This window comes from Streptomyces sp. NPDC058459 (genome assembly GCF_042721685.1).
GTDB lineage: Bacteria > Actinomycetota > Actinomycetes > Streptomycetales > Streptomycetaceae > Streptomyces.
The window spans coordinates 1-41001 of record NZ_JBHXLV010000036.1 but is presented as its reverse complement, the minus strand read 5'-3'; the positions used below and the strand labels follow the sequence as shown (position 1 = coordinate 41001).

The following is a 41001-nucleotide window of genomic DNA, read 5'->3' as shown; positions in this document are numbered from 1 at the left end:
TACGGCGCTGAGGCTGATCCCGTTCGCCGGCATCTTCTTCCTGTGGTTCCTGGGCGCGGTGCGCGCCCATGTGGGCGATGTGGAGGACCGGTTCCTGGCGACCGTGCTGCTGGGCAGCGGGCTGGTCTTCACCGCGACGCTGTTCGGCGCGGCCGCCGCCGCCTCGGCGGTGCTGGCCGTGGCCCACCCGGCCGGTACCGCCCCCTCGCTCACCACCTGGGACTTCGGCCGTCATTTCGCGTACACGCTGCTGACGGACTACGCGATGCGGATGGCGGCGGTCTTCGTGTCGTCGATGTCGGTGATCGGCAAGCGGATGGGCGTGCTGCCGCACTGGCTGACGGTGGTGGGCGCGGTGACCGCGCTGCTGCTGCTCTTCGTCTCGTCCCACGTGCCCTGGGTGGAGCTGGTCTTCCCCGCCTGGTCGCTGTTGCTGAGCGTGCACATCCTGCTGGCCGGCGGGCGCCGGCGGCGGGTGACGCCGACCTGACCGGCTCACCCGATCGGCGGGCCCCGGCGCGCGCCTCCTGCCCCGGCGCGCTGATGCTTGCGGTCGGGGGACCACCGGACCAGGCCACCGGAAAGAGCGGAGCGTCCATGCGGATCGTCGTGGATCTCAACAAGTGCCAGGGATACGCCCAGTGTGCGTTCCTCGCTCCCGATGTCTTCACCATGCACGGCGAGGAGGCGTTGCTCTACGACCCGCTCGCCGCCGACGAGGAGCGCGACGCGGTCGCCAGGGCGGCCGCGGCCTGCCCGGTGCAGGCGATCACGGTGGAGGGTGTGCACCAGGGCGCGCCCGCCGAACGTGAGCAGGTTCTCTCCGGTGCCACCCGGGAGCCGCGCGATGGCCGCTGACCGCATGGAGCAGCTCCGCCGGGAGGGCCGGATCGTCATCGTCGGCGCCTCGCTGGCCGGGCTGCGGGCCGCCGAGACGCTCCGCGAGGAGGGCTTCACCGGCACCCTCACCCTGATCGGTGACGAACCGTACGAGCCGTACGACCGGCCGCCGCTGTCCAAGTCGGTGCTGCTGGGCAAGGCGTCGCCGGAGCACACCGAGCTGCCCCGGCGCCGGGACCTGGACGCCGAGTGGCGGCTCGGTGTGCCGGCGGCCGGGCTGGACCTGACCGGCAAGCGGGTGCTGCTCGCCGACGGGGAGGAGGTGGAGTACGACCGGCTGCTGATCGCCACCGGGGTCAGGGCGCGGCCCTGGCCGGTGGCGGAGGAGGCCGGACTGGACGGCGTCTTCGTGCTCCGTACGCGTGACGACGCGACCGCCCTCACCGAGCGGCTGCGGGCCGGGGCGAAGCGGGTCGTGGTGATCGGCGCCGGGTTCGCCGGGTCCGAAGTGGCCTCCGCCTGCCGGGAGATGGGCCTGGAGGTCACGGTCGCGGAGCGCGCGGGGGCCCCGCTGGTGGGTGCGCTCGGCGGGGTGATCGGGGCGGTCGCCGCCGACCTCCAGCTGGAGAACGGCGTCGACCTGCGCACCCACGTCACCGTCACCGCGCTGGAGAGCGATCCGAGGGGCAGGGTGCGCGCGGTGCACCTGTCCGACGAGAGCGTGGTCGAGGCGGATGTCGTGGTGGTCTCGCTGGGGTCGCAGCGCAACACCGAGTGGCTGAGCGGCTCGGGGCTCGGTGCCGGGCCGCGCGGCATCGCCAGCGACGCGGGCTGCCGGGCGTTCGACTTCCGGGGGATCGTCACGGACGACGTGTTCGTCGCCGGTGACGTGGCCCGCTCCCCGCACGCGCTGTTCGGCTACCAGTTCCTGTCGCTGGAGCACTGGGGCAACGCGGTCGCGCAGGGGGAGACGGCCGCGCACAACATGATCTGCCCCGCCTCCGACCGGCGCCCGCACATGTGGATGCCCGCCTTCTGGTCCTCGCAGTTCGGGGTGAACATCAAGTCGGTGGGCGTGCCGCCCATGGGCGACGAGCTGATGATCATCCAGGGGTCCACGGCCGAGCGCCGGTTCGTCGGGGTGTACGGGCACAAGGGCAGGATCGTGGCCGCCGTGACCTTCGACAACGCCCGCTGGCTGGAGTACTGCCGGCGGCAGATCGAGGAGGGCGCGCCGTTCCCGGTGGACTACCCCACGATGGACCGCCGTCCGGAGGGGCGGCAGCCGGTCCCGGCGGACTTCCCCGACCCGTCCCTGCCGACCCACGGCCCGACCGTGACCCTCAGCGGCTACTCACCTGCCGACCGCCGGCTGGTGTTCACCCCCGCCCACCACTGACCGCCGTCCGGCACCGCCGCCCACGACGCTCCAAGGACCTGTGATGACGCAACCCTCGCTGGTGGCCCGGATCACCGACTTCGCCAACCGTGCCGACCCCTACCCGCTCTACGCCGAGCTGCGCCGCACCCCGGTGCTGCACGAGGGGGACGGCGACCCGTACGTCATCTCCTCGTACTGGGACATCGAGAGCCTGCTGCACGACCCCCGGATCAGCTCGGACGCGACCAATCTGGCGGCGGCGGGCGCCGACGAGCTGAACCAGGCGGAGAACACCGGGCTGCCGCCGTCGTTCATCCGGCTGGACCCGCCGGAGCACGACCGGCTGCGGCGCATCGCCAACAGCGCGTTCGGGCCGCCGCACGAGCCGCGCCGGGTCGACGACATGCGGGGCGAGCTGCGCGGGATCGTCGCCGAACTGATCGACGGGCTCGCGGGCGGGACCGAGATCGACCTCGTGGACCAGTTCGCCTACCCCTTCCCGGTGACGGTGATCTGCCGGCTGCTCGGGGTGCCCCGCGAGGACGAGCCCCGGTTCCGGTCCTGGGTCGACCCGATCGTGGCGAGCCTGGACCCGCAGACCCGGCAGGGCGGCGACCCGGAGTTCCTCAAGACGGCGCAGGAGGCGCGGACCCAGCTCGGCATGTATCTGGCCGGGCTGATGGAGGAGCGCACCAAGGACCCGCGCGGCGACATGCTGTCCGCCCTGGCCGCCGGTAAGGGGCCGGACGGGGCCATGACCATGATGGAGGTGCTCAGCACGGCGGTGCTGCTGCTGATCGCCGGTCATGAGACCACCGTCAACCTGATCACCAACGGGATGCTCACCCTGCTGCGCCACCCCGAGTACCTCCAGCGGCTGCGCGAGGACCCGGAGCTGGCGGTCAACATCGTGGAGGAGCTGCTGCGTTACGAGCCCCCGGTGCAGCTCGTGCCGCAGCGCACCTGCATCACGGACATCGAGGTGCGCGGGGTGACGATCCCCAAGGGCTCCCGGATCTGGCTGATGCTGGCCGCGGGCAACCGGGACCCGGAGCGCTTCAAGGACCCGGAGCGCTTCGACCCCGACCGGGACGACCTCGAACACCTCGGCTTCGGCAGCGGCATCCACAGCTGCTTCGGGGCGCCGCTGGCCCGGCTGGAGGCGCAGATCGCGCTGGCCGAGCTGGTCCGGCGGCTGGACAACCCCCGCCTGGTGGCGGACCCGCCGCCGTACCGGCCGAACGCGGTGCTGCGCGGGCCGCGCCATCTGCCGCTGGCCATCGACGGCGTTCTGGCCTGACCTCTCAGATCCCGCGCCGCCGCAGCGACGACCCGGTGCGGTCCTTGACGACCTCCAGCTGGGCGTGGACGCGGCGGCGCAGGTCACCGACATGGCTGACGATGCCCACACTGCGGTCCCGTTCGCGCAGCGAGTCCAGCACGTCGAGAACCTCGTCCAGCGTCTGGTCGTCCAGGCTGCCGAAGCCCTCGTCGATGAAGAGGGTGTCGAGCCGGACGCCGCCCGCCTCGTCGGTGACCACGTCGGCGAGGCCGAGGGCGAGGGCGAGCGAGGCGAAGAAGGTCTCGCCGCCGGACAGGGTCGCGGTGTCCCGCTCCCGGCCGGTCCACGCGTCCACGACATGCAGCCCGAGTCCGCTGCGGCCGCGTCCGCTGCGGTCGTCGGAGTGGACGAGGGTGTAGCGCCCGGCGGACATCAGCCTCAGGCGCGCGGTCGCGGCGGCGGCCACCTGTTCCAGGCGGGCGGCGAGGACGTAGGACTCCAGGCGCATCCGGCGTTCGTTGTCCGCGCTGGTGCCGGCGGCGAGGGCGGCGAGCCGGGCGACCCGGTCGTACTCCTCACGCAGCGGGGCGAGGCGCCGGGCGCCGTCCTCGGCGCGGGCGGAGAGGCGGTCCAGCTCGCTGGTGCGGCGGCCGGCCTCGTCACGGGCGGAGTCGGCTGCCCGCAGCCGGCGCTCGGCCCCGGCGGCGCGCTCCCCGGCGGCGGCGAGGTCGGCGGGAGCCTGCCGGGAGGCCGCCACCGTCTCGGCCTCGGCGAGCACCGCGCGTACGGCCGCCTCCTCCGACTGCCCTTCGTCCAGGCGGTGTTGGAGCGCTCGGTGGGTGGCGGAGTCCAGCAGGGCGGCGGCGGCCGCGCTCGGCGTGTCGAAGCCCGCGCGGTAGGCGGCGTCGGCCAGCCGGGCGTCGGCCTCCTTCAGGCGTACGGCGGCCTCTTCGGCCCTGCGGGCGGTGTCGGCGGCCTCGGTGAGCACGGCCGCGAGCCGCTCCAGCTGGGCGGCGCGGGCGGCGACGCTCGCGGCGGCTCCGCGCGCCCGGGTCAACTCGGCTTCGAGCGTGCTCTGTTCGCGGTCGAGGGTGTCGCGCCGGGTGAGCCGCGCGGCGGCCCGTACGGCGGACTGGTGGCGGGCCTCGAGCCGCCGCTCACGCTCCTCCTCGGCCTGCCGCAGCTCGACGTTCGCCGTGTGCAGGGCGGAGGCTTCCCGGCGAGCCTGCGCGAACTCCCGCTCCAGCTCGGTTACTTCGGCGGTGACGCGGTCGGCGGGGGTGTCCCCCGCTTCGGCGGTGACCGCTTTCAGTTCGGCTTGCAGCTCCGTGCCGCGCCGCCTGTGCTCGCCGTGCTCCCGCTCGGCCTCCTGCTGCTGGTCGAAGGCGCGCTGCTCGGCCTCCCGGTCCACGTGTCCGGCGTCCTTGCGGGCCGGGGCGGGGTGCTCGGTGGCTCCGCAGACCGCGCAGGGGGCGCCGTCTGTGAGGTGGGCGGCCAGCTCGGCGGCGATGCCGGTCAGGCGCTGTTCCCTGAGGTCGAGCCAGTCTCCGCGCAGTCGCTGAGCGCGTTGTCCGGAGTCCAGCGCCTGGCGTTCGGCGTCCGCGACGTCCGAGGTCAGCTGGTCGCGGCGGCGGGCCGCGTCGAGCCGCCGCCGGGCCGGGTCACGCCGGACGGCCAGGGCCTCGGCGCGGGAAGCGGCCTCCTGGGCGGCGTCGATCCGGGTCTGGAGCGCCGCGCGGGCGGGCTCCCAGCCGTCGAGCCAGGCGTCCGCCTCGCGCAGGGTGTGCTCGTCCGCACGCTCCTCCCGGTCCAGTCCGTCGCGCTCGGCGAGCAGTTCGGTGAGCCGGTGTTCGGCGCGGCGGGCGGAGGCGAGGGAGCCCAGTTCCTCGGCGGCGCGCCGGGCGGCCGCCGCGAGGCCGGGGGCGCCGGAATCGCCCTGGTCCCCGGGGAGCGCCCGCCGGGCGTGCTCCTCGGCCAGGGCGGCCCGCCGGTGCGCCTTCTCGGCGTCCTCCCGCAGCTCCAGCGCGGGTGCCACGGTCTCGGCCTTGCGGCCGCGCTCCATGCGGGCCCGCGTCTCCTCGTACTCCCCTGCCCGCCCGGCGAGGCGCTCGGCGCGGTCCTGGGCCTCGGTGAACCGGTGCTGGAGCCTGGCCAGTTCGCGGGTGCCGGCCAGCTCCTGCTGGGCGTGGGCGTGGGCCGACTCGGCGGCGGTGAGCCCGCAGTGGGCGACGGTGAGGCGTTCGCGGGCGGTGCTGCGGGCGACGGCGGCCGCCGCGAGGACGGCGACGGCGAGCCCGGGGTCGCCGGGCGCGAGGCCGGGCAGCTCCATGGCGTCACCGGCCGCCTGCTGCATGCGGTGGGCGTCGGCGAGCAGCGCGGTGTCGCCCTCGCGCACCCGTGCCTCGGTGGCGCGCCTGCGTTCGGTGAGCCGCTTCTCCACGTCGGCGAAGCGCTGGGTGTCGAAGAGGCGGCCGAGCAGCTTGCCGCGCGCCTCGGCGTCGGCGCGCAGGAAGCGGGCGAAGTCGCCCTGGGGCAGCAGGACGACCTGGCAGAACTGCTCGCGGCTCATCCCGAGGAGCTGGGTGATCTCCTCGCCGACCTCGTTGTGCGAGCGGCTGAGATCCTTCCAGGTGCCGCGCACGGCGTCGTGCTCGCGCAGCCAGGTCTGGGCCTTGTCGACGGTGGTGCCCGGACGGTTGCCCTTCTTGGGGCGCTCCCAGGGTGGCTGCCGGGTGATCTCGAGGCGGCGTCCGGCGACGGTGAGTTCGAGCCGGACCTCGGTGCGGGTGCCCGGTTCGGCGTGGTCGCTGCGCAGCTGGGTGCCCTGGCCGCTCTGCCGGGCGCCGGGGACGGAGCCGTAGAGGGCGTAGCAGACGGCGTCCAGGACGGAGGTCTTCCCGGCTCCGGTCGGGCCGTGCAGCAGGAAGAGGCCGGCTGCGGAGAGGGCGTCGAAGTCGACACTCTGGGCGCCGCCGAAGGGGCCGAAGGCGGTGATGTCGAGCCGGTGCAGCCTCATCGGGCGACCTCCCGCACCGCGTCGTCGGCCCGCGCGGCGTCGAAGGCGTCGCGCAGCACCTCCGTCTCCCGCTCGTCGGGGGCGGCGCCGCGCACATGGGCGACGAAGTCCTCGGCGATCTGCTGGTCGCTGCGCCCCGCCAGGCGCCGGGCGTAGGACACGGCCGGGTCGTCCGGGGCGCGGTCGGGGGCGAAGACGAGGCTGAGGGTGTGCGGGAAGCGGGCGGCGATCCGGGCCATGGGGTCGGCGGGCCGGACGGCGTCGGTGAGGGTGGCCTCCACCCAGGCGTCCTCGTGCCGGCTCAGCCCGGGGTCCGCGAGCAGCTCCGCCAGCGTGCCCCGGACACGGGCCAGCGCGCGCGGCACCGGGCAGTCGAGGCGCTCGGCGGTGACGGAGCCCCCGGCGTCCAGGTCGACCAGCCACATGCTCTTGCGGTGGTCGGCCTCGGAGAAGGAGTAGGCGAGCGGGGAGCCGGAGTAGCGGACCCGCTCGCGGAGGGTCTGGCAGCCGTGCAGATGACCGAGGGCGACGTAGTCCACGCCGTCGAAGATCCCGGCGGGTACGGCGGCCACTCCCCCGACGGTGATGTCCCGTTCGCTGTCGCTGGCCTCGCCGCCGGTGACGAAGGCGTGGGCGAGGACGACGGAGCGGGTGCCGGGTGCGCGGGCGGCGAGGTCGGCGCGGACGCGGTCCATGGCGGCGCCCAGCACGGCCTCGTGTCCGGCCTTCGGCACCGCGAACTCGTCTCTGACCAGGGCGGGTTCGAGGTAGGGCAGGCCGTAGAAGGCGATGTCGCCGTGGTCGTCGGCGAGGACGACCGGGGTGCCGACGGCGGCCGGGTCGGTGCGCAGGTGGATGCCCGCACGGTCGATGAGTCCGGCGCCGACACCGAGGCGGCGGGCCGAGTCGTGGTTGCCGGAGATCATCACGGTGGGCACGCCCAGCTCGGCGAGCCGGTGCAGGGCGTCGTCGAACAGCTCGACCGCGGCCAGCGGGGGCACCGCGCGGTCGTACACGTCTCCCGACACCACGACGGCGTCCACGGCCCGCTCGCGCACGGTGGCGACGAGGTGGCCGATGAACCCGGCCTGGGCGCCGAGCATGTTCACCCGGTGGAAGGCCCGGCCCAGATGCCAGTCGGAGGTGTGCAGGAGTCTCATGGCCCCCGAGACTAACGGCAGGGTCGGACAACGCACCCCGGTCACTTCGGATTTGGGCGCTATGCCTGATTGGCCCGGTTCACGCGTCCCCGTACGCCTCCCCGCCCAGCTCGAAGCCGGCCGCCCCCGCCGTGGCGTCCGCGAGCCAGCCGCGGAAGGTGTCGACGTCGGCGTCCGGGAGGGCGATGTCGAGGGCGACCGCCTCGCCGTAGCGGACGTCGCGGACCTCGCGGCCGGTGGAGCGCAGATCGTTCTGCACCTTGCCCGCGCGCTGGTGGTCGACGGTCACCGTGGCCAGCCGGTAGCGGCGCCGGGTGCGGGTGCCTACGGCGTCCAGCGCCTCGCCGACCGAGCCGCCGTAGGCCCGGATCAGTCCGCCCGCGCCGAGCTTCACCCCGCCGTAGTACCGGGTGACGACGGCGGCCACGTACCGCACGTCGCGGCGCAGCAGCATCTGGAGCATGGGGACGCCGGCGGTGCCGCCGGGCTCGCCGTCGTCACTGGCCTTCTGGGTGGAGGCGTCGGCGCCGATGACGTACGCCCAGCAGTTGTGCGAGGCGTCCGCGTGCTCCTTGCGGACGGCGGCGATGAACTCCTGGGCCTCCTGCTCGGTGGCGGCCGGGGCGAGCGCGCACCGGAAGCGGGAGCGGTTGATCTCGGTCTCGTGCACACCCGCGCGGGCCACTGTGCGGTACTCGTCCTGCATCACGCCAGCCTATGCGGAGCGCCGCGTGCTGCCGCTGCCGGTGTGCGGGGGAGGATGCGGGGCAGACGCGCTCAGCGATCAGGCGGCCCGCGCGGTGGGCCGCGGGTGAGGAGGCAGCCCCGTATGACCAGCGTCCCCGTGCGGCCGGCGGACCCCGGCGCCCCCGCACCCGACTCCGTGCGGGCCCGCTGCCGTGGCTGGCTGCTGGAGGGGCTGAGCGAGCGGAGCGCACGCCATCCGGGCCCGCACCGCACCCCGCGCGAGGACCACGAGGGCCACCGCTGGTGGCGGGTGATGTGCCTGACCGGCGTCGACTACTTCTCCACGCTCGGCTACCAGCCCGGCATCGCCGCCCTCGCGGCCGGCGCCCTCTCCCCGCTGGCGACCCTGGTGCTGATCGCGCTGACCCTGCTGGGCGCGCTCCCGGTGTACCGCAGGGTCGCGCACGAGAGCCCGCACGGCGAGGGCTCCATCGCCATGCTGGAGCGGCTGCTGTCCTGGTGGTCGGGGAAGATCCTGGTGCTGGTGCTGCTGGGCTTCGCCGCCACCGACTTCATGATCACCATCACGCTGTCCTCGGCGGACGCGGCAGCGCACGTGCTGGAGAACCCGTTCGCCCCGCACTGGACGGAGGGCGGCGACGTCTGGATCACCCTGGTCCTGATCGGGCTGCTCGGCGCTGTCTTCCTGAAGGGCTTCCAGGAGGCCATCGGCATCGCGGTGGTGCTGGTCGCCGCCTACCTCACCCTCAATGTGGCGGTGCTCGCCGTCTGCGCCTACGAGGTCCTCACCCACCCGGTGCGGATCGAGGACTGGACGCACCTGATGACGTCGGAGCACTCCTCCCCGCTCGCCATGGTCGGCGTGGCCCTGCTGGTGTTCCCCAAGCTGGCGCTCGGCATGTCCGGCTTCGAGACGGGCGTGGCGGTGATGCCCCAGATCAAGGGCGGCGCGCAGGACACGTACGCGAATCCGGCGGGCCGTATCCGGGGGGCCCGCAAGCTGCTCACCACCGCCGCGCTGATCATGTGCTGCCTGCTGCTGCTGTCCAGCCTGGCGACGACGATCCTGATCCCCGAGAAGGACTTCCGGACCGGTGGCCCGGCCAACGGACGCGCCCTCGCCTACCTCGCCCACCAGTACCTGGGCGAGGCCTTCGGCACGGTGTACGACGTGTCGACCATCACCATCCTGTGGTTCGCGGGCGCCTCCGCCATGGCCGGGCTGCTCAACCTGGTCCCGCGCTATCTGCCCCGCTACGGCATGGCCCCGGAGTGGACCCGGGCGGTGCGGCCGCTGGTGCTGGTGTTCCTGGTGGCGGCGGTGCTGATCACCCTGTGGTTCCACGCGAGCGTGGACGCGCAGAGCGGGGCGTACGCGACCGGCGTGCTGGTGCTGATGCTGTCGGCGGCCTTCGCCTCGACGGTCGCCGTGCACCGGCGCGGGCGCCGGGCGGCCACCATCGGCTTCGGCACGATCACCGCCGTCTTCGCCTACACCCTGGTCGACAACGTGATCGAGCGGCCGGACGGCATCAAGATCGCGTCCATCTTCATCGTGCTGATCCTGCTGACCTCGATCGGCTCACGGGTGCACCGCGCCTTCGAACTCCGCGCCACCGACGTGGTGTTCGACGACGCCGCGCTGCACATCATCGACCAGGGCGCCGAGCACGGCCCGCTCCAGCTCATCGCCAACGAGCCGAAGGAGCACAGCAGGCGCGAGTACCGGGCCAAGGAGCGCGAGCAGCGTCAGCACACCCGGCTCCCCGAGGGCGCCTCGGTGGTGTTCCTGGAGGTGTTCGTGCGCGACTCCTCCGACTTCACCGCCGAGATCACGGTCCACGGCGACGAGAAGCACGGGGTGCGGCGGCTGCGCGCGGACGGGCCGACGGTGCCCAACACCATCGCGGCCGTCCTGCTGGCCCTGCGCGACCGCACCGGCGAGGTGCCGCACGTGTACTTCAACTGGACCGAGGGCAACCCGGTCGCCCATCTGGTCCAGTTCCTGGTCTTCGGCAACGGCGAGGCGGCACCGGTCACCCGCGAGGTGCTGCGCCGGGCCGAGCCGGACCCGGAGCGGCGGCCCTGGGTGCACGTCGGCTGAGCGGGCTCAGACCGGGTTGCCCAGTTCCCCGGCGAGGTCGAGGGCGAGCAGGCGGTCGGCGTAGAGGAAGGTCTCGAACCGGGCGCCGTCCGGCAGGCCGGGGGTGTCCGCCACGTCCCGCAGCACCGCCAGGACGCCGGGCAGGTCGAGGTCGCCCTCCCAGGCCACCCGCAGCCGGGCCCGCACGTCGTCCGGCACCGGGCGCGAGGGCCGGTTCCCCCACCGGGCCACCCCGGTCCGCCAGTCGGCCGCCGTCCGCGCGGCCTCCGCCAGCGCCCCGGCGTCCAGCCGGGCGGGCTCGGCGCGCGGCACGGAGAGCAGCGCCAGACGCAGGGCGCCGGGGTCATCGAGGAGCCGCTGTACGTCCTCCCCGGGCCCGTCCCACCCGGCCGGGGCCACGGCGACCATCACTCCGGCCTCGGGGGGCCGCTCGGTCGCGGCGCGGACGTGCACCACCTGGGCCTCCCCCAGGCCGGACGCCACGTCCCGGCTGTCCTCGAAGGGGCGGATGCTCAACGCGACGGCCGCGGAGCCCAGTTCGGCCTGTTCGCGGGGTGCGGTGAGCATGCTCCAGACGGGGGTGCCGCCGAGTTCCAGGGCGCGGACGAGGAGGTCGGCGGTGAGCAGCACCCGCAGCGCCGTCAGGTCGAGGCCGCCCGCGCGGACCTCCACTCGGGTCAGACCCCGGCGGGCGGGGGTGGCGGGGACGGGCTCTCCGGTCCGGGCGTCGAGGATGCGCAGCACGCAGCGAGCGTAGGCGCGCGGACGGCCGGACGCAGCGTCTTGTGCCGATTCCGGACAGCGTGGCGGGGCAGTCGGGGGAATCGGCGCGTGGCGGCCGCTGTTGTCCCCACGGCACAGTTCCCGCGCTTGGAGGAGGCCGCCGTGTACGGCGACGAGGCGACGGTCCGCACCATCCTGACCGGCCTGGGCGACACCTGGGCGGTGGTCGGCCTGTCCGACAACCGGTCCCGGGCGGCCTACGGGGTGGCGGAGGTGCTGCGCCGGTACGGCAAACGGGTGGTGCCGGTGCACCCGAAGGCGGAGCCGGTGGCCGGCGAGCAGGGGTACGCGAGCCTCGCCGACATCCCCTTCGACGTGGACGTGGTCGATGTGTTCGTCAACAGCGAGCTGGCGGGCGCCGTCGCCGACGAGGCGGTGGCCAAGGGCGCCCGCGCGGTGTGGTTCCAGCTCGGCGTGGTGGACGAGGCGGCGTACGAGCGGACGCGGGCGGCGGGGCTGGACATGGTGATGGACGCCTGCCCGGCGATCGAGATCCCCCGCCTGGGCTAGATTCCGAGCCCCTCGATCACGACAGCGCCCGGGATCTCCGCGAACGCCTTGCCCGGCAGCAGGAGCTTGCCGCGCCGGCGGCCGCTGCCGACGAGGACGTACGGCAGGTCGAGCACGGCCGAGTCGACCAGTACGGGCCAGGCGGCCGGGAGTCCGAGCGGGGTGATGCCGCCGTACTCCATCCCGGTCTCGCCGGTCGCCAGGTCCATCGGGGCGAACGACGCCTTGCGGGCACCCAGTCGGCGGCGCACCGTGCCGTTGACGTCGACCTTGGTCCGGGACAGCACCAGGCAGGCGGCGAGTGTGGTCTCGCCGCCGCGCTTGCCCGCGACCACCACGCAGTTGGCGCTCAGCTCGGGCAGGTCGGCGCCGTAGTGCTCGACGAACACGGCGGTGTCCGCGAGGTCCGGGTCGGTGTCGACGTACAGGATCTGCTCGGCGGGGACGCTCCCCCGCCAGTTCCGTACCGCCTCCGCGACCGGTGCGGTCAGCTCGGCCAGGGCGTCGGGGGCGGGAACAGCGTGGTCGAAGTCTCCGATGGGCGCGCGCATGGCGGCACCGTAACAGTCCGCGCGAGGCTCCCTTTCAGCGCACCGGCGGTACGGAGACCGCCATCACCATCCGCACCGGTACGCCGCCCTCGTTGCCGTAGGTGTGCGGGGCGTCGGCCTCGAAGGTGACGCTCGCCCCGGCCGGGACCGCGTGCCGGACCCCGTCGACCTCCAGGGTGAGTTCGCCGGCGGTGACGTGGACCAGTTCGACCGTGCCGGCGGGGTGCGGGTCGGCGCCGCTGTGCTCGCCCGGCATCAGGTTCCAGTCCCACAGCTCCAGCGGGCCGGGTGCCTCGGTGCCGGCCAGCAGCCGGTTGTAGCTGCCGCCCTCGGTGTGCCAGAGCCGGACCGCCTGGTCGGCGGGGACGACCCGCACGCGCGGCCCCCGCTCGTAGTCGAGCAGGGTGGTGACGCTGATCCCGAGCGCGTCGCCGATCTTGACGACGGTGCCGATGCTGGGGTTGGTGCGGGCCTGCTCGATCTGGATGAGCATGCCCCGGCTCACCCCGGCGCGGGCGGCCAGCGCGTCCAGCGTGAAGCAGCGCTCGGTACGCCAGCGGCGGACGTTGCGCGCCAGGGACTGGGTCAGCAGGTCGAGGTCCGCCACATCACGTCCATCGAAAGTCACATCGGGAGTCACCGAGGCCACAGGGGCCTCGTCGGTCACGGGAAGGAATGACCGGATCAGGTGCACGGGACGGCGGCGCACCGCACCCGGTCGTGCACCGCACTGTACTGCGCGGTCCGGTACGGAGCACCTGCCCGCCGCTCAGCCCTCCGCGTCCAGCGTCGCCAGCCGCTCGGCCTGCTCCTCGTCCAGCCCGGCCAGCGCGCCCAGTTGCGCGCCGGTGACCCCGGCCGGGGGCGGCACCGGGGCCGGCGTGCGCAGCGGCGGCTGCCAGCCCTCCTCGGGCGTCCAGCGCCGTACGACGCGGGCGGGTGCCCCGGCCACCACGGCGTGGTCGGGGACCGTACCGCGCACCACCGCGCCGGCCGCGACCACCACGTTCCGGCCGATCCGCGCGCCGGGCAGGATCACCGCGCCGGTGCCGATCCAGCAGCCGGGGCCGATCTCCACGGGCTCCATGCGGGGCCACTGGCGGCCGATGGGCTCGTGCGGGTCGTCGTAGGAGTGGTTGGTGGAGGTGACGTAGACGTAGGGGCCGAAGTAGCAGTCGCGGCCGATGGTGACCGCGGTGTCGGCGATGACGTGGCTGCCCCGGCCGAGGACGACGCCGTCGCCTATGCGCAGGATCGGGTCCGGGCCGAGGTCGAGGTCCGGCATCAGACCGGCGGTGAGGGTGACCTGCTCGCCGATGACGCAGTAGTCGCCGAGCCTGATCCAGGGCTCGCCGAAGACCGTGCCGAGCGGGAAGGCGAGCCGGGTGCCCTCGCCGATCGCGCCGAACCGGAACCGTCCCGGATGCCCGGCGGTCACCGCGCCGCTGCGCCGCGCCCAGCCCCACACGGCATGGACGGCACGCTGGGCGAGCCCCTGCCGCCAGGAGGTGAAGGTGTTCTCGCGCTTCGGCACCCGGCCACGTTACTCAGCGGTCACTCACCGGAAGGCGCCGGGCCGCTGTGATCTTCACCCCATCCCGGGGTCCCGTCGATGCCCTACCGTGCGCGGGGAGACCGCCCGGCGCGGTCCCGCTCGATTTCGCCCGGCAGAGAGACGGTGGAGACGGATGACGCACAAGGCCCTGATCATGGGCGTCGGCGACCGGGAACCGGTGATCGACCCGGAGGCGTTCGTCGCCCCGAATGCCTCGGTGATCGGCGAGGTGACACTGCGGGCGGGGGCGAGCGTCTGGTACGGCGCGGTGGTCCGGGGTGACGTCGAGCGGATCACGGTCGGCGCGGACGCCAACGTCCAGGACAACGTGACCCTGCACGCCGACCCCGGCTTCCCGGTCACGATCGGCGAGCGGGTCTCCGTCGGCCACAACGCCGTCGTCCATGGCGCCACGGTGGAGGACGACTGCCTGATCGGCATGGGCGCGACGGTCCTGAACGGTGCGGTGATCGGCGCGGGTTCCCTGGTCGCGGCCCAGGCCCTGGTCCCGCAGGGCATGGTCGTACCGCCCGGCTCGCTGGTGGCGGGCGTCCCGGCCAAGGTGCGCCGGGAACTGTCGGAGGAGGAGCGGCAGGGCGTCACCCTGAACGGCACCCTGTACGCGGACCTGGCGAAGACGCACCGGGCGGTGCACGAGTAGGCGAGGCCGGAGCAGGGGCCCCTACGGCTGTTCGGCGCCGACCGGCTCGGCCTCGGGGGCCCGCTCGGTCGATTCCCCGCGCCGCGAGCGGCGCTTCATGATCACGAAGGAGCCGAGACCGACGAGGATCGCGGCCACCAGGGCGAGCCAGGAGAACCGCTTGAGCCAGTCCTCCGCGACCATGCCGACGTAGTAGACGATGGCCGTGGTGCCGCCCGCCCAGACGACACCGCCGAGGACGTTGGCGATCAGGAACTTCCAGTAGGGCATCCGGAGCACGCCCGCGAGGGGTCCGGCGAAGATGCGGAGCAGGGCGATGAAGCGTCCGAAGAAGACCGCCCACATGCCCCACTTCTGGAAGGACCGCTCGGCGGTGGCGACGTGCGCCTCGCCGAAGTGGCGCGGGAACTTCCGCCCCAGCCAGGTGAGCAGCGGGCGCCCTCCCTTGCGGCCGATCGCGTAGCCGATGGAGTCACCGATCACCGCGCCGGCCGTGGCGCAGGCACCGAGGACGAAGGGGTCGATCCCGGTGTGCTGGGAGGACAGGAGCGCGGCGGAGACGAGGACGATCTCGCCGGGCAAGGGTATGCCGAGGCTCTCCAGCCCGATCACCAGGCTCACCACGGCATAGACGGCTACCGCGGGCACCGAGTCGAGCCATTCCTGGACGTGCACCGCCGGTTCCTCCCAGTCGCCGTCGCACCCTGCGGGGGCGCCACGCGCGGGCACCCAGCAGGAAGGCTACCCGGTCGGCGCACACCGCCGTCGAGTCCGGTAGGCGAGCCCACGCCGAACGACCGCACGCCCGCGTGTCCGCGTGTCCGGCCGCGCGGGCTGAGGTATGGACGTGATCGAGGTACGGCGCCGGCGGGTGCCGGAGTCCGGCGGCGGGGTGGTCGTGGTGACGGTGCTCGGGCATCCGGACGGCTCGACCGCCGTGCGCCCGCCGGGGCCGGGGTGCTGTCCAGGGGGAAGCGGTGGCCGACACCGGCCGGAGCGTCCTGGGCGGCTTCGGCACCGGCCGGGCGCGGGCCGTCGAGTCGCGCCGCACCTGCCCTGGCCGGAGGCGGACACGGTGGTCTGCGGGCACGGCGACCCGGCCGTGCGTGGCGCGGCGGCGGCGCTGCGGGCAGGGGCCGCCGCGACTCGGCGGGGATCAGCCGTTGGGCCGCAGGGTCCAGACCACGGTCATCTCGCCGGAGACGGCGCCGTCCTCGCGCCGGATGCTGATGGCTACCGGGAACTCGGGGCGGCTGCCCGCGTCCAGCTCGGCGACGACCTCGGCGGCCGGGCGGCCCAGCGTGGCGGTGGCGGTCACCGGGCCGAGGGCGAGCTTCCTGTAGTCGATCTCGGCGCGCACCGCGAGCGGGACCGCCCGCGAGAGCTGCTCGCCGAAGGCGGTCAGCACGATGGCCCCGCTCGCGGACTCGGCCAGCGTGAACATCGCGCCGGCATGCGGTCCGCCCAGGTGGTTGTGGTACTCGGACTGGTCCGGCAGCCGGAGCACCGCGCGCTCCGGCGTGACCTCGATGAACTCCAGGTTCAGGGTCCGCACCATCGGCACCGCGGCGGCCAGCATGTCGCCCATGGAGGCGCTCTCAACTGTCATGACCGTGATGTTACCGACGGGTAGTGACCCTGGCCAGCCCCGCTCTCCCCCGTTCCCCCCGTTCTCCTCCGTTTCGGTACGTCCCTGACAAGGGACGGTGACCGAATCGTGTCCGGTGGCGCACTAGGGTTCTGGCCATGTGGCCAGGAGAGCAGCCGCCAGGGGGCGCGCAGAACCCGCAGGGCAACCCGTATCAGCAGCCGGGTTACCAGCAGCCGAATCCGTATCAGCAGCCCGGCTACCAGCAGTACCCGCAGCCGAACCCCTACGGGCAGCAGCCCCAGTGGGGTCCGCCGACGCAGCCGCCGCGGAAGCCCGGGGGCGGCAACGGCCGGGTCAAGGCCGTCGCCGTCGTGTCGGCTCTCGCGGTCGTCGTGACCGCCGGGGTGACGGGGTATCTGGTCCTCGGCGACAGGGACGGCGGCACCGACGAGGCCAAGGGCGGGAAGAAGACCAGCCAGTCCCCCACGCCCGAGCCGTCGGGGAGTCCGTCCGTGCCGGACGACGACCCGCGCGGCGGGGAAGCGGAGAAGCCGGTCGTCGCGGGCTGGCAGGTGGTCGTCAACCCGAAGTTCGGCACCGCGTTCGACGTACCGCCGCAGTGGCAGCTCGAGTCCAAGGACACCTCCTACTTCATGGAGGACCGCGCGCACGACGACAAGCTGATCACCTCGGTGTCCGCGCCCGCCGTCTACAAGTCCAAGTGGTGCACGGACGACAGCGACAAGGACGGCCGGACGGAGGACACCTCACTCGCGGTGGCAGGTACGCGCGGTGAGAGCGGCGCCAAGAGCCCGGAGGAGGCCGCTGTGACGCGGGTGCCGTGGTACGTGTACGGCGGCTACACCCAGCCGGACAAGAAGAGCCTCACGTTCGACAAGAAGGCCAAGCCCTACACCACGTCCTCGGGGGTCAAGGGCGCCTACACGTGGGCGCGTTCGTCCGGCAGCCCGCAGAAGGGCAAGTGCGCGAGCGACGGCAAGGCGATCTCCTTCGCCTTCCGCAACTCCGCCCAGGACATCGTGTCGTTCGACCTCTACGGCGCCAAGGGCGTGAAGGAGGAGGTCGACACGGCGACCATCATGAAGATCCTGTCCTCCGTCCGCCTGCACGGCGACCCCACCAAGAGCTGACGGACGGCCGGCAAGTCGAATGGGCAGTCCCGGGGTCATCCGGCCCTGGTCACCCGGCCCTGGTCGGCCGGTGATCCCGGACTCCCGGGGCCCTCACCAAGGCGCTGGTCCTGCTGATCCCCGGGGTCGCGGGGGCTTCGCCGCGCGGGGACACGACGGGCACGCTCTCAGCCGATGCCGAAGGCACCCGCCGGGGGCACCGGGGAAGGGACGGCGTCGTCGTCGGAGACGGGGTGGGCCGAGCCGATGAACTCGGCCAGAGCCGGGCCGTGTTCGACGCGGGCCGGGAAGGCGTCGGCGGCTGTGCGGCGGGTCAGCGAGGCGGTGTCCAGGGGGTGGTGGGATGCGAGGAGGACCGCGTTGCCGAAGCGGCGGCCGCGCAGGACACCGGGTTCCGCGATCAGCGCCAGCTCCTCGAACAGGGCGGCCAGGTTGGCCAGTTGGGAGCGCAGAAAGGTGAAGGGCGCCGCGTCCGCGACGTTGGCGAGGTAGACGCCGTCCGGGCGGAGCACCCGCGCCGCCTCACGGGCGTAGTCCAGCGAGGTCAGGTGGGCCGGGACGCGGGAGCCGCCGAAGACGTCCGCGACCAGTACGTCGGTGCTGTCGTCCGGGGCCGCCTCCAGCCAGGCGCGCGCGTCGGCGGCGTGGGTGGTGATGCCCGAGCCGGGCGGCAGCGGGAGGTGCTCGACGACCAGGTCGAGGAGGCCCTTGTCGGCCTCCACCACGTCCTGCCGGGAGCCGGGCCGGGTCGCGGCCACGTACCGGGGCAGGGTGAGCGCTCCCCCGCCCAGGTGCAGCACGTCCAGCGCGGCGGCGGGCTCGGCGACCGCGTCCAGGGCGTGGCCGAGCCGCCGCGCGTACTCGAACTCCAGGTGCTCCGGCTCGTCCAGGTCGACGTAGGACTGCGGAGCCCCGTCGACGGTGAGCAGCCAGGCCCGGTCCCGGTCGACGTCGGGCATCAGCTTGGCGGTGCCGTGGTCGACGGCCCGGCTCACGGGTATCGGTTCGCTCACCCCGCCATTGTCGCCGGTCGTGCGGGGTGAGCGGAGCCAAGCCCCGCGCACCCCGTACCGCTCAGCCGGCCGAGGTGACCGTCCCCGCGCCCACGGTGCGCCCGCCCTCACGGACGGCGAACCCGAGGCCCGGCTCCAGGGGCACCTCCCGGTCCAGCTCCACGGTCAGCTCGACCGTCTCGCCGGGCCGGGCGATCCCCGCCTCGCCCAGGTCGATGTCACCGGCCACGTCCGCCGTACGGATGTAGAACTGCGGCCGGTACCCGGTGGACAGCGGCTTGGTGCGCCCGCCCTCGGACCCGGCGAGCACGTACACCCGCGCGGTGAACCGCCGGCTCGGCACCACGCTCCCCGGCGCCGCGACGACATGCCCGCGCCGGACCGCGTCACGCGGCACCCCGCGCAGCAGGACCGCCACGTTGTCCCCGGCCTGCGCCTCCGCCATCGGCTTGCCGAAGGTCTCCAGACCGGTGACCACGCTCTCGACGCCGGCCCCGGGTACCTCCACCCGGTCCCCCACCCGCAGCGTGCCCCGCTCGACCGCGCCGGTGACGACGGTCCCGCGCCCGGTGATGGTGAGCACGTTCTCCACCGGCAGCAGGAACGGCGCGTCGACAAACCGCTCGGGCATCGGCACGTACGTGTCCACCGCGTCGAGCAGCGCCTCCACGGCCGCCGTCCAACGGGGCTCGCCCGCCAGCGCCTTCAGCCCGGAGACCCGTACGACCGGCGCCGACTCCCCCGGATACCCCTGGGAGGTGAGCAGTTCGCGCACCTCCAGCTCGACCAGGTCGGTCAGCTCGTCGTCGCCCGCGTCGGCCTTGTTCAGGGCGACCACGATGTGGTCGACCCCCACCTGCCGGGCGAGCAGCACGTGTTCGGCGGTCTGCGGCATGATCCCGTCGAGCGCGGAGACGACCAGGATCGCCCCGTCGAGCTGGGCGGCGCCGGTGACCATGTTCTTGACGTAATCGGCGTGGCCGGGCATGTCGACGTGGGCGTAGTGCCGGGTGTCGGTCTCGTACTCGACGTGCGCGATGTTGATGGTGATGCCGCGCGCGGCCTCCTCCGGGGCCCGGTCGATGCGGTCGAACGGCACGAAGGTGCCGGTGCCGCGCTCGGCGAGCACCTTGGTGATGGCGGCGGTCAGGGTGGTCTTGCCGTGGTCGACGTGGCCCATGGTGCCGATGTTCAGGTGCGGCTTGGTGCGCGCGTATGCCGTCTTGGGCATGGCTGTTCCTCGTGGTCTTGGTGGTGCGTGGAGAGCACGGGGACCCCTGGGCCTCGCCGACCCTCCCCTCGCGGGGTCCGCCGGACTTTCCGGAGAGGGTCAGCTTCGGGCGCCGTCGACGGCTGCCACGAGGACGAGGACGGCAGCCTTCGGCGCGTCCGCGAGTGCGGAGGCGGCGAGGAAGGCGTACCGGAACATGACGCAGATCATGGCGGACGCGTCGTCCCACGTCGAACGGTTTTCCGCGGGCAGCGAAGGGTCAACGGCCGTGGACCATACGCCGATCACACACCCAAGTCGGTTACTGTCGCCGAATGCCCGATGCCACCACCCGCTCTGGGGGCACCGCCACGGCCGTTCACCCGGCCGTCGCCCTGAGGCCGACCCCAGCCGCGCCCCCCACTCCCGTCACCCCCGCCGTACGCGCGTGGCCCTCGCCGTACGCGCGCCTCGTGCTGCTGCTCACCCTGCTCGCGGGCGCGGCCACGGCCGTCCTGGTCTTCGACCCGCAGCGTCTGCTCACCGACGGCTGGCCACCGCAGCTCGGCGGGTTCGCGGCGGCCTCGGTCTTCGCACTGGCCTACGGGCTGTGCACGGTGGCGTTCGTGCCTCGCCCGCTGCTCAACCTGGCGGCGGGCGCGCTGTTCGGCTCCACCCTGGGGCTGACCTCGGCGCTGGTGGGCACCGTGCTGGGCGCCGGGCTGGCCTTCGGGCTGGGGCGGGCGCTGGGCCAGGACGCCCTGCGTCCGCTGCTGCGGGGGCGCTGGCTGAAGGCCGCCGACGGGCAGCTCAGCCGGCACGGGTTCCGGGCGATGCTGGCGGCCCGGCTCTTCCCTGGCGTGCCGTTCTGGGCGGCCAACTACTGCGCGGCCGTCTCCCGGATGCGCACACTGCCCTTCCTGGTCGCCACAGCGCTCGGCTCGATCCCGAACACAGCCGCGTACGCGGTCGCCGGTGCCCGCGCCGCGACCCCGACCTCTCCCGCCTTCCTCATCGCGCTGGCCGCGATCGGGCTGCCCGCGCTGGCGGGTACGGTGCTGGCCTGGCGCAAAAGGCATCAGCTGCGCCCGCGTTGACGGCGCCGCCCGGACACTCCCTGGTCCCCGCTGCGGCCTCCCGGGGTCCATGACCATTCGATGACCAACCCCCTGTGAAGGCTTTGCCATCGGCGCCCGCTACGCTGCCCTGCGTCGCATGATCCCCTACGCTCCCCAGCGCTTGGACGCCTCTCCTCCATGTCTTGGTTTGAATCCCTCGTTCTCGGACTCGTCCAGGGGCTCACCGAGTTCCTGCCCGTCTCCTCCAGCGCGCATCTGCGGCTGACCGCGGCCTTCTCCGGCTGGGAGGACCCCGGCGCCGCCTTCACCGCGATCACGCAGATCGGTACGGAGGCGGCGGTCCTCATCTACTTCCGCAAAGACATCGGGCGGATCATCTCGTCCTGGTTCCGCTCGCTGTTCGACAAGTCGATGCGGCGCGACCACGACGCGCAACTGGGCTGGCTGGTGATCGTCGGCTCGATCCCGATCGGGGTGCTGGGCGTGACGCTGAAGGACCAGATCGAGGGACCGTTCCGCGACCTCAGGATCACCGCGACGATGCTGGTCGTGGTCGGCGTGGTCATAGGCATCGCCGACCGGCTGGCGGCCCGCGACGAGTCCGGCGGCCGGCACCGCAGCCCCAAGCAGCGCAAGACCCTGACGGACCTCGGCATCCGGGACGGCCTGATCTTCGGTCTCTGCCAGGCGTGCGCCCTCATCCCCGGTGTCTCCCGCTCCGGCGCCACCATCAGCGGCGGCCTGTTCATGGGCTACAAGCGGGAGGACGCGGCCCGCTACTCCTTCCTGCTCGCCATCCCCGCCGTCCTCGCCTCCGGCGTCTTCGAGGTGAAGCACTCCCTGGGCGAGAACAGCGAGGTGGCCTGGGGCCCCACCCTCTTCGCCACGGTCATCGCCTTCTTGTCCGGATATGGGGTAATCGCGTGGTTCATGAAGTGGATCTCCAACAAGAGCTTCATGCCGTTCGTCTACTACCGCGTGGCCCTGGGCATCGTCATCATCGCCCTGGTCACCGCGGGCGTGCTGAGCCCGCACGCGGCGGAGTCGGCGGGCTGACCGGACCGGCGGACGCTGAGCGCGGCACCGGTGGCTTCAGCGGGCCGGCCGGCTCGGTCCGGTCGCCGGCCCCGGCCTCCCCGGCGCCGGATGTCAGTGTCCGCCGCTGTTGAACTCCCGGATCAGCCCCGACAGTTCCAGCAGGCTCTCGATGCGGAACAGGGGGAGGCGTCCGGCGTCCTTCGTGTTCCAGGCGAGCCGTGCCCACGGGCCACGGTGGATCAGGGCCGTGTGCATACCGGCCCGCCGGGCCGGGCGGAGGTCGTTGTCCAGGCGGTCGCCCACGTAGAGGATCTCCTCCGGTTCGGCCGGGACCATGGCGGCCAGGCGGGCGAAGAAGGCGGGGTCGGGCTTGGCGACGCCCCAGTCGGCCGAGGTGCCGATCAGGTCGACGTCGGTGGCGAAGAGTTCGCGCAGGACGCGGGCGGCCGGTGCTTCCTGGTTGCCCGCGATGCCGAGCCAGAGGCCGTCCGCCCGGAGCGTGGCAAGGGTGTCGCGGACGTCCGCGTACACGTCGGTCTCCCCGAACCTCTCCGGCATCCCGGCGGCGGCCCGCTCCTCCCGCTCCCGCGCCAGGTCGAACCCGGGCCGGAACTCCTCGAAGACCTCGTGGTGGTCACGCCCCTGGGCCACCACCGCGCCGAACACCGCCGAGAAGGTGTGCCGGGGCACGCCCAGCCAGTCGGCCCAGGCCTCGAACTCCGTCGTCTCGTCCACCAGGCACTCACCGACATCGAAGACCGCAGCGCGAATCATGGTGGCCAGGGTAGTGCGGCCACCGCGGCCCGCCGCTCGACGCAGCCACGGCCCGCCGGAGGCTCCCGGAGACCTCGAGCGCGCCATTTCCGATGCCCAGGTCCACGCTCACCGACTCCGAACGCGTCCTCGGCTCCGACCACCCCAGCACCCTGTCCCGGGTCGCGACAGGCGCGCACACTGGGGGTGTGGGCCCCGGGGAGGGAGACTCCGGATGGGGAGCAAGAGAAGCACGGGGAGCACGAGGAGCACGAGGGCGTCCGGCCGGCTTCTGGACTCCCCCTGGCCCCGCTCCGGCGTCGCCGCGCTGGCGGGTGCGCTGCCCGTGCTCGCGTTCCCGGCGCCCGCGCTGTGGTGGTTCGCCTACGTCGCCCTCGTCCCCTGGATCGCTCTGGCCCGCAGCGCACCCAGCGCCCGCCGGGCCGCGCTGGACGGCTGGTGCGGGGGCGTCGGGTTCATGCTGGCCGTGCACCACTGGCTGCTGCCCAGCCTGCATGTGTTCATCTTCCTGATAGCGGCCCTGCTGGGCGCGCTCTGGGCCCCCTGGGACTGGCCGGCGCGCCGCTTCCTGGGCGGCACCCCCGCTTCGAGACCGCGTTCCCCGACATGGGCCGCCACCTCGCCGAGGACGGCGCGGACGTGCTGCTGGGCCAGTCCGCCACCTCGACCTTCCAGGACAGCTGGGCGCCCGAGCAGCACGCCTCGCTGGCCGCGCTGCGGGCCGCCGAGACCGGGCGTCCGATGGTGCACGCCACCCTGACCGGCGTATCCGCCGTGTACGGCCCGGACGGCGAGCGCGCCGGCCCCTGGCTCGGCACCGGAGCGAGCGCCGTCCGGGTGTACGACGTGCCGCTGGCGCACGGCGTCACCCCGTACGTCCGGCACGGCGACTGGCCGGTGGGCGCCGCGCTGCTGGTGCTGGCGGTGCTGGGGGTGCTGGGGGTGGCGGAGGGGGTGCGGGCGCTCAGGCCGCGCCGGACGGGTTCTGAGCCGCTCGTACCACGCGCTCGCACAGCTCGTGGGTCGCCAGCGCGTCCCGTGCGCTGAGCGGTTCGCCGGCCCGGACGGCGTCGAGGAAGGTGAGGACGGCGCCCTCGATGCCGCGCTGGCGGGCCACCGGGACCCAGTCGCCCCGGCGGCGCACGGTGGGCTGGCCCCTGTGGTCGATCACCTCGGCGAGGTTGATCACTTGGCGCTTGGTGTCCTGCCCGGACACTTCCAGGATCTCCTCGGCGGAGCCGCTGAGCCGGTTCATCACCCCGAGCGCGGTGAAGCCGTCGCCGGACAGCTGGAGCACGACGTGGTGGAGCAGGCCCTCCTCCGAGCGGGTCCGCACCGTGACGTCGTCCACCGGGCCGGGCACGAGGAAGCGCAGGGTGTCGGCCACGTGGATGAAGTCGTCCAGCACCATCGAGCGCGGTTCCTCGGGCAGACCTACCCGGTTCTTCTGGAGCAGGATCAGCTCGCGCGGGTGCTCCAGGACCTGTGCGTAGGCGGGGGCGTAGCGGCGGTTGAAGCCGACGAAGAGCGGGACGCCCCGGCGCTCGGCCAGTTCCACCAGCCGCTGGGAGTGGCTGAGTTCGTAGGCGAGGGGCTTGTCGACGTAGGTGGGTACGCCCGCTTCCAGCAGCCGGGTGACGATCTCCGGGTGGACGGCGGTGGGCGCGTGCACGAAGGCGGCGTCGAGACCCGCGTCCAGCAGGGAGTCCAGCGTCTCGTGCCGCTGTCCGGCGGGGATGTGCAGCGAGTCGGCGACGCCCGCGAGGGTTGCCGGGGTGCGGGTCTGGAGGTGGAGGTCGAGTCCGGGCTGTGTGCCGAGGACCGGCAGATACGCCTTGCGCGCGATGTCCCCGAGTCCGATGCAGCCGACCTTCACGTGTGCTCTCCCTACCCCTGTCCTGCGTTTTCCTCTCCGGAAGCATACGGCGGGCACCCGTCGGCGATGCCGCCGAAGCCCTACGGGGGCAACAACCCGTGTTGGCTCCTGAGGAGTTCGGCAAGGATGCGAGGCATGACTGACACCCGCCGGGAGCCGGCCGTCGACGCCGGTGAGCGCGACATGCTGGAAGGCCCCGTTCAACGTCCGCCGGTCCAGACCCACATGATCGAGGAGTAGGCCCGCCACAACGGCCACGCCGATCTGCTCAGGGAACTGGTCGACGGCCGCACCGGCGACTGACGCGTCAGCCCGCGTCCGCGCCACGCCCTCCGGGTGGGCGAGAGATCACTCGTGTGGGGCATCGGGGGCCCGTCGGTGCGGCCGGACCGGCGGCGGGGCGCGCAGAGTGGGCGGGTGGATCGAACTACGACTGCCGCAGCGCTCCTGGTCACCGTGGCCGTTACGGCTCTCACCGGGTGCATGACCGTGCACGGGCCGGCGGTGCCCGCTTCGGGACCCGGTGCCTCGCCGTCGCATGCGGCGGCGGCCCGGCCGGACGGGAGTGTGCTGCCCCGGATGCGTGAGGAGCCCGGCCGGGAGACCCTGGAGCGCACCGGCCCCTCCCCCGGACCGGAGACATCGCGCCGCCCGGCGGCGGCCGCTCCGGCGCTGGAGCCGCGGCGGACGCCCGTCGTTCCCGCGCCCCGACGGACGCACCAGGAGCGCCCGCGTACCGGCACACCGCGCGTGCCCCGCGTGGTGCCGGGGTTCCCGAACGTGTGCGCCCTGGGCAAGAAATACGGCGGGTGGCCCAGGAACAGCCCCGAGTCGACGCTCTGCGAGCGGGCGTACGGGCACTGAGGTCCGGCTAGCTCTCCGGCCGCTGTCTCGGCGGGACCCAGCCGTCGCCCTGCGCGGGGCCGGTGTCGGGGAGGCGGAGTTCCAGGCGGGTGATCGCGGCCCGGACGCCGGTGCCGTAGCCGTCCTCGGGGAGGGTGTCCGCCGCGCGGCGGGCGCGGCGGAGGTGGGCGCGGGCGGCGTCCGCGCGGTCCAGCTTGAGGTAGTCCGCCGCGAGGTTGAGGTGCAGGGAGGGATAGAAGCCGCGCACACAGGCGGGGTCGGCGCCGGGGCGGCCGTCGGTCAGTTCGTCCGCCGCGGACAACGCCCTGAGGTCCCAGGCGAGTTCGTCCGCCGGGTCGTCCTGGGTGTCGGCCAGGTAGTGGGCGAGGGTGCAGCGGTGCAGGGGGTCGCCGGACTCCGCCGTCCGGGCCCACAGCTCCAGCAGCCGGCGCCGGGCCTCCTCGCGGTCGCCGCCGCGGTGCAGCATGACGATCTGCCCGATCCGGGTGAGCAGGGCATCGGGCGCCGTCTGCTCCTGTCGCTCCGCCACCGCGGCCTCCGCACCCGTCATCCGGCCGCTCGTCGGCCGTCCGCCCACGACGCTAACCGCAGCCGGCGGCGATAACGGGCAGGCGGCCCCGGGCGACCCGGTGAGACCGCCTGGCCGGTGCCGGTCAGCCCAGGTCGGGGATGCGCCAGTCGATCGGCTCGTGGCCCTGCGCGGCGACGGCCTCGTCGATCTGGGTGAAGGGCCGAGAGCCGAAGAACTTCTTCGCGGACAGCGGCGAGGGGTGCGCGCCCTTGACCACGACATGCCGGGTCTCGTCGATCAGCGGCAGCTTCTTCTGCGCGTAGTTGCCCCACAGCACGAAGACCGCCGGGTCGGGACGGGAGGCCACCGCGCTGATCACCGCGTCGGTGAACTTCTCCCAGCCCTTGCCCTTGTGCGAGTTGGCCTCGCCGGCGCGCACGGTCAGCACCGCGTTCAGCAGCAGGACGCCCTGCTCGGCCCAGGGCATCAGATAGCCGTTGTCCGGGACGGGCAGGTCCCGCTCCTGGTGCAGCTCCTTGTAGATGTTCCGCAGGGACGGCGGGGTCTTCACCCCGGGCCGGACCGAGAAGCACAGGCCATGCCCCTGACCCTCGCCGTGGTACGGGTCCTGGCCGAGGACGAGGACCTTGACCCGGTCGTAAGGCGTCGCGGCGAGCGCGGCGAAGACCTCCTCGCGCGGGGGGTAGACGGGGCCCCTCGCCCGCTCCTCCTCGACGAACTCGGTCAGCTCCTTGAAGTAGGGCTGCTGGAGCTCGTCGCCCAGAACGCCCTGCCAGGACTCGGGCAGCATGGCGATGTCGGTCACGTCAACGTCCTCACGATCCGTGGTCAGTTCCAGGCCTCAGAACCTACAGGCGACCACTGACAACGCGGGCGGCAGGCCGCTCACCAGCTGGTCTTGCGGTTCAGCTCCCACATCATCATGATCGTCGAGGGGTCGAGGGCCCGCTCGCCGCCGGCGATCTCCTGGCTCGCGGCGACGTACTGGCGGCCCTGCCACAGCGGGATCAGCCGGGCGTCGTCGACCATGATCCGCTGGGCGGCCGTCAGATCCTTCACCACGTCGGCCCGGTTCCCCTGCGCCCGCGAGCGGGGCAGCAGCTCGCCGGTGATCTTCTTGGTCACGTAGGGGGTGCCGAGGGCGTTGTGCTCGCCGACGAAGGGCGCGATGAAGTTGTCCGCGTCCGGGTAGTCCGGGAACCAGCCCCGGCCGAACACCGGGTACTCCCCCTTCTGATAGCCGGTCACATAGGTCTTCCACGGGCGGGTGCGCAGGGTGATCGTGAACAGCCCGGAGTCCTCCAGCTGCCGCTTCAGCTCCCGGAACATCACCGCGGTCTCGGAGCCGTAGCGGTCGGAGGTGTACCAGAAGGTGAGCGGGACCCGCTGGTCGATGCCCGCCTCGGCCAGGATCGCGCGCGCCTTGCCCTTGCTGGGCTCGCCGAAGTGGTCGAAGTAGGAGGTGGCGTGGCCGGTGAGTCCCTTGGGGACCATCGAGTACAGCGGTTCGACGGTGTCCCGGTACACCTTGTGGGCGATCGCGCCCCGGTCCACGATCTGAGCGACGGCCCTGCGCACGGCCGCGTTGCCGGCCCAGCGGTCCTTGGGGTTGAACACCAGGTAGCTGATGTCGGTGCCGGTGCCGTCGACCAGTTGCAGATCGGTCGACGACTGCTGCTGCAGGGCGAGGATGTCGGCGGCGGCGAGTCCCCGGTAGGTGACGTCGATCCGCTTGTCGCGCAGCGCCTCGACCATCGCGCCGGAGTCCTGGAAGTAGCGGATGGTGACCGCCCGGTTCTCCCGCTCGGCGAAGCCCTGGTACCGGTCGTTGCGCACCAGGACAGCCTGCTTGCCCTCGTCGTAGGACGCCAGCCGGTACGGGCCGGAGCCGCGCACGTTCTTGTCCGTGCGCAGCGAGCCCGCGGGGTACTCACGCGGGTCGACCAGCGACATGGCGGGGGTGGCGAGCACGAACGGGAAGGTGGCGTCGGGCTTCTTCAGATGGAAGACGATCTCCCGGGTGCCGTTCGTCTCCACCCGGTCGAGCCCCTCCAGCAGCCCGGCCGGGCCGGTCGGGGCGTTGATGGTGCGGATGCGGTCGATGGAGTGCTGGACGGCCCTGGCGTCCAGCGGGTCGCCGTCGGAGAACTTCAGGTCCGCGCGCAGCTCGCAGCGGTAGGTGAGGCTGGTGGAGTCGGTGAAGGCACAGCTCTCGGCGGCGTCCGGCTGCGGGGTGGTCGCGCCGTTCGGGTAGGCCAGGAGGGTCTGGTAGACGTTGCGGAAGAGTTCCCAGGAGCCGTCCCAGGCGCCCGCCGGGTCCAGGGTGCTCGGCGCGCTCGTCGTCCCCACCACGATCGGGCTGCTGTCGTCGGGGCCCGTGTCCGAGAGCAGGCCACAGCCGGGCAGCAGGGTGATGAGGGAGGTCAGGGACGCGGTCGCCGCGACCCTGCGCCGGACTCTGTTCCACTTGAACACGCGCTCGCTCCTCGATCCGCCGTACCAAGGTCGGCAGACCATACCGCAGCCCGAGACCTCCTGAACCTCCCCTGAAACATGGGTTGTTGAACGGTTATGGAGGACCAGGCCGTCATGGTCGCGGCCCGCGCGCGGAACGCGTACGGGCGCCGCTCCCCTCCATGGGGAACGGCGCCCGTGGTGACGCGGGGCCGGGAAGGGTCAGCCCACCCCGGCGTTGAGGAAGATGCCGCCGTCCACGACAAGCGTCTGACCAGTGACCCAGTCGGACTGCGCGGAGGTGAGGAAGGCCGCGGCCCCGCCGATGTCGGAGGGCACGCCGAGCCGGCCGAGCGGGTAGGCGGCGGCCGCCTCCTCCTCCCGGCCCTCGTACAGCGCCTCGGCGAACTTGGTCTTCACGAGCGCCGGCGCGATCGCGTTGACCCGCACCTTCGGCGCGAACTCGTGCGCGAGCTGCTGGGTCAGGTTGATCATCGCGGCCTTGCTCACGCCGTACGCGCCGATGAACGGCGAGGGCGCGATGCCGGCGACGGAGGCGATGTTGACGATCGCGCCGCCGTTCTCCCGCTGCCAGGCGTGCCAGGTCTTCTGGGCGAAGCCGAGCGCCGAGATCACATTGGTCTCGAACACCTTGCGGGCCACGTCCAGGTCGATGTCGGCGATGGGGCCGAAGACCGGGTTGGTGCCCGCGTTGTTGACCAGGTAGTCGACGCGGCCGAACGCCTCCATGGCGCGTTCGACGGCCTCGGCCTGGTGGGCGAGGTCGTGGGCCTTGCCGGCGACGCCGATGACGCGGTCGGCGCCGAGCCGCTCGGCGGCCTCCTTCAGCGCCTCCTCGTCGCGGCCGGTGATGACCACGCGGTCGCCGCGCGCCACCAGGGCCTCCGCGACGCCGTAGCCGATGCCCCGGCTGGCGCCCGTGACGAGCGCGGCCTTGCCGGAGAGTGCGGGAAGTTCAGTCATGTCCGTGTGCTCCAGGGTTCGTCGGGGTCCGGACCGGCCAGGGGCCTGTCCGACAATTCGCGTCGTCGCCCGGAGCGCGGCCGCGCGGCAGACGGGAATTGTCGGACAGGTCCTAGTCGAGCGGTCCGCCCGCGACGTACAGCACCTGGCCGGAGACGAAGCCGGCCGCCTCGCCGGTGAAGAAGGCGATGGCGTGGGCGATGTCCTCGGGCTCGCCGACACGCGCGACCGGGATCTGGGTGGCGGCGGCCTTCTTGAAGTCGTCGAAGCCCATGCCCACGCGGTCGGCGGTGGCCTTGGTCATCTCGGTGGCGATGAAGCCGGGGGCGACGGCGTTGGCGGTGATGCCGAACTTGCCCAGCTCGATGGCGAGGGTCTTGGTGAAGCCCTGCAGACCCGCCTTGGCGGCCGAGTAGTTGGCCTGGCCCCGGTTGCCGAGCGCGGAGGACGAGGACAGGTTGACGACCCGCCCGAAGCCCGCGTCCACCATGTGCTTCTGCACGGCCTTCGTCATCAGGAACGACCCGCGCAGGTGCACGCCGAGCACGGTGTCCCAGTCGGACACGCTCATCTTGAACAGCAGGTTGTCGCGGAGCACACCGGCGTTGTTGACCAGGATGGTCGGCGCGCCCAGCTCCTCCACGATCCGCGCGACGGCGGCCTCGACCTGCGCCTCGTCGGAGACGTCGGCGCCGACCGCGACGGCCCTGCCGCCCGCCGAGGTGATCTTCTCGACGGTGTCCTTGCAGGCGGCCTCGTCCAGGTCGATCACGGCGACCGCGTGACCCTCGGCGGCGAGCCTCACGGCGGTGGCGGCGCCGATTCCGCGCGCCCCGCCGGTGACTACCGCGACCCGCTGTGCAGTGGTGGACATTTGCTGCTTCTCCTCGCCCTTGAGAGAACCCGGCCGGTCCGGACCGGACCCGCCGTGCGGTGAGCGACCGCTTAGTACCTTCGGCACCCGTGACGCTAGAAGCCAGGGCACCCGGTGTCAACGGGACACCGGGCGGTGTGATCCATTACCTCACCAGGAGGTCGAGCAGACGCTCCGTCTCGGCCACCGGGTCGGCGGTCAGCCCGGTGTGCACGGGGCCGGGCCGTACGACGGTGGAACGGGGCGCGATCAGCCAGCGGAAACGCCGCCCGGCGTCGTCGCCGCCCGCCTGGCCGGCGTCCTCGCCGCCCGCGCAGACGCGCTCCACGGCACCGAGGGCGGCGCGCACCCCGGCGGCATCGGCCTCCGGGTCGAGCGCGAGCAGCCGGGCCTCGTCCAGATGGGTGCGGGCGCCGACGTAACCGCGTGCGCGGCAGTAGACGATCACGCCCGCGTTGATCCGCTCGCCGCGCTCGACGCGGGGGACGACCCGGAGCAGGGCGTACTCGTAGACATCGCGGTCACCGCCCTGCCCGGCCCGGATGATGTGGCGTTGGACCACGTCTCCGGCCATGTGGATGTGGTGCTCGCTCACTTGCTCTCCTTGAGGCCCTCGACGCGTTCGTGGACGGTGCCCGCGCGGGCGAGCAGCGGGCGCGCGTAGGCGCGGCGCAGGTCGTCGGGGGTGTCGAAGCCGGGCTCGTCGGCCAGCCAGGTGTCCGGGATCTGGGCGGTGACCTCGGCGAGCAGATCCTCGGTGACCTGGTGGGCGAGGTCGGCCGCGGCGGCGGTGACGTCGGGCGCGAAGCGGGCGAGGGCGTGGTCGGCGGCGTCGTAGGGCCGGGCGGCGGAGGCGTCGACGGCGGGCCAGTTGTGGTGCCAGATCATGGTGGCGCCGTGGTCGATGAGCCAGAGCCCGCCCCGGTGGACCAGGAGGTTGGGGTTGCGCCAGGAGCGGTCGACGTTGTTGACCAGCGCGTCGAACCAGACGATCCGGCCGGCCTCCTCGGGGTCCACGGGGAAGGCGAGAGGGTCGTAGCCGAGGGCGCCGGAGAGGAAGTCCATGCCGAGGTTGGCCCCGCCGCTGGCCCGAAGCAGGTCCTGGACCTGCCGTTCGGGCTCGCCGAGACCGAGCACGGGGTCGAGCTGGACGGTCACCAGTCCGGGCACCCGGAAGCCGAGGCGCCGGGCGAGTTCCCCGCAGACGACCTCCGCGACCAGGGTCTTGCGGCCCTGCCCGGCACCGGTGAACTTCAGGACGTAGGCGCCCAGATCGTCGCCCTCGACCAGTCCCGGCAGCGAACCGCCTTCCCGCAGGGGCGTGATGAAGCGGGTCGCGGTCACCTCTCTCAGCATGCCCTCAGGCTACCCACCCCCTGCTCAGAGCTGGGCCCGCACGCCGGGCTCGGAGCGGATGCCGGCGGGGGAGGCCGTGATCTCACCCTCAAGGGCCGACACCGCGGCGCCTCGGCGGAGGACGGGGAGCGGGGCGTCGGGCCACGCGTTGAAGGGGGAACACATGGGCCGCGATGACGCTGCCGACCAGTTTCTCCTCGCCCCCGAACCAGCCGACGGCGTCTCCTGCCAGCATCATCGTGCCGAGGGCGAAGGCGAAGTAGCCCAGCGGAAGTGACGCACCGATCGGGCGCAGCGTCACCCCGATGGTGGGTTCGAGACGTCCCGGGGGGGCGCGTCGGACCCTTCGCCCGGTGGTGTTGGTGAGGTAGGCGCGATGCGGCACGCCGACGTCGACACGGGCGAGAGCCTCCGACACGGCGTCGGCTGTCGCCGCCTGGAGGGGGCAGTGCGAGGCGATGTCCACGTCGAGGACCGTCGGGTCGCTGGCTCCCGCCGCGGGCGCCTTCGCACGGAGGGTGTCGAGAGCCGCGCGGGTGCCGCTGATCACGTCCTGGTCGGCCGCGTTGACGTTGGCGATCCACAGGGGCGCCGTCCTCGTGCTAAGTGTGTCGGGGAGTCGCCGATGGTGGGCGTATCCTCGGTGTTCGGCCCGGTGTACAGGTTGCCGTTCTCGTCCGCGCCGGACGCGCAGAGGAGTGCGACGTCCGGCCGCAGACCGATGACCATCCGCGCGTACAGCTCCACGTAGGTGTGGATGGCGCCGATGGACACGGTGCCGTCGGCGACGGGCCCGTGGCCGGCGCCACCGCGCGGTGCGCACACCCGGTGCGAGAAAAGCGGACGGGCAGACCTGGCTCAGCGACCGCGCCTAGGCGGCGAGCACGAGATACGGCTCGATCGTCTGATGACCCGAGAAGTAGACGGCGGTGTGCTGGGCGTTGACCGACGCGCCGGGTGGGCAGCCAGCGGCCGATCGTCCCCAGGGGCCCAGCGGCCGCCGACGAGGGTTCTGAACATCGTGCAGACCGGTCCGGACGCGAACATGGTCAGGGCCAAGATCGCCCAGGACTGCGGAAACGAGAGGCGCACGGCACAGGTGCAGGACCCCGGCCGGCCGGTCGGCGTGTGCGACGGGTGGCCGCGCCACGGGGAGCGCACTGACCCTCCACCCTCCTGCGAGCGGAGTCCAGGCTGACGCCGTGGTGATGCACCGGCTCGTCGATCTCATCCCCGACCCGACCGCTGGGCCCGCGTTGACGACGCCTGCCGTCGCACACCGTGGACGCATTACTGCGCGTCGTGTGGCGGGGTGTACGAGTGAGCGTCGCGAGGTGCGCGAGTGCGCGTGGCCGGCCGGCTCACGGCGCTGCCCGATGTCACCGGCGCCCCGTGGCCCTTCCCGAACCGGGCGCCGGCTGGAGCGAGGGCAGGGTGAGGTGCCACCAGTCGGCGAGGCGCGCGGGGATGGTCGCCGTGCCCTCCAGTGCCTCGGTGAGGACGCACAGCCCGAAGAAGGCGCGCACCAGAGCGCGGGCGGTGGGCGCGGGGCGGATGTGCGGAGCCAGGTGGCCCGTGGTGCGGGCCTGGGCGAGCAGGCGGGTGGCGGCGGTGGTCCACAGGGCGAAGGGGTTCGGCAGGGGCACGCTGATGATGTCCCGCTCCGCCCACAGACGGGCGCCCGCGCGGGTCATGGGGTCCTCGGCCAGCGCCTTGGCGATGTCGTAACTCAGCCCCATCAGGCGGTCCATGGGCGGCACGGCGTCGTTCGTGTACCGCTCCGCGAGTTCCGGCCAGGTGGCGAACCGGTCCTCGACGATGGCGAGGGCGACGCCCTCCTTGCTCGCGTAGTGGAAGTACACGGAGCCGCTCGTCCGCCCGGACCTGCCACTTATGTCGTTGACGCTGGTCCCCGCGTACCCCCGTTCGGCGAAGAGGGAGGCGGCCGCCTCCAGGAGTGATCGGCGCGTTGCCCTGGCCCGTTCCTGCAACGTCCCGTCCACCCTCGCTCTACGTCCCCGACGCCGAAGAATGTAGTGCGCCCGCGTGCGCCGGGGGCGACCGGCAACCAGACTCGCGCGGTAATTGCGCTTTTCTTTCGAGGATGAACGCGGGCGAGTGGTAAACGGGCCGCTCCGCCACCGTTTCGGTACTTGACCGGGGGGACGGCGGTCGGGGCCCGGCGGCGCCGACCGTCCCGCGAGCATGCCGCAACTGTGCTTTCGCACAAAGCCGTTGACGGTTCGGGCGCCCACTTGGGCACCCGGCTCCCCAGGGTGCGCATACACCCCGGAACCCCTCAGCGTCGATAACTCCATGTAGTTATTTCCTCGCTCTCCGTGTCCAAATAACGTAGCCACCACGATGTTTCCGTTTCCCGAGCTATGCCGGGAATGCCCGTTACAGGGAGGTCATGGTGTCCACCACGGGTCATCATCTGCTCGACTGGTCACCCAGGGCCGTCGTCTTCGACTGCGACGGCACCCTGATGGACAGTGAGCGCCACTGGCAGGAGGCCCGCGGCCGGGCCTTCCGGGGGTTCGGCCTGCAGGCCCCGCCCGGCTTCGCCGAACAGGCCAAAGGAGTGCACTACGCCGACTGCGGGCGGCTCATGGCCGAGTCGGTGCACAAGCCGGAACTGACCGCCGATCTGACGGCGGCGCTGCTCCAGAACTTCCTGGAGCTGGTCGCGGACGATCCCGTGACCATGCCCGGCGCCGTGGAACTCGTCCGGCTGCTCTCCGGCAGACTCCCGCTGGCGGTGGCGAGCAACTGCCCCGCGGAGGTGGTGGAGGCGAGCCTCGGCCGGGCGGGGCTGCGAGCCCACTTCGCGCACATCGTCGTCCCCTCGGCGGCACCGGCCGACGACACCGGCGCGGTCCGCCCCAAGCCGTGGCCGGACGTCTACGAGACCGCGGCCCGGCTGTGCGGGGTGGGCGCGGACGAGGCGCTGGCCGTCGAGGACTCGCTGACCGGCGTCGAGTCGGCCCGCCGCGCCCGGCTGCGGGTACTGGGCGTCGGCCCCCGGCCGCCCGGCGACGACGACCACCGGGCCGACCTGTGGGTACCGGCCCTGCACACCCCGGAGTTGCTGGCGTGGGTGCACAACTGGGCTTCCTTCCACGAGCGTTGACCGGCAGACGCGCCCTTACGCCGTCCTCATGCCCCGGCCGCGAGGATCGGGGGCGTCGCTGAACGGCAGGTTCCCCGGGGCCGTACCCCTGGATGGATCAAGAACGCTCACTCAGGCGGAAGGACGCCCCATGAACAGCGCATCGACCCGACCCACGGCCGGACCGGACCGGCGTACCGTGATCGCGGCGGCGGGAGCGGCCGGACTCACCGTGGCGCTGGCGGCCTGCGGTTCGGGAGACGGCGGTTCGGACGCGGCCGGCACCGGTTCCGCCGGGGACGCTCTCGCCAGGACCTCCGACATACCGGAGGGCGGCGGCAAGGTCTTCAAGGACAAGGGGGTGGTGGTCACCCAGCCGAGCGCGGGCACGTACAAGGCGTTCTCCTCGAAGTGCACCCACCAGGGCTGCTCGGTGGGCAGTGTCGCCGACGGGGTGATCGTCTGCCCGTGTCACAACAGCCACTTCTCGGTGACGGACGGCAGTGTCAAGCGAGGGCCCGCGACGGCACCGCTGCCCGAGGAGAAGATCACCGTGTCCGGCGACGAGATCAAACTGGCCTGAGCGGCGGGGGGGCCGCATGAGCGCCACTCAGCAGCGCCGGGGCCGGAAGATCATGATGACGTCCGGCGAACTGGACGAGTTCCTGACCCGTCAGCGCACCTGCCGGGTGGCGACCGTCTCGGCGGACGGCACCCCGCACGTGAGCGCGCTGTGGTTCGTGTGGGACGGCACCTCGCTGTGGCTCTACTCCGTGGTGCGCAGCAGGCGCTGGACCCAGCTGCGGCACGACGCGCGGGTCGCGGTGGTCGTCGACTCCGGTGAGGAGTACGACCAGTTGCGCGGGGCCGAGCTGTCCGGCCGGGTGGAGTTCGTGGGCGAGGTGCCCCGCACCGGGGAGCTGTGCGCCGAACTGGACACGGTGGAGACGCTGTTCGCTCGGAAGAACTTCGGCATGGACGAGTTGCCGCACGACGGCCGGCACGCCTGGGCCCGGCTGACCCCGGAGAAGGTGGTGTCCTGGGACTTCCGCAAGCTGGGCGGCCGTTGAGGCGGATCAGCCGAGCCGCGCGGCCGCCGTCCGCAGCGCGTCGACGGCGGCGCGGATGGAGGGACGGCGGTCGGCGTCCGCCCGCCACAGCACGTAGACGTGCCGCCGTACCCGCTGCTTGAGCGGGACCAGGACGACGCCGGGCGGTACCGGGTCCCGGCCGAGCAGCGGCGCGACGCACACCCCGAGCCCGGCTTCGACCAGCGCCAGCTGGGTGTGGGTCTCGCCCGCGCGGTGGCCGACGATGGGTTCGACGCCCTTGGAGCGCAGGGTGAACAGCAGCCACTCGTGGCAGAACTCGCCCTCGTCCCAGGTGATCCACTCGTCCCCGGCGAACTCCGCGAGGTCGGCCTCGTCCCGGCCGGCGAGGGGATGTCCGGCGGGCAGGGCGACCTCGACCGGGTCGTCCAGGAGAGGTTCCTTGACCAGGCCGCCGGGGAGGGGCATCGGCTTGTTGTACCAGTCGAGGACGACGGCCAGGTCCAGGTCCCCGCGCACGACTCCGGCGATGCCGAGTTCCGGCTCCAGCTCGCAGGAGCGCGGCCGCAGAGCGGGGTGCCGGGCGCGCAGGTCGGCGAGCGCGGCCGGGAACAGACCCCGGGCGGCGGTGGGGAACGCCGACATCCGCAGCTCCCCCACCACCTGCCCCCGGTGGGCCTCCAGATCGGACTGGGCCAGCTCGACCTGGGAGAGGATGCGGGCCGCGTGCTCGGACAGCAGGCGTCCGGCGTCCGTGAGCCGCACCCCGCGCCCGTTCTTGGCGAGGAGCCGCTGCCCCGCCTCCCGCTCCAGCTTGCCGAGCTGCTGCGAGACCGCCGACGTGGTCACGTGCAGTGCGTCGGCGGCGGCGCTGACCGAGCCGTGGCGGGCGAAGGCGTGCAGGGTGCGCAGGCGCTCCAGGTTCAACATATAAGCAATCCTAAACGGTACCGCGCTAGAATTCTCGATTGTGCTACGAAGTCACGTCCAGCATCGTTGACGGTATGAGCACGTTCACCCCTTCCCGGACCCAGTCCCCCACCGCCACCAAGGCCCCCGTGCGACCGCCCCGCACGCTCGACTGGCGGCTGCGCTTCGGCCTGCTGTCGCTGATCTGGGGCTTCAGCTTTCTGCTGATCAAGGTCGGTACGGGCGCCTATGCTCCCTTTCAAGTCACCCTGGGACGCCTGCTGTTCGGCACGATGGTGCTCGCGGTGGCCATGGCCGTGAAGCGGGAGCGGCTGCCGCGCGGAGCCCGTACCTGGGCCCATCTCGCGGTCGCCGCGTTCTTCCTCAACGCCCTGCCCTTCTCGCTGTTCGCGTTCGCCGAACTGACGATCCCGTCCACCCTGGCCGGGATCTGCAACGCCACCTCCCCGCTCTGGGGCATGGCGTTCTCCGTGGTCGCCCTCTCCGAGGACCGGCCGACCAGGGTCCGCGTCGCCGGCCTCGGCCTCGGCTTCCTCGGGGTGCTCACGGTCCTCGGTGCCTGGCAGGGCTTCCACGGCCTGGACGCCAGGGGCACGGCGCTGGCCCTGCTGGCCTCGCTGAGCTACCCGGTCGGCTGGATCTACGTACGGCGGACGCTGGCGGGCACCGACAACTCCCACCTGTCGATGACCGGCGCGCAGCTGCTCATCGCCACGGTCCAACTCGCCCTTGTCACTCCGCTGTTCACCTCGGTCCCGACCCGCTTCGCGGTGGGCCCGCTGCTGGCGGTCGCCGCACTGGGCGCCCTCGGCACCGGCGTGGCGACGCTCGTCCAGTACGGCCTGGTCGCCGAGGTCGGCCCGACCATGGCCCAGACGGTCACCTACTTCATCCCGGTGATCGCCACCGTGGCGGGGGTGACACTCCTCGGCGAGTCGCTGCGCTGGACAACCCCGGTTGGCGCGGTGATCGTCATCGTGGGCGCGGCACTGACCCAGGTCAGGCGCGGGGCCGCGTCAGCTGAGGCAGGGCCGACGGCAGCGGGGGCGCGTCCGCTGAGTACGGCCGATGACCGCGGGGGCGCGGCCGCTGAGTAGAACCGACGGCAGAGGAGGAGCCGGGCGCGCCGGGCACCCCTACCGGCAAGACCTCGACGCGAGAGCGACCTGGATGCGACACAGGCCTCGGGCGACGCGCGGAGCGGCGCCCGAGGGACAGAGCCGCCGCCTGAAGCCAGGCAGCTCACCCCACCAGGAACCACGCACACCCCGCCCCGGGGGCCACACGGGGCGCGAAGCACCCAGCCCGGTCCGGAGCCACTCCGTCGACCGGCACCGTCAGCCGCAGCGGCGGTCACGGACCCCGGCGCGAGGGGCACCCCGGGCACGAAGCACTCACCCCCCTGGGCGGCACCCTCGGCCGGAACGGCGGTCCGCCGCGCAGCGTGCGGCCGGAGAAGATCCGCCGGACAGCCGGAGGCTCCCTCACCCGTAGGACCGCGCCGGAGACGGCCGTACCGCCGCGGCCACCGCGTCCGCCAGAGGTTCGATGTCCGCCTCGGTCAGGGGGGAGACGGTGATGCGGACCGCAGGTGGTGAGTCCAGCCGGAAGCGGGCGCCGGGGGCCACGGCCCAGCCTGACTGGAGGAGCCGGGCCACCGCGCCGGTCTCGTCGGGCACCGGCACCCAGACGTTCATGCCGCTGCGGCCGCAGGCGGTGACCCCGCGTTCGCCGAGCGCGTCCAGCAGCCTCCGCCGGCGGGCGCTGTAGGCCGCCGGGACCTCCGGGCCCACCGCTTCGCCGGCCCAGAGCCGGGCGACGGCCCGTTGCAGCAGGAGGCTCACCCAGCCGGGGCCGAGACGCTGCCTTCCGCGCACCAGGTCGACGGTGCGGGCGTCCCCGGCGAGGACGGCGAGCCGTAGGTCGGGGCCGTAGGTCTTGGAGACGGAGCGGATGAAGGCCCAGTGCCGGGTGGCGCCGGCGAGGGGGTGCGCCGGGAGGTCGACGAAGCCGTGGCCGTGGTCGTCCTCGATCAGGACGGTGCCGGGATGCCCCCGCAGCACGGTCCGCAGCGCACGGGCGCGGGCGGTGCTCACCGAGGCGCCGGTGGGGTTCTGGGCGCGGGTGGTGACGAGCAGGGCGCGGGCCCCGGAGCGCAGGGCGGCGTCCAGCCGGTCGGGCAGCGGGCCCTCGTCGTCCACGCCCACCGGGACAGGGCGCAGTCCGAGCGCCGGGATCAGGTCCAGCGCGCTCCCCCAGCCGGGGTCCTCCACGGCGACCGTGTCACCGGGCCTCAGGTGGGCGGCGAGGACGCGCTCGATGGCGTCAAGGGAGCCGGAGGTGAGGGTGAGCGGCCCGGCGGGGACGCCGTCCGCGTCGAGTGCGGCGCGGGCGGCGCGGACGAGGTCCGGGTCGGCCGGGTCGTCGCCGTAGAGAGCCGGGGCACGGTCGGCGTGGGCGGCCGCGTACGCGAACGCAGGGGCGAGGGCGGGCAGCAGCGCGGGATCGGGGTTGCCGGTGGACAGGTCCCGCGCCCCCTCGGGCACGACGGGGCGCAGTTCGTCCCGGCCGGTGGTGGCGGGCTTGGGGCGGACCCTGCTGCCACGGCGGCCGGCGGTCTCGATCACCCCGCGCTCCCGCAGGGTGCGGTAGGCGGCCGCGACCGTGTTGGGATTCACCTCCAGCCGAGCGGCCAACTCCCGCATGGGCGGCAGCGGTTGTCCGGGCAGCAGCTCTCCGGAGCTGACCGCGTGTTCGACGCTGGCCGCGATCTCCGCCGCACCGCGCCCCTGAATCGGATACTCTTCTAGCACAAACATCATTATGCACTAGTGCAACTTGACAGTCCAGGAGGGACCGCCATGCAGGGAACCGGACAGGCAGCGCCGCGGACCGGCTACGCACCGACCGACCGCACCGTGCCCACCCGGTCCGCGGACCGCGCGTCCTACGACCGGGACGCGGTGCACGCGATCCTCGACGAGGGATACCTCTGCCACCTCGGCTTCGTCCGCGACGGCGCCCCGGTGGTGCTGCCGACGCTGTACGGCCGGGTAGGCGAGCGGCTGTACCTGCACGGGTCCACGGGTTCGCGCCCGCTGCGGATGGCCGGCGCCGCCGATCCGGGGCTCCCGGTGTGCCTGACGGTCACGCATGTCGACGGGCTGGTACTGGCCCGGTCCGCCTTCCACCACTCGGTCAACTACCGCTCGGTGGTGGTGCACGGGGTGGCGCGCGTGGTCACCGACCCCGAGGAGCGGCGGATCGCGCTGGACGCCCTGGTGGACCAGGTGGTGCCGGGCCGGTCGGCCGACTCCCGCCCCGCCAACCGCAAGGAACTGGCGGCGACCGCGGTGCTCCGGCTGGACCTGGAGGAGGTGTCGGCCAAGGTCCGCACCGGCGGCGTGATCGACGAGCCCGAGGACCTCACCCTGCCGTACTGGGCCGGAGTCGTCCCCGTACAGCGGACCTACACGGCCCCGCTCCCCGACGCCGACCTGGCACCCGGTACGGAACTCCCGGGCTACCTGGCGGAGTTGGCGAGCGGGGCCGGGGCTCAGGCGTCCACCGGGGCCTGACGGCCACCCGCGCGGGCCTCACCCAGGGCGAGCGCGGCGACGGCGGTGAGCATCAGCAGGGTGCCGGTCACCGTGGCGGCCGTGAGCCGCTCACCGAGCAGCGTCACCGCGAGGACGGCTGCGGTGACCGGCTCCAGCAGCATGATCACGGACACCGTGGCGGACCGTACGACGGCCGCGCCCGCGAAGTACAGGGCGTAGGCGAGGGCCGTGGGGACGGCGGCGAGGTAGCCGAGCAGGAGCAGCAGCAGCAGCGGGTGCGCGGTGTGCGGGAACACCCCCTCCAGCAGGGCGAACGGCAGCAGGCACACCGTGGTGACCGCGAAGGCGCCGATCGTGCTGCCGGTACCGCCCACGCGTCCCCGGTGCCGGGTGAGCAAGGTCATCGCGCTGTACCCGGCGGCCGCCACGAGCGCCCACAGCACGCCCGGGGTCCGTACGGTCGCCTCGGACCCGCCGAGGGTCAGCACCGCGAGCCCGGCGAGGGCGCCGGTGACGGCCAGGGCACCGGCGGCGCCGAGCGGTTCGCCCAGCAGGAAACGGGCGCCGAGGGCGATGAGCACGGGGCCCGCGCCCAGGGTGACGACGGTGGCGACGGCCAGTCCGGGGGCGTCCACGGCGACGAAGTAGGCGCTCTGGAACACGGCGAGGCCGACGCCGGTCACGACGGCGTGGGCCCTGCCTCCCGGGCGGCGGGGGCCGCCGGGCCGGACCTGGCGCACCGCGAGCAGCAGGACGAGTCCGGCCGCGCAGCGCCAGAAGGAGAGGGCGAACGGGCCCATGTCACCGCCCTGGTAGACCAGGGAGGCGACGGCGCCCGCGGTGCCCCAGGTGGCACCGGTGACGATCAGAAAGCACAGGCCACGCCCGACAGGCAGCCCGAAAGCAGTGCGCGACACAACGATCCTCCGCAGAAGCGCACCCGGAAGAGGGCGCGGAAGCTGGCAGGCGCCCCTGGCTGAACGCGGGGCGCGCGGACTTCATC

General features: G+C 73.2%; 42 protein-coding genes and 3 pseudogenes. 18 read left to right on the top strand and 27 right to left on the bottom strand.

The window, feature by feature from the left end:
- The 4 genes from ACFWN1_RS10260 to ACFWN1_RS10245 all read left to right on the top strand — a co-directional run.
- Positions 1-490: hypothetical protein (locus tag ACFWN1_RS10260; protein ID WP_384359676.1), on the top strand; the 490-nt coding region annotated here is incomplete at its 5' end.
- Between the two features lie 107 nt (positions 491-597).
- Positions 598-858 (top strand): ferredoxin, encoded by a 261-nt coding sequence (locus tag ACFWN1_RS10255; protein ID WP_384359675.1) that lies wholly within the window; start codon positions 598-600, stop codon positions 856-858.
- Complete coding sequence (locus tag ACFWN1_RS10250) at positions 848-2239, top strand: NAD(P)/FAD-dependent oxidoreductase (protein ID WP_384359674.1); 1392 nt, start codon at positions 848-850, stop codon at positions 2237-2239. The genes ACFWN1_RS10255 and ACFWN1_RS10250 overlap by 11 nt, the downstream gene beginning before the upstream one ends.
- Positions 2240-2282: 43 nt before the next feature.
- A complete protein-coding gene (locus ACFWN1_RS10245; protein ID WP_384359673.1) occupies positions 2283-3521 on the top strand; it encodes a cytochrome P450 in 1239 nt (412 codons plus the stop codon).
- A gap of 4 nt (positions 3522-3525) precedes the next feature.
- On the opposite strand, the gene ACFWN1_RS10240 is transcribed toward ACFWN1_RS10245, so the two are convergent.
- The 3 genes from ACFWN1_RS10240 to ACFWN1_RS10230 all read right to left on the bottom strand — a co-directional run bounded on the left by ACFWN1_RS10240 (position 3526) and on the right by ACFWN1_RS10230 (position 8385).
- Positions 3526-6519 carry an AAA family ATPase gene (locus tag ACFWN1_RS10240; RefSeq protein ID WP_384359672.1) on the bottom strand — a complete coding sequence of 998 codons (2994 nt, stop codon included), beginning with the start codon at positions 6517-6519 and terminating at the stop codon, positions 3526-3528.
- Positions 6516-7679, bottom strand: coding sequence for an exonuclease SbcCD subunit D (locus tag ACFWN1_RS10235; RefSeq protein WP_384359671.1), 1164 nt, complete (start codon positions 7677-7679; stop codon positions 6516-6518). The genes ACFWN1_RS10240 and ACFWN1_RS10235 overlap by 4 nt, the downstream gene beginning before the upstream one ends.
- Before the next feature lie 79 nt (positions 7680-7758).
- Positions 7759-8385, bottom strand: a complete 627-nt coding sequence (locus ACFWN1_RS10230; RefSeq protein WP_384359670.1) for a YigZ family protein — start codon at positions 8383-8385, stop codon at positions 7759-7761.
- Positions 8386-8508: 123 nt separating this feature from the next.
- On the opposite strand from ACFWN1_RS10230, the gene ACFWN1_RS10225 reads away from it, so the two are divergent.
- Entirely contained in the window at positions 8509-10491 is a 1983-nt protein-coding gene (locus ACFWN1_RS10225; RefSeq protein ID WP_384359669.1) for an amino acid transporter, read from the top strand.
- 6 nt (positions 10492-10497) lie between these two features.
- On the opposite strand, the gene ACFWN1_RS10220 is transcribed toward ACFWN1_RS10225, so the two are convergent.
- Positions 10498-11235, bottom strand: coding sequence for a hypothetical protein (locus ACFWN1_RS10220; protein ID WP_384359668.1), 738 nt, complete (start codon positions 11233-11235; stop codon positions 10498-10500).
- A gap of 141 nt (positions 11236-11376) precedes the next feature.
- Here ACFWN1_RS10220 and ACFWN1_RS10215 point away from each other — a divergent pair, with 141 nt between their 5' ends.
- On the top strand, positions 11377-11784 hold the full coding sequence (locus ACFWN1_RS10215; protein WP_384359677.1) for a CoA-binding protein: 408 nt from the start codon (positions 11377-11379) through the stop codon (positions 11782-11784).
- Here ACFWN1_RS10215 and ACFWN1_RS10210 read toward each other — a convergent pair.
- The 3 genes from ACFWN1_RS10210 to ACFWN1_RS10200 form a co-directional block, all read right to left on the bottom strand.
- Positions 11781-12335, bottom strand: a complete 555-nt coding sequence (locus ACFWN1_RS10210) for a YbaK/EbsC family protein (protein WP_384359667.1) — start codon at positions 12333-12335, stop codon at positions 11781-11783. The genes ACFWN1_RS10215 and ACFWN1_RS10210 overlap by 4 nt on opposite strands.
- Before the next feature lie 34 nt (positions 12336-12369).
- Positions 12370-12942 (bottom strand): helix-turn-helix domain-containing protein, encoded by a 573-nt coding sequence (locus ACFWN1_RS10205; protein ID WP_384359666.1) that lies wholly within the window; start codon positions 12940-12942, stop codon positions 12370-12372.
- 162 nt (positions 12943-13104) lie between these two features.
- Complete coding sequence (locus tag ACFWN1_RS10200) at positions 13105-13869, bottom strand: acyltransferase (protein WP_384359665.1); 765 nt, start codon at positions 13867-13869, stop codon at positions 13105-13107.
- A 154-nt stretch (positions 13870-14023) separates the two neighbouring features.
- Here ACFWN1_RS10200 and ACFWN1_RS10195 point away from each other — a divergent pair, with 154 nt between their 5' ends.
- Complete coding sequence (locus ACFWN1_RS10195) at positions 14024-14551, top strand: gamma carbonic anhydrase family protein (protein ID WP_384359664.1); 528 nt, start codon at positions 14024-14026, stop codon at positions 14549-14551.
- 21 nt (positions 14552-14572) lie between these two features.
- On the opposite strand, the gene ACFWN1_RS10190 is transcribed toward ACFWN1_RS10195, so the two are convergent.
- Together ACFWN1_RS10190 and ACFWN1_RS10185 are read right to left on the bottom strand one after the other, a co-directional pair.
- Complete coding sequence (locus tag ACFWN1_RS10190) at positions 14573-15226, bottom strand: DedA family protein (protein ID WP_384359663.1); 654 nt, start codon at positions 15224-15226, stop codon at positions 14573-14575.
- Positions 15227-15707: 481 nt separating this feature from the next.
- Complete coding sequence (locus ACFWN1_RS10185; protein ID WP_384359662.1) at positions 15708-16160, bottom strand: DUF4442 domain-containing protein; 453 nt, start codon at positions 16158-16160, stop codon at positions 15708-15710.
- Positions 16161-16297: 137 nt separating this feature from the next.
- Between ACFWN1_RS10185 and ACFWN1_RS10180 the strand changes: the two genes are divergently transcribed.
- Positions 16298-17293 carry a hypothetical protein gene (locus ACFWN1_RS10180; protein ID WP_384359661.1) on the top strand — a complete coding sequence of 332 codons (996 nt, stop codon included), beginning with the start codon at positions 16298-16300 and terminating at the stop codon, positions 17291-17293.
- Positions 17294-17460: 167 nt separating this feature from the next.
- On the opposite strand, the gene ACFWN1_RS10175 is transcribed toward ACFWN1_RS10180, so the two are convergent.
- Both ACFWN1_RS10175 and tuf read right to left on the bottom strand, forming a co-directional pair.
- On the bottom strand, positions 17461-18306 hold the full coding sequence (locus ACFWN1_RS10175) for a spermidine synthase (protein WP_384359660.1): 846 nt from the start codon (positions 18304-18306) through the stop codon (positions 17461-17463).
- 61 nt (positions 18307-18367) lie between these two features.
- Positions 18368-19537, bottom strand: a complete 1170-nt coding sequence (gene tuf, locus ACFWN1_RS10170) for an elongation factor Tu (protein ID WP_384359659.1) — start codon at positions 19535-19537, stop codon at positions 18368-18370.
- 314 nt (positions 19538-19851) lie between these two features.
- On the opposite strand from tuf, the gene ACFWN1_RS10165 reads away from it, so the two are divergent.
- Positions 19852-20613 (top strand): TVP38/TMEM64 family protein, encoded by a 762-nt coding sequence (locus ACFWN1_RS10165; RefSeq protein ID WP_384359658.1) that lies wholly within the window; start codon positions 19852-19854, stop codon positions 20611-20613.
- A 159-nt stretch (positions 20614-20772) separates the two neighbouring features.
- A complete protein-coding gene (locus ACFWN1_RS10160; protein ID WP_384359657.1) occupies positions 20773-21651 on the top strand; it encodes an undecaprenyl-diphosphate phosphatase in 879 nt (292 codons plus the stop codon).
- A 93-nt stretch (positions 21652-21744) separates the two neighbouring features.
- On the opposite strand, the gene ACFWN1_RS10155 is transcribed toward ACFWN1_RS10160, so the two are convergent.
- Positions 21745-22407, bottom strand: a complete 663-nt coding sequence (locus ACFWN1_RS10155) for an HAD family hydrolase (RefSeq protein ID WP_384359656.1) — start codon at positions 22405-22407, stop codon at positions 21745-21747.
- A 214-nt stretch (positions 22408-22621) separates the two neighbouring features.
- Between ACFWN1_RS10155 and ACFWN1_RS10150 the strand changes: the two are divergent.
- Positions 22622-23454, top strand: a pseudogene (locus tag ACFWN1_RS10150) (nitrilase-related carbon-nitrogen hydrolase).
- Here the strand turns inward: ACFWN1_RS10150 and ACFWN1_RS10145 are convergent.
- A complete protein-coding gene (locus ACFWN1_RS10145) occupies positions 23372-24283 on the bottom strand; it encodes a Gfo/Idh/MocA family protein (protein WP_384359655.1) in 912 nt (303 codons plus the stop codon). The pseudogene ACFWN1_RS10150 and the gene ACFWN1_RS10145 overlap by 83 nt on opposite strands.
- Before the next feature lie 213 nt (positions 24284-24496).
- Between ACFWN1_RS10145 and ACFWN1_RS10140 the strand changes: the two are divergent.
- Positions 24497-24586 (top strand): annotated as a pseudogene (locus ACFWN1_RS10140) (DUF664 domain-containing protein); the annotation flags it as partial.
- A 276-nt stretch (positions 24587-24862) separates the two neighbouring features.
- A complete protein-coding gene (locus tag ACFWN1_RS10135) occupies positions 24863-25147 on the top strand; it encodes a hypothetical protein (RefSeq protein WP_384359654.1) in 285 nt (94 codons plus the stop codon).
- Positions 25148-25154: 7 nt separating this feature from the next.
- Here the strand turns inward: ACFWN1_RS10135 and ACFWN1_RS10130 are convergent, their stop codons facing one another.
- The 11 genes and pseudogenes from ACFWN1_RS10130 to ACFWN1_RS10080 all read right to left on the bottom strand — a co-directional run bounded on the left by ACFWN1_RS10130 (position 25155) and on the right by ACFWN1_RS10080 (position 33350).
- A complete protein-coding gene (locus tag ACFWN1_RS10130; protein ID WP_384359653.1) occupies positions 25155-25676 on the bottom strand; it encodes a hypothetical protein in 522 nt (173 codons plus the stop codon).
- 124 nt (positions 25677-25800) lie between these two features.
- The gene (gene ung / locus ACFWN1_RS10125) at positions 25801-26484 is read right to left on the bottom strand and encodes a uracil-DNA glycosylase (RefSeq protein ID WP_384359652.1); all 684 of its coding nucleotides are present in this window, start codon (positions 26482-26484) and stop codon (positions 25801-25803) included.
- Between the two features lie 80 nt (positions 26485-26564).
- The gene (locus tag ACFWN1_RS10120; RefSeq protein WP_384359651.1) at positions 26565-28154 is read right to left on the bottom strand and encodes an ABC transporter substrate-binding protein; all 1590 of its coding nucleotides are present in this window, start codon (positions 28152-28154) and stop codon (positions 26565-26567) included.
- A gap of 201 nt (positions 28155-28355) precedes the next feature.
- On the bottom strand, positions 28356-29117 hold the full coding sequence (locus tag ACFWN1_RS10115) for an SDR family oxidoreductase (RefSeq protein ID WP_384359650.1): 762 nt from the start codon (positions 29115-29117) through the stop codon (positions 28356-28358).
- A 112-nt stretch (positions 29118-29229) separates the two neighbouring features.
- Complete coding sequence (gene fabG, locus ACFWN1_RS10110; RefSeq protein WP_384359649.1) at positions 29230-29991, bottom strand: 3-oxoacyl-ACP reductase FabG; 762 nt, start codon at positions 29989-29991, stop codon at positions 29230-29232.
- 145 nt (positions 29992-30136) lie between these two features.
- Positions 30137-30586, bottom strand: coding sequence for a DUF3037 domain-containing protein (locus ACFWN1_RS10105; RefSeq protein ID WP_384359648.1), 450 nt, complete (start codon positions 30584-30586; stop codon positions 30137-30139).
- Complete coding sequence (locus tag ACFWN1_RS10100; RefSeq protein ID WP_384359647.1) at positions 30583-31347, bottom strand: HipA family kinase; 765 nt, start codon at positions 31345-31347, stop codon at positions 30583-30585. The genes ACFWN1_RS10105 and ACFWN1_RS10100 overlap by 4 nt, the downstream gene beginning before the upstream one ends.
- An 88-nt stretch (positions 31348-31435) precedes the next feature.
- The gene (locus ACFWN1_RS10095; protein ID WP_384359646.1) at positions 31436-31897 is read right to left on the bottom strand and encodes a hypothetical protein; all 462 of its coding nucleotides are present in this window, start codon (positions 31895-31897) and stop codon (positions 31436-31438) included.
- Entirely contained in the window at positions 31894-32172 is a 279-nt protein-coding gene (locus tag ACFWN1_RS10090; protein WP_384359645.1) for a malonate decarboxylase subunit alpha, read from the bottom strand. Before ACFWN1_RS10090 ends, ACFWN1_RS10095 begins: the two co-directional genes overlap by 4 nt.
- Before the next feature lie 49 nt (positions 32173-32221).
- Positions 32222-32442, bottom strand: a pseudogene (locus ACFWN1_RS10085) (ABC transporter permease); the annotation flags it as partial.
- Between the two features lie 284 nt (positions 32443-32726).
- On the bottom strand, positions 32727-33350 hold the full coding sequence (locus ACFWN1_RS10080; RefSeq protein WP_384359644.1) for a ScbR family autoregulator-binding transcription factor: 624 nt from the start codon (positions 33348-33350) through the stop codon (positions 32727-32729).
- A gap of 410 nt (positions 33351-33760) precedes the next feature.
- Here ACFWN1_RS10080 and ACFWN1_RS10075 point away from each other — a divergent pair, with 410 nt between their 5' ends.
- From ACFWN1_RS10075 to ACFWN1_RS10065, 3 genes are all read left to right on the top strand, one after another.
- Complete coding sequence (locus ACFWN1_RS10075; protein ID WP_384359643.1) at positions 33761-34480, top strand: HAD family hydrolase; 720 nt, start codon at positions 33761-33763, stop codon at positions 34478-34480.
- Positions 34481-34610: 130 nt separating this feature from the next.
- Complete coding sequence (locus ACFWN1_RS10070; RefSeq protein WP_384359642.1) at positions 34611-35042, top strand: Rieske 2Fe-2S domain-containing protein; 432 nt, start codon at positions 34611-34613, stop codon at positions 35040-35042.
- Between the two features lie 16 nt (positions 35043-35058).
- Positions 35059-35529 (top strand): pyridoxamine 5'-phosphate oxidase family protein, encoded by a 471-nt coding sequence (locus ACFWN1_RS10065; protein ID WP_384359641.1) that lies wholly within the window; start codon positions 35059-35061, stop codon positions 35527-35529.
- Positions 35530-35535: 6 nt separating this feature from the next.
- Here ACFWN1_RS10065 and ACFWN1_RS10060 read toward each other — a convergent pair whose 3' ends face one another.
- On the bottom strand, positions 35536-36438 hold the full coding sequence (locus ACFWN1_RS10060; protein ID WP_384359640.1) for a LysR family transcriptional regulator: 903 nt from the start codon (positions 36436-36438) through the stop codon (positions 35536-35538).
- A gap of 74 nt (positions 36439-36512) precedes the next feature.
- On the opposite strand from ACFWN1_RS10060, the gene ACFWN1_RS10055 reads away from it, so the two are divergent.
- Positions 36513-37535 (top strand): DMT family transporter, encoded by a 1023-nt coding sequence (locus ACFWN1_RS10055; protein ID WP_384359639.1) that lies wholly within the window; start codon positions 36513-36515, stop codon positions 37533-37535.
- Between the two features lie 387 nt (positions 37536-37922).
- Here ACFWN1_RS10055 and ACFWN1_RS10050 read toward each other — a convergent pair whose 3' ends face one another.
- Positions 37923-39251 carry an aminotransferase class I/II-fold pyridoxal phosphate-dependent enzyme gene (locus ACFWN1_RS10050; protein ID WP_384359638.1) on the bottom strand — a complete coding sequence of 443 codons (1329 nt, stop codon included), beginning with the start codon at positions 39249-39251 and terminating at the stop codon, positions 37923-37925.
- A 48-nt stretch (positions 39252-39299) separates the two neighbouring features.
- On the opposite strand from ACFWN1_RS10050, the gene ACFWN1_RS10045 reads away from it, so the two are divergent.
- Positions 39300-40016, top strand: coding sequence for a pyridoxamine 5'-phosphate oxidase family protein (locus ACFWN1_RS10045; protein ID WP_384359637.1), 717 nt, complete (start codon positions 39300-39302; stop codon positions 40014-40016).
- On the opposite strand, the gene ACFWN1_RS10040 is transcribed toward ACFWN1_RS10045, so the two are convergent.
- Positions 39995-40915: a DMT family transporter gene (locus tag ACFWN1_RS10040; RefSeq protein WP_384359636.1), complete on the bottom strand. Its 921-nt coding sequence runs from the start codon at positions 40913-40915 to the stop codon at positions 39995-39997. The genes ACFWN1_RS10045 and ACFWN1_RS10040 overlap by 22 nt on opposite strands.
- Positions 40916-41001: the final 86 nt, after the last annotated feature.

Coding starts and splice junctions, on each gene's coding strand:
- ACFWN1_RS10255 (WP_384359675.1), top strand. CDS start 598: ATGCGGATCGTCGTGGATCTCAACAAGTGCCAGGGATACGCCCAGTGT.
- ACFWN1_RS10250 (WP_384359674.1), top strand. CDS start 848: ATGGCCGCTGACCGCATGGAGCAGCTCCGCCGGGAGGGCCGGATCGTC.
- ACFWN1_RS10245 (WP_384359673.1), top strand. CDS start 2,283: ATGACGCAACCCTCGCTGGTGGCCCGGATCACCGACTTCGCCAACCGT.
- ACFWN1_RS10240 (WP_384359672.1), bottom strand. CDS start 6,519: ATGAGGCTGCACCGGCTCGACATCACCGCCTTCGGCCCCTTCGGCGGC.
- ACFWN1_RS10235 (WP_384359671.1), bottom strand. CDS start 7,679: ATGAGACTCCTGCACACCTCCGACTGGCATCTGGGCCGGGCCTTCCAC.
- ACFWN1_RS10230 (WP_384359670.1), bottom strand. CDS start 8,385: ATGCAGGACGAGTACCGCACAGTGGCCCGCGCGGGTGTGCACGAGACC.
- ACFWN1_RS10225 (WP_384359669.1), top strand. CDS start 8,509: ATGACCAGCGTCCCCGTGCGGCCGGCGGACCCCGGCGCCCCCGCACCC.
- ACFWN1_RS10210 (WP_384359667.1), bottom strand. CDS start 12,335: ATGCGCGCGCCCATCGGAGACTTCGACCACGCTGTTCCCGCCCCCGAC.
- ACFWN1_RS10195 (WP_384359664.1), top strand. CDS start 14,024: ATGACGCACAAGGCCCTGATCATGGGCGTCGGCGACCGGGAACCGGTG.
- ACFWN1_RS10185 (WP_384359662.1), bottom strand. CDS start 16,160: ATGACAGTTGAGAGCGCCTCCATGGGCGACATGCTGGCCGCCGCGGTG.
- ACFWN1_RS10180 (WP_384359661.1), top strand. CDS start 16,298: ATGTGGCCAGGAGAGCAGCCGCCAGGGGGCGCGCAGAACCCGCAGGGC.
- tuf (WP_384359659.1), bottom strand. CDS start 19,537: ATGCCCAAGACGGCATACGCGCGCACCAAGCCGCACCTGAACATCGGC.
- ACFWN1_RS10165 (WP_384359658.1), top strand. CDS start 19,852: ATGCCCGATGCCACCACCCGCTCTGGGGGCACCGCCACGGCCGTTCAC.
- ACFWN1_RS10160 (WP_384359657.1), top strand. CDS start 20,773: ATGTCTTGGTTTGAATCCCTCGTTCTCGGACTCGTCCAGGGGCTCACC.
- ACFWN1_RS10155 (WP_384359656.1), bottom strand. CDS start 22,407: ATGATTCGCGCTGCGGTCTTCGATGTCGGTGAGTGCCTGGTGGACGAG.
- ACFWN1_RS10135 (WP_384359654.1), top strand. CDS start 24,863: ATGCGTGAGGAGCCCGGCCGGGAGACCCTGGAGCGCACCGGCCCCTCC.
- ACFWN1_RS10115 (WP_384359650.1), bottom strand. CDS start 29,117: ATGACTGAACTTCCCGCACTCTCCGGCAAGGCCGCGCTCGTCACGGGC.
- fabG (WP_384359649.1), bottom strand. CDS start 29,991: ATGTCCACCACTGCACAGCGGGTCGCGGTAGTCACCGGCGGGGCGCGC.
- ACFWN1_RS10100 (WP_384359647.1), bottom strand. CDS start 31,347: ATGCTGAGAGAGGTGACCGCGACCCGCTTCATCACGCCCCTGCGGGAA.
- ACFWN1_RS10075 (WP_384359643.1), top strand. CDS start 33,761: ATGGTGTCCACCACGGGTCATCATCTGCTCGACTGGTCACCCAGGGCC.
- ACFWN1_RS10070 (WP_384359642.1), top strand. CDS start 34,611: ATGAACAGCGCATCGACCCGACCCACGGCCGGACCGGACCGGCGTACC.
- ACFWN1_RS10065 (WP_384359641.1), top strand. CDS start 35,059: ATGAGCGCCACTCAGCAGCGCCGGGGCCGGAAGATCATGATGACGTCC.
- ACFWN1_RS10060 (WP_384359640.1), bottom strand. CDS start 36,438: ATGTTGAACCTGGAGCGCCTGCGCACCCTGCACGCCTTCGCCCGCCAC.
- ACFWN1_RS10055 (WP_384359639.1), top strand. CDS start 36,513: ATGAGCACGTTCACCCCTTCCCGGACCCAGTCCCCCACCGCCACCAAG.
- ACFWN1_RS10045 (WP_384359637.1), top strand. CDS start 39,300: ATGCAGGGAACCGGACAGGCAGCGCCGCGGACCGGCTACGCACCGACC.